Genomic DNA, 56,318 nt, shown 5'->3' on the forward strand with positions numbered 1-56,318 from the left:
GTAATGCGGATTTATGGGATTAAGCTCAAGACCCTGCGCGCAGTAAAAAAGAGCCTCATCAAATGATTCAGTGGAAACACAGAAGGATGCAAGACTTTCCAGAGTGTCCTCGTCATAGGGATTTATCCTGTAGGCATGCTCCATTGCTGATTTTGCAAGCGAAGCTTTTCCCGCATCATGGTAAGTGAGCGCAAGATTGAACCACAAAAGATAGTTCGAATTTTCCACTGTTATCGCACGCTTCAGGCAGGCTATGGCATCTTCGTATTCCCCTTTTGAGGCAAGCCGGACAGCCTGGTTGTTCAGTTTTTCGCTGTTTTCAAGCATTTCAAGCTCCCATAAAAATCAAGAAGATTGTCTTTACAATCGACTGGCTTTTTACTCTGTTCCGCAGTGAAATGAAACCGCAACGCAAGTTTCCAGCAGGAACAGCAATAGATTAGCAAGTTTGCAACGCAAACCCGGAGCAGATAATCCGCGCTATTTCAGCGGCATTTATCCTGCGCTCCTTGTTTCAGGTTTTCCGGAATCATGGACACAAAAAGCTCCTTTATAAGCTCCGCATCCTCGTTGCCCTTTCCAAAAAGATTTATAAACGACTCGCCGCCTGAATAAATCATTTCAACGCCTTTTTTTCCGGCTTTTTCAACCACAGAATCCTGCTCCAAAAGAGAAATCGCCTTTTCCACCGCGGGGCTTTCAATTCCTTCCTTTGCAGCCTGGACAAAGCACGAAGTAAGCCGGCTGATTTTTTCAGGATTATTTTTGTTGCTCTCAAAAAACTCAAGAACCGGAAGGGATTTTTTTCCCTCGACAATATCATCGCCGCGCTTTTTTCCGGGATTTCCGGTTGTAAGATTTATAACATCGTCAATAATCTGAAATCCCGCGCCTATGTCAGAAGCCGCTTCCCCTGCCTTTTTTATTGTGTCATCATCAGCCCCGGAAACAAGAGTTCCCATCCTGGCCGCCAAAGAAGCAAGTGTTCCAGTTTTGCCTTTGACCATCGCAAGATATTCCTGCACAGAAGGAACTTTTGTATTGTCGCGGTGCCATGCTATGTCCATCGCCTGTCCAAGATGAAGCCGCCTGAGCTCCATAAGATAATTGCTGTAAAGGCGGTTTTTTAGTTCCATGGAGCAGGCTGATTTTTCTATGCACAGCGGCGCCTCAAAAAAGAGCCATGAGCCGGCGTTTATCGCAGTGTCTGTTCCGTAGAGTATGTAGGCAGACGGCTTTCCGCGGCGAACAGGGGAATTGTCCTCAATGTCATCATGGATAAGGCTTGCGGTATGCACAAATTCCACAAGCGGCGCAAGATTGTATGCAGCCTCCTGGGCAGCTTCCTTGTCACGGGCGCAGGCTCGGGCGCAAAGAACCAAAAGAAGCGGACGCCACCTTTTTCCCCCTAGATCAACCAAAGACCTTGTTGTTTCTATAAGAGGAAAAATATGCCCTGAATCTATAGACTCAGAGCCAAAGGAATTTTTCTTCCACTCGGCATCCATTTCAAGCGGAAGAAAAGATTTTATAGAAGATTCGATTTTTTCCAAATGCGAAGAAAAGTGCTTGTTCATAATTATAGTATAATAACTGAGCTTGCCTCAAAAGTCCATCGCATTTAGGGAGATTTTCAAACTTACATCAAACCTTGAATTCATTTATTGCGCTCGCAAGCTCATTCACGGAAGATTTTGCAAGCTCCGCGACATTCAGAATTCTAGCAGAAGATTCCTTCAGGTCTTCCGCGGCTCTCTTGCAGGAATCAAGCCCAGTGTTTACCGCGCTGCTGGAATTTTTCAGGGCATTGCAGACATTGGCAGTGCTGTCAGTGGAAATAGAAATGCGGCTCATCTTTGCCTTGACTTTTTCCGTGCTGTCAAGAATCTCGCTGATTGATGAAAGAATTTCCTGCGCCTTGTCTCCCTGCTTCTGCGCTGTGTCTTCAAACGATTCAAAAACTTCAGCCATCTGCTTTATATGATCAATGGTTGTCTCAAAGCTCATGTTTATTTCCTGAGATGCCTGGGCAACCCTGTCGATTTTTTCCTGAATTGAGCTCAGATATTCATTTGAAGACTTTGCCTGCTCCGATGTCGTTTCCGCAAGCTTTCTGATTTCATCCGCAACAACAGAAAATCCCTTGCCCGCATCTCCTGCGTGGGCCGCTTCAATCGCAGCGTTCATAGACAGCAGATTGGTCTGCGATGCAACTGACGAAATCACCTCGTTCATTTCAAGAAGCGCCTGGGATTCATTGCGCACATTCACAATCTGATCTGCCGCCGCAGAAAGAGCATCCTTGTTGTCAGAAGAACATCTGACCAGCTCGGTGACACGCTCGGCAGCCTGGGAAATATTTTCCTTGAAGGTAACCACATTTTTCATTATCCACTGTATCGAAGACGCGGAATTTTCAATCGCCTCATTCTGGGTCTGGATTTCCGAAGAAAAGGAATCCAGCTCGCTTACAATGGAAGTAACCGTTTTGTCCACAGAATCCACGGAAACACTCTGGGAAGAAACGGCGCTGTCCATACTGCTGATTGTCTTTGAAGTTTCATCAAGGGCTGAATTCATGGAGCTGGCGGTTTCAGACAATGACTCGGACATATTTTCCACAGAACCGGCCGCGCTGCGTGTTTTTTCTATGATAACGCTGAGGCTCCTTGAAAAACTTTCAAATCCATAGGAAAGCTCGGAAACTTCCTTGATAAACGAATCTTCATATTCCGAAGAAAAATCCCCGGAAGCAAGAAGGCGGCAGTGTCCGGAAAGCTGCTTGAACACCATTCCGATATTCCTTGAAAGCATCAAAACCGCAACGGCGATAAAAACTGTAACAGAAACAATGACTAAAAGCAGCACCCTGATTGCCTTTTCAGAGCGGCGCGAAAAATCCGACACAGGCCCTTCAGAAACAACAAACCACGGAATCCCCTTGCACGGCACAACTGAAAAATATCTTCCTCCAGTGGAAACAAAGCACTTCGGAGTGCCGTCCAAATACGCATTTGCAGTATATCCGTACTTGGAAATTGTGCTTTCTGCAAAATAGTTTGCCACCATGATTTTAGAAGTGTCAGTATTGGTTATATAACGCCCGGAAGCATCAAGAAGATATACAGTGCTGTTTTCCGAAACTGAAAATTTATTGACGGTCTGTGTAAGCCTGTCAAGAATCAAATCCAGCCCGGCAACACCAAGCACCGTTCCTGAGCTGCTGCTCACCGATTTTGAAATTGTAACGCAGGTTTTCCCCGACATTGAATCTATGTACGGCTCTGAAAAACACAGCCTGCCCTTGTTCTTTTCAGCGGATTTAAACCAGTCACGCGACAGAGGATTCCAGTCAGCGGCCGGTTTCCAGCCTATGTTGTTGACAAAAAAACCTCCGCGGTCAGGATAATGGCGCGAAACTTTTGTGGCGTAATACAGCATTGAATCCGGCTTGAGCAGATTAGAAAGCGCCTCCACTGATTTTTCCACAAAATCCGCGGAATGGTTGGCGGCGGCAAATGCGGCAAGGCTGTCCACAACTCCACAGTCCGGCGCAAGCATGGCTTCAATTTCAGCGGAAAGTTTTTCTGTTCCAAAGCTGGCAATTTCATTCACATCCGATTTTGTATTCTTGTATAAAGTCCATATAAAACCGCTGCACAGAACAACACTCTGAACAAGCATTGCTCCAAGTCCCAGAAGCAAAAGAATCGTAACAAAAGGCAGGTGATACTTCTTTTCCTTTTTCATAAAAACTTCCTCAAAATAAAATGAAATCCATGCCTAGAAAAATGCTGCATACAGAATCAACAACCCCGGCACAGAATGTCAAGGAATTGATTCCTCCGCACGAACAAAGAAACTTCCTGCTCCTCTCTCCTCAAAATTGCCTGAAAAACCGTAAATTTCAGAACAGCCTAAGCACAGTGTATTATGTGAGCCTCTAAAAATTCATTTAAAACGAATTCTTAGAGGCTCTTTTATAATTATATATAAAAAATTCAATATTTCAATAAAAAAAAGCTGCCTGGAGCGAACCAGACAGCCTTGAAAACTGGAAATTTTCGAAGTTTTCTTATTTTATATTTGCGCCCGAACCTTTATCAAGCACAATTTTCCGTGCCACAGGCGTTTCGGATTTTGTATTGAACAAACTCACAATTACCCATGAATTTTTTCCCACATCATCAAGCGAAAAATTCATAGACGGCTCGGGCTTGTCCGAAGGCTTGCGGCCTTTTGGGCAGTCTAAAATTCTTGTAAAGGGCGACACAAAAATCTTCAAGTCCTTTCCGTCCATGTCAGTCAGAACAATAGACATTGACTTTGAATCCACAGATTTTACAGTGCCGATAAGAACTTCCTCGTCAGAATTTCTTATTTCCCTGCACTCCGGCCCGGAAAAAGGAACATCAGGCGGCGGACAGTCCGGTCTATGCCTGTTGTCCTTGCGGGCAAAAGCTGATGCGCTGCCCAAAATAAGCACCGCGCTCAGAAAGGTAGCGGCTTGTACTGTTTTTTTCATATTTTCTCCCGTAAAATAAATTTAAAACACAAACTGTTATAGAACCTGAAAATTCAATTTTTCAGGTTGCGCTTTTGAAATGCGGCCGACATTCAAAAATAAAAAAAAGGAGGAAATAAAAAGTTACATTGCGCAATCAGTGAAAAACTGAATTTATTATTTTTTCCGCATTTTCCTCTTTTGAAGCTCCGGCCATGTCAACAACAATGTCAGCCAGCTGCTCATAAAGAATTTCGCGCTCGGAAAAAAAAGCATGAAATATATTTTTTGCCTCAGTCAGGGAACATGGATTGTACTTGGCAATGAACGCAGGAACATTTAAAAGCGTGCCGTCCGGGGCAACTGAAATTTCGCGGAAAACCCGCGCGCCGGCAATTTCCTCAGGTGTCTTTAAAAAAACAAATTTTCCAATGTCCCTCAGGATGGAAATGGCGCCCCTGTTTGCGCAGATTCCGCCGCCTGTCGCAATAACAAAATCTCCCCCGGATGCAAGCGATTTTTCACGCAGAAAACAGCAGGCTTCCTCTTCCGCTTTCTGAAATCCAGAGGCTCCATGCTCCGTATAAATTTTCCTTGGAGTTTTTCCTGTCATCTCGCGGATTACATCGTCTGTGTCAAAAAAAGGAAGAGAGCGTTTTCTGCTTATAATCCGCCCCTGTGTTGATTTTCCGCAATGCTTAATGCCCATAAGAATGATGTTCATGCCTAGCTCCTGTTCAGCAGAAAAATAGCGGGAATTTTATTTATGGGAGGAAGCGGCTGCTTTTTCCATTCAGCAACAGAAAGTGTTCTTATGAATTCCTGGTCAGTTGTAATTCCTGCCGCTACACAAACCCTTGTTTCATTCCGGCATGAAGACAAGATTGATTCCAGCATTTTTACATTTCTATACGGCGCTTCTATAAAAAGCTGAGTCTGCCGCTCATTCCACGCTCTGTTTTCAAGCTGGCGAATTTTTGATGCTCGTTCCGCAGGCTTGGCCGGAAGATAGCCGTTGAATGCAAAACTCTGTCCGTTGAGTCCGCTTGCCATAACCGCCATAATCATGGAAGAAGGCCCTGCCAGAGGAACAACCCTAAGGTCTTTTTTTTGAGCCAGCTCCACAACAGCAGCTCCCGGATCAGCAACAGCAGGACAGCCGGCCTCAGAAAGCACAGCCATCGGAAGCCTGTTTTTCAAAAGCGGATTAATATACCCTGAAACAGATGAAGAATCCGAATGTTCATTCAGCTCATAAAATTCAAGGGAATCAATATCAATCGAAGAATCGGCAATCTTTAAAAAACGAATCGCAGAGCGGCGGTTTTCAACAATAAAATGCTTTATTCCGCGGATGATCTTACGATTGTGTTCAGGCAAAACTTTCTGGTATTCCGTTTCGCCAAGAAGAACCGGGACAAGATACAGCGCAGGCTCGATTTTTTCCATGGCAGGCTACCGCGAAAATATTGAAATAAAGCTTGCACCACCGATAAATGTTCCGATGCTGCTGCCGATTGAGGACAAAAAGAAAACAAGCAGGACACGCAGTATTCTGTTTTTGTAAAATCCCTTTATGCTTGACGAATCTGCCTGTAAATTTTCCATGTCGCCAACCGACGGTTTTTTTACAAGCGCCTGGACAATTCCGGAAACAAAGCCTATTCCAACAAAAGGACACAGGGACGTAAAGGGCGCGCCGACAGCCGCAGAAAGAACCGCAAGTATATGGCCGCCTCCCGCAGCAGCTCCGATAGCCGCCAGAACTCCATTCCATAAAGCCCAGCTTCCAATCAAGTCTGCGCCCTTTTCAATTCCGCCCACAACAAAGCCTGTCACAATAAGAGCTAAAATCAAAACAGGAATTATCCATGAAAAAATTTTTACCGCTGCTGATTTTTCAGGCACACGCTCAATTTCAGAAACATCCGGCGTTTCCTCGCCTGACGAAAGTTTTTCAAGATGCGCATAAACTCCGGGAAGATGCCCCGCCCCTAAAACTGCAAGAACTTTTTTCTGCGGACAAAGCCATATTTTTGAAGCAAGATAAAAATCGCGCTCGTCTATAAGAACTTCCTTTACCGCAGGAAGAAAAGACGAAAGCTCCTTCATCATTGTGTCCATTTCACTGGACTGCTTTAAATTTTCAATTTCAGTTTCCGAAACCTGCTCTTTGGAAAACGCCGTGGCAAACAACAGAGAAAGAAGCTTGCATTTTCCCATGAAAGAATTTTTTGCCCATGCGCGCCTCAAGGTCACAGTCACAGGCCTATCAACCATCACCTGGGGAATTCCAAGCTCACGGGCTTTTTTTATCGCCGCCGCCATTTCGTCCCCGGGCTTTACTCCAGCTTCTCCGCCCATGCGCTTCTGATAAGCCGAAAGCACAATGTTAGCAAGCAGAAGAAATCCCTGCTTTTTCCGGAGAATCGCAACTATGTCCATTTTAGTCCATGAATTTCTGTCCTCAATGTTTTTCAGGCGGTTCTCGTCAAGCTCTATTGCAACCGAATCAGGCTTATGTTCTCCGATAGCATTTTCAACTTCCTCAATGCTATACTTTGAAACATGGGCAGTGCCGATAAGAATAAATTTTCTTCCGGCAGCCTCAAGAATTTTTTGTGTTGACTTGTTCTCTTCCATAAAAATTATTTTAAAGGAACTTTTCCCTTTGTTCTCCATTCCGCCAGACGAAACTCAAAAAACATCGGGCTGTTCATGCTTACAACCTTTGCATAGTATTCGTTGGCAAATTCTGCTCCTCCAAACATATCATAAAAAAGCGCAAGATAATAGTACATTTTTCCCTGAAGATTTCTGTTCGTCATTGCGGAAATCCGCTGAGGAAGAGGCCGCTCGCCCGCCCTGTCATGGAACACACGGAGCATGGAATATTCGATGGAATTCCTGTCCATTTTGCGCAGAACCTGATTGCTGAAATTCTTGGCCTCGGTTCCGTTTCCTTCTTTATAATAACAATAGGTTATCATCAGCGGATAGGAAATATTATTCTTATTGCGCTCATAGCATTTCATAAAGGCTTCCCTGGCAGTTGTCCAGTTTTCCTCATGAAGCGCAAGCACACCGATGCTTTCGTAGGCATAATAATAATCCGGATTCAGCTCCACAACCTTCTTATAGTCAGCAATCGCCTTTTCAAAAATGTCCTGCTCATCATAAAGCCCCGCGCGATATGCATAGGCAAGAAAATAGTCCGGCTCAATCTCAATAGCTTTTGTCCAGGCTTTTTCCGCGGAATTATAATGGCCAAGATACCTTTCATACATTCCGTAATCCATGTTACATTCGTAGTTCTCAGGCTCATTGTCCAGGGCTTTTTTTGCATAATCCGAAGCGATTTTGTACTCATTGGCGGCATAGGCTATTTTTCCAAGATACAAAAAAGCCTGTGTGTTCTGAGGGTCAATCTCAAGAATTTTCTTGAAAGTCTTTTCCGCCTCTTCATCGTTTTCAAGATAGTAGTCGCACTGTCCGGCTCCGCGCAGAGCATCGATGTTTTCCGGCTCACGGACAAGCGCTCTCTTATAATAAATTTTTGCCTGCTTGTAGTTCTTTTTAAAGAACATATCTTCTCCAAGCTCTATATTCGCGGCGGAATTCATCTTGTCCTTTTCCAAAAGCAAATTAATCTGCTTTGTGCGCTCTGCCTTATCTCCGCGCATTTTTGCAATCGCAACCGCAAGGGAAGCAACATCTTCATTCTGTGGATCGCGGGCGGAAAGTTGTGTGCACAGAGCCTGCGCTTCGTCAAGATTTTTTGCGCTGACATTTATAGCCGCCTTTAAAAAAAGCAAGTCAAAATCATCGGCATACTTTGCAGGCAGCTTTGTTTCATAGAGAGCAAGAGCCGCCTCCGCTCCATCCTTGTTCAGGGCAGACTGAAGCTCTTCCATAAAATCGGTCTTGGAATATTCAGACTTTTTTTTAGTTTCTGTTTTTACAGTTTCAGTCTGAGCGCCGGAATCTGTTGTCGCGCAAGAAGAAAATCCCACTGTTAAAATAACAGCAACAGCCACAACAAGAACAACCGCAGCCAAAAGCTCCGCCAATGTAGTTTTTACTGAACTTTTCATAATTCCCCATGCTCCAGAATGTTATTGCCTTTTACACTTTTTAAAGATAAAATAAGCGGACTATGCGTAAACATCCTGTAAGAAAATTTTTTGGACTTACACTCCTTTATTCAGTTGTTATTATCGGCATTTTTATAATTCAATTTAAGTCCAACTCTGTATTTTCAAAATCTTTGGGAAGCCTGAGTTTTTCAATCGTAAAGCTCCAGTCTGAGAACAACAAGACAATCCTGAAAAATCAGATCAGAGTTTCATTTAACGGCATAATATTTTCAGCGGATGACAAGAATCCAGTAACCGCAAAGGACATCAAGGGAACAGTAATTCCTCTTGCGCTTGAATCCTACGAAGAAGCAAGCGATTCCGTGGAATTTTCTTTCACTTATGGAGCGCGCATAACATTCAGGCAGTCGTACGACAAGGACAATATGCCGCTGCTTTCCATTGCCGCCGTTCCTCCTGCAAACTGCAATGAAATTTTTCTTCCATATAAAATTTCCCAGAACTTCAGCACAGAATCCATTTCGCCGGCAAACATTCTTGTTACCGCAAAAGATGAAATGTTCAGCTTCACTTCCCATAGCTTTTCCGGGGGAAAAATTGCCTTTACAAAAAACGACTCTGTGGCGAAATATTCGCACTACAACCTTACAAGGAAATTCACATTTGAATCAGCCGCAGGCCTCAAGGGCACAACCGACGCGGAAATCAAGGAGCTTTGTACAAAGCTTCGGTACAGCCTTGTGGAAAAAGTCCAGTCTGCAATCTCCCAGGCAAAAATAGACTCGCTTTCCGAAACAGATGTCACAGCCTATGTCGCGGAGCTTGCCTCCCAGGGAAAATACAACCAGGCCATTGATTCTATTCCGGATTCATTCAAAAAAGGAAACAAGCGCACATACATTTCTTCGCCGTTCTTTGACAATCTGGTAGCCATGAGCAGAAGCCTTTCCATTCAGACTGAAAAATACGCTTCACTTGTGCAGTCAAATTCCGCAGAAGTTTTCACAGTTGAAGGAATTTCTGACTATATCCTGCGCGAAAAAAAATCTTCCGCTGTCAGGAAGCTTATACAGAGCGTTTCGGGCCTGCAAAAATTCTCCGCGTTCCAGGCGGCCGGCATTATCAGCGTATATGCGGACTTGAAAGAAAAAGATTCCCAGCTTGTCTTACCGCTCGAGGCAGTGCTTGAAAACTGCACAAATTCCATTCAGGAAAGCTGCAAGCTTGAAAACGAAGCCATAAAAGTCCAAAAGGACGAGGAAAATTTCACGGATGTCTACGAAACTGTCTTTATAGGAAACGCGCTCCAGAAGCTCGGAAAGCTCCAGAAAAACATTTCAATGACCCAGGCTGGAAACCTTATAGTTTATTCAAGCCTTTCTGAAACCGATGCAAGCATAAGGACAATCGCAAACATTTATCCTCTTATAGTAAAGGACAACTTTTTCTATCCTCACACTGAAATCTTAGGCTGGTACGGAAACACCTGTGTATGGGCATGGACGTGCGCAAAATCCATTTCGTACATCCACAATCCTTCAACCACATCAAATATTATCATAGACTTCCCGCTGGGGCTCACGCATTACGTTATCTTCAACGGAATTCCGAATTTCCATGGAAAAATTGAAATCCAGAGCCAGATGTTCAGGACAGATCCGCGCTTTGAAACTTATAATTCATCAGGCTATGTCTATCAGGCTCCTTCACGGCTGCTGTTTATAAAATCGCGCCACAAATCAAAAATAGAGCTTATAAGGCTTTTCCTTGATTCTCCGCTGATTTTTGAAAGCACCGCTGACCCTTCTGTGATGAGTGTTATTCCGCCAGCTCCAAGCGCTCCAGAGCCAAAGCCGGAGGAACCTTCGCCGGAAAAAACAGAGGCAGCTCCAGAAACACAGCCCGAAGTTGAAATTCAGCCTTGAATTCCGTCGGTATCACGGAAAGCGGACAAAAAAAATAAAAAAAATTTATTATATTTTTTTCATTTTACCAAAATATGTGTTATAATTATCTGAACTGTCATAGTACCGCTTTGTGAAAAAGCAGCAGGAGCAATTGTGAACAAACGAGATTTTCCTAAAATCCATTTTTATGATCAGGATTTTGTAGATATTTACGATAAAACATGGAACTGGCTTTCTGAATATTGGATAAATCCAGAAAACAGGGAGCAGGACGTTGAAGGTCTTTTTGTTTATCCGGTAAATGAAAAATATATTCTTGATCAGCTTGAAACAATTTTCTCTTCGTTTTTCCTTGTCTACTCAAACAGAAATTATCCGGCAAGCAAGAATATAGACTATTTCTATGCCCGGCAGGAAGAAAACGGCGCAATCAGATGGAAATATGACACCGTCACAAACATGCCTCTTGTTGACAAGAAAAATCCTGAAGGAATAGGACTTCCGCTCTTTGCATGGGCAGAATTCAACCTGTACCACAAAAGCGCAAACAAGCGCCGCATAAAGGAAATCATGCCCATACTGCAAAAATACATGGACTGGATAGACAGGACATTCAAGCAGCAGAACGGGCTTTACTCCGTGCCATACGAAGCTTCCACAATGTTCAATTCCCCCAGAAAAGGAGCAGTCTACCCTGTTGATTTCAACAGCTGTATGGCAATAAACATGGCGCACATGTCCGCTTTGGGCGACATTCTCAATGACAAGGATTTAAGCTTTCAATACAAAAAAATGTATTTCAGCCTGAAAACCAGAATAAACAGCCTGATGTGGGATGTGGAAACCGGTTTTTACTATGACTTGAATAAAAATGAACAGCGCCTTTCGCAAAAAACAATAGCGGGATTCTGGCCTCTGCTTGCGGAACTGCCTAATGCGGACAGAGCGGACACTCTCATTGCGCATCTGAGCAATCCAAAGACTTTCGGCACAGACCATCCGTTCCCTACTTTAAGCGCGGACAGCCCAGACTTTAAGGAAAACGGAGACGGATTCAAGGGCTCTGTTCTTGCGCCGTTCAATTTTATGGTTATAAAGGGACTCGAAAAATACCAGCGGTATGCTTTTGCGCGCGAATGTTCAATCCGTCATCTGTATTACATACTTGAGGCTTTAAGCCCCGCAGACTCCAAGCGAAAAGGCGACCTTTACGAAGCCTATCTTCCATGCCAGGAAGGTCCGGCCACTTGCCGCAGCGAAAAGGATTTCCCAAGAAAGCGATTCCTGCACTTTACAGGACTTTCAACGGTTGCGCTTATGATTGAAAATGTAATCGGATTGAATATAAGCCTTCCAAGAAAAACTGTAGACTGGATTATTCCAAACCTTGAGATAATGGGCATTGAAAAGCTTTCCCTTAAAAGAAACCTTATCACAATTCTCAGCAACAAGAGCAAGCGCGGATGGGAAATTCAGATGGAAAGCGAAAAACTGTATTATTTTACAATCAATATTCTGGATCAAAAGAAAAAAACGCTTCCGATTCCGAGCGGAAAATGCTCAATGCTTATCGACAAGCTGTAACGTTCTTTGCACTGAATGTTTTTACTGTTGATAACGGGAACCTCCAAAAAAGACTGAAATTTTCGGGTGTTCCCAATAAAATACAGATATTTATAAAAGCTATAATACCTGGAAATTCAACAGAATTTAAAAGCTGACGGAGTAAGATTTTTTCAGATGAACACGCCTCAAGCTGTAATTGAGATTGGCTCAACCGGAATACGCCTTCTTGTCGCAGAACCGGTTGAAGTTCAGTCGCAGAAAAAATTCAATATCCTCGACCGCAGTGACCAGCCTGTAAACCTGGGACGGGATGTTTTTACCACACATTCCATAAGCCGGGAAACTCTTTTAGTCTGCCTGCATATTCTTGAGCGATACGCGGAGCAGCTGGCAGCCTGGGGAATCACAAGGGAAGAAACAGTAGTAATTGCCACCAGCGCAGTCCGTGAAGCGGAAAACCGTGATCCCTTTGTTGACCGCATAAAGGTAAAGACCGGCTTCACAGTCCATGTAATCGACGGAATTGAAGAAAACCGCCTGATGTATCTTGCCGTCAGCAAATGCATAAAGGAAGCCAGCCTTGCAACCCGCCAGAATGACTCTATTTTTCTGGATATATCGGGCGGCGCAACAGAAATGATGCTTCTTGAAAAAGGCAGAATCATCGGCGCGCACAGCATGAGGCTTGGCACTGTAATCATTGAGCAGATGATCCATTCCATGATGGGAAGCCTCGACGATGCCAGAAGATTTATCTCTGAATTCATACGGAATACAAAAAATGCCCTGAACGCAGAAATAAAACTGGACAAAATCCAGCAATTCATTGTCCTGGGAAACGACATGAAAATCGTTTCGCTTTTTGTAGGGCATCCTATTTCTCCGTTCTTATGGGAAGTTGAGCGCGGCGCATTTGAGAATTTTGTTGATGAGGTTCAGCATTACACACCCGAAGAATGTATAGCAAAATTCAAAATGAGCTACAACGAGGCGCAGACATTCCAGATATCGCTTGTCGCGTATAAGCTTTTTATCCAGCTCACAAATGTAACGAAATTCATTGTACCTGACACATCAATCAGGGAAGGAATTCTTCTGAGCCGGAACCAGCTTTCAAACCCGGAAATTCAGGATGATTTCACCCAGCAGATTCTGGCAGGCGCCCGTGCCCTTCTGAAAAAATACCAGGGGGATGAAAATCACGCTGAATACGTGCATAAAACCAGCCTTGAAATTTATGATGCGCTTCAAAAAGAGCTTGACTTTGATCCGCATGTGCGAGTTCTTCTGGAAATAAGCGCAATTCTCCATGATGTCGGAATGTTTATTCGCGCGGAAGACCACAACATCCATGGAAAATATATTGTAAACAACAGTGAAATTTTCGGGCTGAACCGCGACGACAAATCCATAGTCGCCCAGATAATCAGCTTTCACCGGGGAAGCAAAATGCCACAGCAGGACGAAGAATTCAGGCTTCTTCCCCGCAGCAGAAGAATGATTGTCCTCAAGCTCAGTGCGATTCTGCGCGTTGCCGATGCGCTGGACAGAACCCACAAGCAGCATTTGTATAATTTCAATATTTCCCTTGCCAACGACAGCATAACAATCCGGACAAAAGGGCATAACAACCTTTCGCTGGAAAAGCTCGCCGTTTCGGAAAAGGGCGATTTGTTTGAAAATATATTCGGTTACAAAATAGTATTGGTATAGTTTATGGCAAAGACAAAATTTTTTAACAGGGAATTAAGCTGGATAGAATTCAATGCCCGCGTTCTAAGCGAATCAACCAGAAAGGAGCTTCCGCTGCTGGAAAGGCTGAGATTTCTTGCGATAACAGAAAGCAATTTTGACGAATTCTTCCAGGTCAGGGTTGCAAGCATAAAGCGGCGGCTTCACGATTCCATGGGAAAGCCACTGCATGCGGATTCAAGCGGACTCACTGATTTAAATGTCCTGAAAAAAATTTCAGAGAAAACACGCGCGCTCGTAAAGCTCCAGTATGCGACTCTTATGAATGATGTCCTGCCTTCGCTTGCAAAAGAGGGCTTTGTATATACCTCGCCGAAAAACTACACGCAGGCTCAGGAGGCCTTTGCAGAAAATCTGTTCATGCATGAAATTTTTCCCCTTCTTACACCGCTGAGAACCGACACAGATGTTTTTCCGCATGTGGGAGCGCTTTGCCTTACAGCCGCATTTCTTCTTGAGCCGATGGCAGGCGTAAAAAAAATGAAGACAGCGCTTTCAACTTCCCAGGAAAAGGACATTGTTGCGCTTGTCCAGATTCCCTCGGGCATAAACAGAATTATCTGGCTTCCATCATCAGGAAAAACAAAACAGTTCGCCCTGATTGATGACATAATCCGGCTTTACGGAACAAAGCTTTTTCCGGGATACAAGGTGCAGGAAACCATGCTGTTCAAGATAGCAAGGGATGCCGATTTTGCTGTAAACGAAGATTCCGGCGAGCATTTTATAAAGGCCATGGAGGAAGTCCTGGAAAAACGACAGTCATCATTTGCAGTAAGAATGACATACGATTTTCCGAGTGAAAAGCTGCTGAATTTTCTGAAGCGCAAGCTGAAACTGTCAGACGATGATATATATGAAGCCGGCGCAATTTTAGACCCTTCGTCAATGGAAGAGCTTTTCAGCATTGAGGGCGCGGAAAAATATGTGTACCCTGACTGGGAGCATTTCTTTCCCGGAACACTCCCGGACGAGGGAACATACTGGAATGTTTTCAGACAGCAGGACATTCTTCTGAATGTTCCCTACGAAAGCTACGAGCCGGTTGTAAACTTTATACGGCAGGCAGCCCAGGACTCACAGGTTCTTGCAATAAAAATGACACTGTACAGAACCGGAAGCAACAGCCCGATTGTCCAGGCTCTTAAGGAAGCAGCGCAGAACGGAAAGCAGGTCACAGTTTTTGTTGAGCTGAAAGCGCGATTCGACGAAAAGCGAAACATCTCCTGGGCGGAAGAGCTTGAAAAAGCCGGCGCGATTGTTGTCTATGGAATTGTAAACCTGAAAGTCCATGCAAAAATATGTCTTATTGTAAGGCGCGAAAGCGATGGAATCCGCCGCTATGCCCACATAGGCACCGGAAACTACAACCCCAAAACCGCAAAGCTTTATCAGGACTTGTCAATTTTCACAACAAACCACGAGCTTGTAAATGACGCGACATTGTTTTTCAATGTTATCTCAGGCTACAGCGCGCTGCAAACAATGCATCACCTGTACATGGCTCCGGTAACCTTAAAAAGCCGCCTGCTTGAACTTATTGAAAGGGAAATCCAGCAGAGCACAAGGGAAACTCCCGGCCACATTGTCGCCAAGATGAACAGCCTCTGCCACCCGCAGATAATCGAAGCCCTCTACAAGGCAAGCTGCGCAGGTGTAAAAATAGAGCTGAATATCCGCGGAATCTGCACGCTTATTCCAGGTGTCAAGGGAATGAGCGAAAATATAAAAGTTGTGAGTATTGTTGACAGATACCTTGAACATTCAAGAATTTTTTATTTTCAGAACGGAGGCTCCGAAGAAATTTATCTAAGCAGCGCAGACTGGATGGAAAGAAATCTTGACAAGCGCATTGAGCTGATGTTCCCGGTTTCAGACAAAAAAGTGTTCAAATCCGTCAAGGAAATTCTCTTCCTGTATTTTCAGGATAACACGCACAGCCATGTCCTTCAGAAAAACGGAAGCTGGAAAGCGCTTGCCCCGGAAAAAAATGAGCAGGAAGTCCGTGTTCAGGAAATTCTCTATAAGAAATACAAGAAAAAAGCTGATATAAAGAAGAATATGCCGCGGGCAGAATTCACGGTACGGCGGAAATAAAAGGCTATGTCCGTAAAACAAAAAAAGGCTCATGAATTATCAGAGCTTTTTGGTTTGGAAAAGTTATAATTCTATAACCAGCCAGCCGTCGTCATCAAACTTTTCTAGCAATATGATTCTTGTCTAACTCACAGTGTTTTATGTTTCCGAAAACGTTTGCAATCATTGAAGCGTGTTCTTTTGCATCAACGTGTCTATAAAGAAGATTACCAACTAATAAATGATAAAATTGTTCTGTTGAAAACTCAAATCATACATAGTTAGCTAATATTTAAACTGAGCTATGTATGATAAGCAACACTTTTTACGGACATAGCCAAATAAAAAAAGCTGCCATTCAAGGCAGCCATGTATTTCAAAGAATTTATCTCTCGCGGAAAATAATGCGGCCGCGGTTCAAGTCATAAGGAGAAAGCTCCACTTTTACACTGTCACCGGGAACAATGCGAATATAATGCTTTCTCATTTTGCCGCTCAAATGCCCCAGAATAATATGTCCGTTTTTCAATTCAACACGGAACATTGTATTAGGCAATGCTTCCTTTACAATTCCCTCAACTTCTATAGCCTCGTCTTTACTAGCCACAATTCCTCCAAAAAAATGTTTGCCTTTTTGACAAAATATTCGTATACTATTATGAATAAAACATTTAAGCCTGTCAACATCAAATCCCAAAAACAGGCGCTTTTGCAGGAGCAGAAAATAATGAAAAAAGAGTTTTTAGATAAGCAGAAAAAAAAGTTGATTACAGAGCGAAATGAAATTCTTGATTCGCTGGCAGGCCGCAACGAACAGTTTTCAAAGCTCATTGATACATTGGAATCAGGCGATGATGTGGATATTGCATCGGATACAATAGACAGAACCCTGCTGAATTCACTTGGAGAAGCAGACCAGCGCAGGCTTACAATGATTGACAAGGCACTGGACAGAATCCGCCAGGAAACATACGGTCAATGCCTTTCATGCGGAAAACAGATTCCCGAAGCCCGTCTTGAAGCGCTTCCCTATGCCGGCCTGTGTGTGGAATGTCAGACCAAGGAAGAGCGCAAAAACCATTGAAACACTGCAAAACAGCATAATACAGTCCGGCTTTTTTCTAAATGTGCTGGCTTTTCAATAATCCGTCTTCATAGTACGAAAGTTCTGTGTAGCCGGATTTTTTTATGTACTCAACAGCTTCTTCAAACCACCAGTCAATTCCTTCCGCTGAGTGGGCATCAGAATTTATCGTAACAGGAACATCAAGCTCCCTGAGCAGCGACAAAAAATACGGAGAAGGATAGGGAGCCTTCATTCCGCTTCTGAGAATTCCGCCGGTGTTCACTTCAACACAAACTCCAGCCCTGGCAGCGGCGCGCGCAGTTTCCTTAAGCTCCTTTTTATACCAGGATGCATTTTCATCAAAGAGAGGAGCGCCTTTTAAATTCTGAAGCCTTATCAAATCTGCGTGTCCTAAAAAAGTGAAGTAGCATTTTGCAAGCATCTCGCGCTCCAGAAAAAAATACTCCTGAACAGCCTTTTTTACATTTCCACCAAAAAAGCAATCTATTGCCCTGCGCACATCCTGAGGATTTCCATCTGCCTCAAAAAAACCTTCCCTGCACGGAACAAAATGCACAGACCCGATTAAAAAATCAGGGTCAAATTCCCTGTAGCTTTCAAAGTCCGGCGCACAAATTCCTGGAATATAATCGGCTTCAAAACCGGTGTAAATTTTTATTTTTCCTGAATATTTCTTTTTTAGCCGCTGAATTTCATCCGCATAATCCCTGTGCGAATTCGAAGGAATATGCCAGCCGCTCGAAAACGGATACATTGAATGACTTGAAAAACCGAGTATGTCCAGATTTCTTTCCAGGGCAGCCGCAACTATTTCTTCCGGAGTATTTTTTCCATCGCAAAAAGTTGAATGTGTATGAAAATTCGATTTCACCATAAAAGGCTCCGAAGCTGTGGTTTCAGAAAGAAGAATGTAGAATTTCTAGAACCTTGCCTAAAATCACAGAAGGCTTCTGCGGCTTTACAAGATAGCTTCTGGTTCCCAATGCAAGCGCCTGCATCACAACATCCTTTGCCGCCGCCCTTGAATAGACAATCACCGGCATCTGAAGCCCTTTGCGCTGGAAATTTTTCAGAACACTGATTCCGTCCATATCAGGCAGGAACAAATCCATAATGACAATATCATAATCTTTGCCGCTGGAAAGGGAATTGAAAAACGCACCGGCGGTTTCAAAAAGGTCAGTTTCGCCGCTTACGGATGAAAAAGTATTCTGGAGCAGTTTTCGCACAACAACGTCATCGTCAATAACCGCGACACGCATCATGTTTCCAAAATTTCCCTCGAGATTGCTTCTTGAATCAATAAAGCCGATAACCGTCTCACTGGCCGGCCTGTCAGAAGTCAGAACTTTCTCCAGCAGAAAATTCCTTATGTTGGATACTGAATCCTGGTCGCTGATAAGCTCCACAATGAATTCAATGTCATCAGAAACTTGAATTCCGGAATACTCAGGATGCCCTTTTACAAGCTCTCTTGTAAAGGAGTCAGAAGTCAGAATCTTTATATGTTTATTCGGGATTTTTCCCTGTGAAGAAATATTGTCAATCAGAAATTCAAGGTTCATGCCGTCAATAAAACTCAGCTGCATATTTGTAAGCATAAGCATGACTTTTGGCACATTTATTCTGTATTTTTCAACAAGCTCTGCAATCCTGTATTTCAGAAGCATAAGCTTTTCGCGGTTCAGGCCAAGCGCAACTTCAATAAAAATCAGGTTCCCATTCAAGTGGATATCAAGAATACATGGAGTTGTGTCCATAGAGAATTCAATTTTAAGAATTTTACCGATAGAATCAAAAAAGACATCAAACTTTACAGGCTTCGAAAAATACTTGACGACATTGAATTCAACAAGATTTGCAATTTTTGAACGGTCAATTACAGGCCCGGTGATTATTATAGGTATTCTTCTTGCATTCGGGTCAATGCTCTTTTTTTCCAGAAAATGCATTATATCTTCTGAGATACCGTTTTCCACTTCAATAATAATCAGGTCAGGCAGAAGAGTAACCATTTTTGTGTAGGCTTCTCTATTAGAAACAGAGTCAAGCGCAATCTGCTCCATTGAAAATTTGTCATGCAGAAAACCACTGAAGAGGGGAGAACAGTCAATAAGAAGTACCGATTTCATAATGTACATAATACTTTATAAATTGTATAATTTCAATTAAAAACATGGCAACAACCTTAATGCCAAAAGTCTTTTCCGGAGGAAAAATGAAAAAAACACTGCTTTTGCTGGCAAATGGATTTGAGGAAATTGAAGCGCTTTCCCCTGCGGACTATCTCAGAAGGGCAGGCGCGGAAGTCACAATCGCTGCCACAGGAACATCATCCAGAAATGTAGAGGGCGCGCACAAAATTCTTGTGACCGCAGATATAACGCTGGATGCATACTGCTCATCAGCCGAAACACTCCCGGATGCTATTATTATTCCGGGCGGAAATCCAGGTGCAAAGAATATAAGCGAATGTGCAAAGGCAATGGAATTTATAAACCTGATGCACAGGGAAAACAAACTGATAGCTGCAATCTGCGCGGCGCCGGCGCTTGTCCTTTCAAAAACTCCTGTCCTTGAAGGGAAAAACTGGACATGCTACCCTGAAATGGAAAAAGATCTTTCCGCGGAGCTTCAGAAAAACCACAAAAAATTTCCTGTTGTTTCAGATGGAAATCTTATCACGGCAAGAGGACCGGGAGCAGCAGAGCAGTTTTCCATGGAGATTGTAAGATTTCTGCTGGGAGAAGAAGCCCGCAGGAAAACAATGGAAGCTTCGGTTCAGCGGGAATGTTGACCTTCAAATTTTGCAGGCCTAGTATTCAGCAGAATTCAGCTTGAATGAGAACCCGTTATATATTGTAAGAAATTCGGTTTTTGTTCTGACGTCCAGCATCTTGTAAAGCTCAATCATTCTTGCCTTTACAGTGCTTTCGGAAACATCATGCAGAAGCGCAATCTTGCTGTATTTTTTTCCGTCCAGAACAGAAGACAGGAATTCAATATCGCGCTGGGAACACTCGCTGCTGTCAAGAATTTTCACGTGCCTCACTGATTCAGCCTTTTTCAGAATCGGATAAAGCACAGCAAAAGCAATAACGCCCATGTAAATCGTTCCAAGAATGTGGGCAACTGAAATCAAAAACACAAGCGAGCCGGAGCGGAAAAACTGCGTTGTAAGCGAAAATACCGGAAGAAGCATAAAAAGGCAGATCTTTATGCTTCTGTACATTTTGAAAAAATTTGAAAAGCTCAAAAACAGATACGAAAGCCCAAGGCAGATTATTCCAAGGATATTTCCGTCGTCAAAGAAATTTCCTACGCCATAGCAAAAGAAAAGAAAGGCATAGCAATAAAAATCCATAGGAATAAAGCAGAGCCGGAGAAAAAGCAAAAAGGCAATCATGTTTATTGTAATTCTCACAAGCTTTCTTATTCCGTCTATGCCCGGAGAATTATCAGTAAAAAACTGGAACACACTCACAATCATGCAAAACGCAGAAATTGCCGTTCCTACCCATGCTAAAATTTCCCACAGTTTCTTTTCATTGAAATCCATGGCATTCCACCTCGGTTATTTTTTATCCCGTGTTTCATACAGGACTTTTGTTATTTCCCCTATATACATTGTATGAAAATCATTCTTTCTGTAATTCTGATTGCACAGCTTATCTTCCATGAAGCAAAACGGATCTATTTCCTGCGCATAGAGCTTCTGGCAAAACAGAACAAGCCTCGCCTGCTTAATCCACGGAGTTCCATTCATATACTCAACATCAAGCTTTGTCGCACGGAATTTATCCTCGTCGCGTCCCGAATGGCAGCCGCAATAATCAAGCGCAGTCTTATATTTTTCAGGAAGTACACTCAAAGAAAAAGTGTCTGTGGAATCAATAATTTCCTTTGTATATCTTGTTGGACGTATGTAGACAGTGGCTACATTTTTATTCCAGAGAACCCCCAGGCCTCCCCAGCTGGCAGTCATTGTATTAGGTCTTCCAGTGCTGATGCTTCCATCATCTGAAATTTTTTTTGTGCATGCGGTAATAAGCATCCAGTCTTTTCCAATCATCTTAAATGTATTATCAGGAATTGACTCTGGTTTTAAAGATTTCAACATATATATCTCCTTTTTTTGTGCACACCGAAGACAAAGCCCGGCGCGCTTATAATTTTCGCTAAAAATCACAAAGGCAGCCTCAGAAATCTGAAATTCCCCCTGAAGCTCCTATAAACAAAAAAAGCCGATTTGAAACTTATCAAACCGACTTCCACTCAAAATGGAGATGACCGGACTTGAACCGGTTACCTCTTGCATGCCATGCAAGCGCTCTAGCCAGGTGAGCTACACCCCCAAATATTCTGCTAGTATACAAAAACTTAGGAATAACGTCAAGGGAACTTCTGGAAAATCAAAATGAACTCTTGGAAGTTCCCTCAATTCAGGGAGAACATGAGATTTCCTGAAAAACAACATGCCTCCGCAGCACGAATCAAACTGAGCGTATATCCTTTATTTCAGCGCAATTCGCCTCAAGCAAAGACTGCAATTCATCCTTGGAAATTCCAGAGACTTTCAAAGTAACTGTTCTATGCTTTGAATCACAGGCATCCGATGTCACAAGCGAAACGATGTTGGCATTTTTTTCCGCAATCGCGGCGGCAATCTTGGCAAGCTCGCCGGGAATCTCATTGACAACAGCCACTGCCCGCACACCCGAAGCCCTAGTATTAAACATATCGATAAAGGTTGAAAACAAGTCAGACTCAGTGACAATGCCTATCAAAAGATTTTCCTTTACAACAGGAAGCGCGCTGATTCCATAGTCGTTCATGAGCCGGGCAGCTTCTTCCACTGTCTGATCCGCAGTTGTTGTCTTTACGGACTTCACCATTGTCTTTTCAACAGAAAGCTTGCTCAGCAAATATCCAAGCTCAAACATATCCAGGCTTGTAGCCGCGCTCGGAGAAGCCTTCGCCAAATCATTATTTGTGATAATGCCAACAAGCGCGCCGCTCCTGTCAACAACAGGAAGCTTGTTTATTTTATTTCTAGTCATTGTTTCCCGCGCTTCAAGCACAGAGGCATCCGGTCCTATAGTCACAGGGTTCACAGTCATAACATCCTTTACAAGCATCATCAGCCTCCTAAATATGCAGATTTTACTGCGCTGTCATTTATCAAATCGCAGGCATTTCCTGTTTTTGAAATCACACCTGTTTCAAGTATATATGCACGGTTTGCGATTGACAACGCCTTATACGCATTCTGCTCAACAAGAAGAATCGTAGTTCCCTCGGAGCTTATCCGTTCAACTATGTTGAAAATCTCATCAACCAGAATAGGAGCAAGCCCCATGCTCGGCTCGTCAAGCAAAAGCAGCGAAGGCTTTGACATCAGGGCGCGCGCCATTGCAAGCATCTGCTGCTCTCCTCCGGAAAGAGTTCCCGAAAGCTGCGAAATTCTTTCCTTCAGCCGCGGAAAAAGCTCAAAGCACTTTTCCATATCAGACTTGATTCCATTCTTGTCCCGGCGCACATAGGCTCCCATCTCAAGATTTTCACGCACAGTCATATTTGCAAAAACCCGGCGTCCTTCAGGAACCTGGATAAGCCCCAGCTGCACAATCTTGTCCGCGCTTAAATTCGTTATATCCCGGCCTTCAAATTTTATTGTTCCGCCTGACTTCTTTATAAGATTGCTGACAGAATGAAGCGTCGTTGTTTTTCCAGCGCCATTCGAACCGACAAGCGTGATTATTTCGCCCTTTTTCACCGTGAATGAAATTCCTTTCAGAGCCTTGATTGCCCCATAGGAAACAGTCAGATTGTCAACTTCAAGCATGCTCATTTTTTTCCTCCAACAGCCTCATAGCCAGAGCCAAGGTAGGCCTTGATAACTTCCTCGTTTGACTGAATCTCGGAAGGCAGTCCGGATGCAATAACGCGTCCATAATTCAAGACCATGAGCCGCTCGCATATTCCCATCACAAGCTTCATGTCATGTTCAATCAAAAGAACCGTAAGATTGAATTTTTCCCGGATAAACGAAATAAGCTCCATAAGCTCCTGGGTTTCCTGGCCATTCATTCCGGCAGCAGGCTCGTCAAGCAAAAGCAGCTTGGGGCTTGAAGCAAGCGCGCGGCAAATTTCAAGTTTCCGCTGATCTCCATAAGCAAGATTGCAGGCAAGCTCATTCACCTTGGATTCAAGATGAAAAATTGAAAGCAGCAGCTCTGTTTTCTCCTGCATTATTTTTTCATCGGCGCGGAATTTTCCAGTGCGGAAAAGCACATCAACCGGCGAAACCTGCCTTGAATGATGAAGCGCAATTTTTATATTCTCCGCGGCAGTCAGCTTTCCAAAAAGCCTGATATTCTGAAACGTCCTGGCAATTCCGATTTTATTAAGCTGGGCAGGAGATTTTCCGTTTACAGCCTGAATATTTCCATCCCGTCCCACAAATGTGATCGAGCCTGATGTCGGACGGTAAATTCCGGAAAGCATATTGAAAACCGTTGTTTTTCCAGCTCCATTAGGACCTATAAGTCCAACCAGTTCGCCCTGATAAAGCTCAAGACTGAAATCACTTACAGCCCTCAGGCCGCCAAAGATAATGGAAATGTCCTTCGCACGGAGAAGAAGCTCCCTGCCACTGTCTGCAGAAGTTCCTGTCATTTTTCTCCTCCTTGCTTTTTTCTGAATATACAGGCAAAAACCGATGGTATTTTATCGTAGAATTTTATAAAGCTAAATTCCTTTGTACCTAAAAGTCCCTGCGGCCGGAAGAGCATCACAAAAATGAGAATAACCGGATAAATCAGAAGACGATAATCGCGGAGGAAGCGCAGAGCCTCCTGAAGAATCGTAAGCACAAAAGCCGCAAGAATTCCGCCTGTAATGCTGCCCATTCCGCCCAGGACAACAAAAATCAAGTCATTGATTGAATTGTTAAACGAAGCCAGATCAGGTTTTATGAATCCAATAAACGGAGCATAGAGAGCGCCGCCAATTCCTGCAATAAAAGAAGCTATTACAAAGCCCGTCATCTTATAGCGGAAAACCCCGATTCCATTGCTGTTTGCCGCAACTTCATCTTCACGCACTGCAAGAATCGCCCTGCCGTATGTAGAGCGCAAAAAATTCTGCAAAAGAACAACAATCACAACAAGGGAACCTATCACCGCAAAATACGAAATCGCCGCGCTGTGATCAAGCGATGTTGTGAATATCGTGCTGAACTGCTTTCCATTCGGGCCGCCGGTTATCTGCTTTAAATTTATAAGGCAGACTCTGATAATTTCGCCAAATGCCAGTGTTACAATAGCAAGATAGTCGCCTTCCAGCTTGAGAGTTGGAAAGCCAATCAAAAAACCGAAAAAAGCCGCTATTATTCCGCCGAGCAGAATGCTCACAGGAAGAGGAATGCCTGCTTCAGTAAGGATTATCACAGAATATGCTCCAAGCGCCTGAAATCCGGCCTGCCCCAGGGAAAGCTGCCCTGTGATTCCGCATATAACATTAACGCTGACTGCCATGATAGCGTTTACACCGGCAAGCGTTATTATCTGGGCCGTATAGGCATCTATAACAGGCATTCCCAGCGGCAAATCCATAAGAAGCGTTGGAACTGCAATACAGGCAAACGCAATCACAAATAAAATCACAGTATTTCTGGTAAATTTATCTTTCATTCCATGCCTCTATACTTTTACAACAGTCTTCTTGCCAAGCAAACCGGAAGGCTGCACAAGAAGGATAACAATCAAAATGCAGTAGGAAATAGCATCGGCATACTGAGAAGAAAGATATGCCTTTGTCATTGTTTCGGCGATTCCAAGAATAATGCCGCCAACCATCGCACCGGGAACCGATCCGATTCCGCCAAGAACAGCCGCAACAAATGCCTTTAGTCCCGGAATATATCCCATGAACGGATCAACCTGGGGATACGCAGTGGCATAGAGAACTCCGCCCGCACCTGCAAGAACAGAACCGATAACAAAAGTTATCGCTATTGTCCTGTTCACATTTACACCCATAAGGCTCGCCGCGCCAAGGTCATAGCTTACAGCACGCATGGCCCGGCCAGTTCGTGTATAGTTTATTATATAATTTAAAACGACCATAAGAATCGCCGAAGAAATAATCACAACAAGCTGAATATTGCTTATCTGAATAGAAGCAAAGGAAAAAAATTTTGTTTCCATTGTCGGAAACTGGCGTGGATTCGGTCCCACAAAAGGCAGCACACGCATGGCATTCTGAAGAATAAGCTCAACTGCGATTGCCGTAATAAGCGAGTTGAGGCGAGGCGCATTTCTAAGCGGCCTGTAAGCGCAGCGTTCTATCGCAAGGCTCAAAAGCGCGCAAACCACCATTGAGCCAAAAAAAGCGAAGGCAAGCCCCAAAGGAGTCGGACCAGTTGCAGACAGGATAAAATATCCGGTATAAGCGCCGATCATCATAACATCGCCATGGGCAAAATTTATAAGCTTTACAATTCCATATACCATTGTATACCCAAGAGCTATCAATGCATATATACTGCCCAATGAAAGCCCGTTGACAAGCTGCTTAAAAAAAGTATCCAACGTATCCTCCAAAAACATTTGGATTTTACTATAAATTTCCAAAAATAAAAAGGGGAGCTCTCCGTTAAGAAGAACACCCCTTTGTATTTCTATGAAAATATTTTAAATAAACCCCGGAAAACTTAAATGCCCCGGGACTCATATAAAAAATTCAGTCTACTTGCTTATATCAACAGTGGCTGCATAGGCAGTGGAAAGCTTGCCGTTTTCCTTAACAAGCTTGATCATTACTGCTGACTTCACAGGATTGCGCTTTTCATCAAAGACAATATGACCTGTCACATAATCGCTGTCAGTTTTCTCAAACGCATCGCGGATTTTTGCAACATCATCATTTGTTCCGGCGTTTTTCATTGCATCCTTGAGCATATAAACGCTGTCATATCCAAGCGCAGCAAAAGAATTAGGAGACTTTCCATACTTTGCCTTGAATGAATTTACAAATTTCTGAACAGCGGGACTGTCAGAATCCTCGGCATAGTGATTGGAATAGTATCCATTCAAAACTTCATCGCCCGCATTTTCTGTAAGTCCATCCCAGCCGTCTGCGCCTACAATCGGAGTTGTTATTCCCTGAGCGCGGAGCTGCTTTGCAATGAGAGCAACTGTTCCATAGTAATCAGGAAGATATACAACATCCGGATTTGCCGCCTTTATTTTTGTAAGCTGGGCATTAAAATCTTTATCGCCGCTATTATAAGATTCCTTTGCGACAATTTTTCCACCCAAGGAAGTATACTCGGCAACAAAATTTTCCATAAGGCCTACAGAATAGTCATTTCCGATATCATAAAGGACAGCGGCATTCTTTGTATCAAGATTTGAAAAAGCAAATTTTCCGCCGACTTTTCCCTGGAAAGGATCAATGAAGCATGTGCGGAAGATATAGTTTCCGGCATCAGTGATTGCACTTGCAGTTGCGGCAGGAGCAATCTGAAGAACCTTCTGTGCCTGTGCCTGCTTGGTGATTGCAATTGTGCATCCTGAAGTCAAGGAACCGATAATAATGCGAACACGGTCTCTTGTAACCAGCTTTTTATATGCATTCACTGATTTTGCAGCATCGCCCTCGTCATCCTCGCAGATAAATTCAATCTGCTGTCCGTTAATTCCTCCGGCGGCATTAATTTCCGCAACAGCAAGGTCAATGCCGTTTTTACATTCAATGCCATAAACTGCTACCGGGCCGGAAAGAGGAGCAACACCGCCAATCTTGACAGTCTTGCCTTTTGGAGCCGCAAAAGCAGATGCAGACAAAACAAATGCTCCAAGAACAATTGCATTTAAAAATTTCCTCATAAGTCCTCCTGTGGATTCCTGCAAAAACACAGACATCCATATATTTTGCGCTAATCTTATACAATTACTAAAATTTAGTAAAGTGAAGCGGAATCAAGGAAAAATTCAAACGGTGCCAGCCGGAATTTTTCCGGACACATTCACTTTAAAATAATACAGCCGCCCTTAAAAAAGGACGGCTTTTAATTGAAAAAGAAAAATTATGCTTCAGCAGAAGCTTCTGCTTCGGCAGCAGGCGCAGCTTCAACAGCAGCTTTTTTTGCAAGTTTCGCTTCTTTCTGCGCTTTATTCTTAAGAGCAGCCTTACAGAACTTGCAGATCTTAACTTTTTTTCCGTCTATTTCCTGATCATACAAAGTCTTTATCTGCTGCTTTCCGCAAACAGGACAAACACCACGTCCATGATTAGGATCTTTACGGATTCCAGTTCCACGATGTGCTTTAGACATTGCTTACTCCTTATGCTTCAGCTTTCTTAGCTTTTTTTGCAGACTTTTTAGCAGCCTTTTCATCTTCTGCAGAAGAATCTGGCAGCTTATAGTCAACCAACTCAAAAATTACAGTTTCAGCCGCATCTCCCTGGCGGAATCCAAGCTTAATAATACGTGTATAGCCGCCGTTGCGTTCCTTCATGCGTGAGCCGATTTCTGTAAACAGCTTGTTAAGTATTTTCTCATCGGCAATAAATTTAGCGGCAGTTCTTCTGTTATGAACAGAATCAACTTTTGCACGTGTAATCAATTTTTCTGCAGCTTTGCGTACTTCCTTAGCCTTTGCTTCCGTTGTAATAATGCGCTCATATCTGAAAAGAGAAGTTACCATATTACGAGTCATTGCACGGCGATGGGCTGTTGTACGTGAAAGCGGATTAAATCCATTTCTGTGGTTCATTCGTTTTCGTCCTTATGTTTACCTAAGTCAACATCTTTTAGATGGCTATAATCAGTCATACCAAGTGTCAAGCCATGTTCCTCAAGCTTCGCTTTGATTTCCTCAAGGCTCTTTTTGCCAAAGTTACGAGTCTTTGTAATATCGTCTTCGGTCTTCTTGGTCAACTCACCAATTGTTTTAATGTTTGCATTCTTAAGGCAGTTTGAACTGCGAACAGAAAGCTCTAGCTCCTCTACAGAAGTATTCAGAAGCTTACGAATTTTCTCGTCCTCTTCATCATTCTCATCACTGCTGGAATATTCGCTCTCATTGAAATTAACAAAAATAGCAAAATAATCCTTTGCGATTTTTGCAGCTTCAGCGAGCGCATCTTCAGGAGTAATTGAACCGTCAGTCCAAATCTCAAGAATCAGTTTATCATAATCGTTTCGCTGTCCTACACGCCAAGGCTCAATAGAATATTTCACCTTTGGTACAGGTGTAAAGATACAGTCCATTGCAATTGTTCCAACAATCTCAATGTAATGCTCATTTACTTCAGCAGGGACATAACCTCTTCCACAATCCACCTGGAACTCGATTTCAAGATGGGCGCCTTCCATCATGGTAAAGATTTCAACATCCTTGGACATGATTTCAAGCTGACCTTCCTTGGCCAAGTCATCACTTTTTACAGTGCCAGGTCCCTTAAACTCATAGAAAAAGGTTTCCTGCTCAACATCCCGCGGCAGGCGCAAACGAATCTGTTTCAAGCTGTTCAAAACTTCCAAAGTATCTTCTGAAATATTTGGAATTGTCTCGAACTCGCTAGAAATTACATGAGGAACACCATCCGCATCATAAGAAGTAATACGCACAGAAGAAATTGCATAACCTGGAATCGAAGAAAGAAGCACACGGCGAAGTGTGTTTCCTACTGTTGTACCAAAACCCGGCTCAAATGGATATGCAGTAAATTTTCCATAATTCGGACTATTCTCTAGATGTTCAAATATAATTCCTTTTGGTTTTTTAAAACCCTTAAGCAGATTTTTGCGAGCCAATCTGAACTCCTTATTTTTCCTGGAAAACTGAAAAAGCAGAATTCCAGGCTTGCATTATCATCAACCGGCACACAAAGAACCGGTTATCTTCATTACATGCGGCGTGTCTTGCGTGGACGGCAACCATTATGAGGAATCGGAGTAATATCAGAGATTGATTTTACTTTAAGTCCCAATGTGCCAAGTACACGTATTGCATTTTCACGGCCCATGCCAGGACCCTTTACAAAAACATGCACTTCACGCAAACCATAGCTTGCTGCACGCTGAACAGCTGTTTCTGCAACAGACTGCGCTGCAAATGGAGTAGATTTTTTTGCTCCCCTAAATCCTAAACCACCGGAAGAAGCCCAAGCAATCGCATTTCCCCTTAAATCGGTGATTGTAACAATAGTATTATTGAAAGTAGCCTGAATATAGATATTACCCTCAAAAACACTCTTTTTTTCTTTTCTCTTTTTTACAGTTGCTGCCATCTGTTACCTCGCTTAAGCCTTCTTCTTGTTAGCAACGGTCTTCTTCTTACCCTTGCGTGTACGAGAATTGGTGCGTGTGCGCTGTCCGCGACAAGGAAGACCTTTGCGGTGGCGAAGTCCACGATAGCTTCCAATATCCATCAGACGCTTAATGTTAAGACCGATTTCAGAACGCAAGCGTCCTTCTGTCTTAAAATTATCATCGATATATTTGCGCAGCTTTGCAAGATCATCTTCAGAAAGATCATTCAAGTGAACATGTGGATCTACATTTGTTGCTTCGCAAATCTTATTAGCTGATGAACGGCCAATACCATATACATATGTCAATGCAATATTGACATGCTTGTTTGGGAGATCAACACCCGCAATACGTGCCATCAGTTACTCCTCAGCCCTGTCTCTGCTTGTGCTTTGGGTTCTCGCAGATAATACGGATTATTCCGTTTCTCTTGATTACCTTGCATTTGTCGCAGATGGGCTTTACGCTGGTTCGTACTTTCATAAAAGTCCCCTTGGAAAACATGTATAAATCGAATCATGGCAATCCGAAGTGAAATTCCTCACCATGGATTACAATCCGATATGCACTGTCATAAAAAAATAACAGTGCACTAATATACCATGATTTTCCTTACTTAATCTAGTCCTAATCACAAATTTTTACAAATTACGTGATTTCAACCCCTTCTTTGTAAACCTGTCATAATAAGGTGTTTTCAGAAGAGCACCAACCTGAGACATCGTATCAATGTCAACACCGACCAAAATCAACAGCGAAGTACCACCCATCAACATGGAAATTGATGCGGGAAAATGAAACAGTATTTGAATCAATGTCGGAAGCAAGGCTATTGCAGCAAGATACAATGAACCAGGCAGAATCAGACGATTTAAAATCTTCTGAAGATATTTCTCGGTTTTGTCAGTTCTGATTCCTGGAATGGAACCGCCGTTCTCGCGGATATTTTTTGCAACTTCAGTAGGATTCAAAGTTACCTGAGTATAAAAATATGCAAAAAATACAATCAACAAAACTTCAATGAAATTATACCAAAAACCAAGTGGATTCAAAACCACCGCAACCTTCATAAGCCAAGTAGCCTTTGTTGAAAGGCTATTTGCAAGCTGAAGAGGGAAAGTCAAGAACGCTGTAGCAAAAATAATCGGAATAACTCCTGACGGATTGATTTTGAAAGGTATATAAGAGCTCGGCACTTCGTATGTTCTCCGGCCAACTACACGCTTGGCATAGTTAACCCAAATCCTTCGCTCACCGGACTGCTCAAAAACAACAAGCCCGATAATAACAAGGAACAAGAACACTGCGACCACAACAAAGACCACATTTATATCTTCGCTGTGAACCCCTGAAATCAACTCGTAAACAGCACTTGGAAGACGTGCAACAATACCAGCATATATAATCATAGAGACACCATTGCCGATACCGTGCGCAGTAATTTGGTTGCCCAACCAGACTGTAATCATGGAACCCGTGGTTACAGTAAGTATGGCAAGAAAATTAAAATAGACCCTGTTATCAAAAATTATCGCTCCAGGAATCTGCTGGTTGATTGAGTCCGCATAAACAGTGATAGCCATAGACTGGATCAAACAAACTACGATTGTTCCAAGACGAGTCCATCCCTGTACTTTCTGCTGACCACCCTCTTCCTGAGCAATTTTCTTGAGCGATGGGAAAATAACAAGAGCGAGCTGCATTATAATCTGAGTAGAAATGTAAGGCATAACACCAAGCATAAAAACAGAGAATCTTTCAAATGCACCGCCCGCAAAAAAGTCCATGTAACTGGCAAACGCACTTTCTGCGCCACTGGCGAGGTTGTCAAAATACTGCAAAAGCAATGTGGCATTAATGCCTGGTATAGTAAGAACACTTCCCAAGCGGAAGACAGCAAGAATGAGCAATGTAAAGAGAAGCTTTGAACGAAGAACCTTTACTTTGAACATATTCACAACAGGATTGTTTGCCATTTAGTCACTCCACGTTTACTTTGCTTTAGCAGACTTTTCAGCAATCACCTTTACTGAGCCGCCGGCCTTTTCAATCTTTTCTTTGGCGCCCGCGGAAACTTTTTCAGCTTCCACTGTAAGCTTTTTTGAAACATCGCCATTTCCCAGAATTTTAATTCCGTCAATAACTTTTCCAATCAAGCCTTTTGCCTTCAAAGATTCGCGGTTTACAGTTTCACCGTCAGCAAATTTTGCCTCGAGATCAACCAGATTGACAATTGCAAATTCCTTTTTGAAAGGTGAATTTGAAAATCCCCGCTGAGCGATACGACGATACAAAGGCATCTGACCGCCTTCAAATCCAACATAAGGAGTTCCCTTTCCTGAGCGTGACTGCTGACCCTTGTTTCCTTTTCCGGCTGTTGTTCCAAGACCAGAAGAAGATCCACGACCTACACGCTTGGGTTTCTTATTTGCACCCTCTGGTGCTCTTAAAGTAAAGTCAGTCATTAGTTAATTTCCTCTACTTTTACCAAATGAGAAACAGCTGCGGCCATGCCTCTTATAGAAGCATTGTCTTCATGTTCCACACTGGAGTTAATCTTTTTCAGACCAAGGCTACGAACAGTTGCCCTTTTTGCAGGCTTCTGTCCAATAACACTTCTAACAAGTGTAATACGTATCTTTGCCATAATCAGCCCCACATTTCCTTGAGAGTCTTGCCGCGGCTCTGAGCAACAGCACGTGCATCCATAAGATTTTCAACTGCATCAAATGTAGCACGGACAACATTCACAGATGTGCGTGACCCCTGGGATTTTGAAATAACGTCAGTTACTCCTGCTGCATCCAAAACCGCACGAACAGGACCGCCGGCAATAATACCGGTACCAGGACAAGCAGGCTTGAGCAGAACAGCAGAGCTCTTGTACTTTCCAATCATCTCATGCGGAATTGTTCCATTCTTGAGAGGAAGGGTAACAAGATTGGCTCTTGCCTTGTCAAGGCTTTTTCTGATGGCTTCTGTAACATCATTTGCCTTTCCAAATCCAAAGCCAATGCGGCCCTTTCTGTCGCCAACCACAGTCAGCGCAGAGAAAGACATTCTGCGTCCGCCTTTTACCGTTTTCGCAGTACGGTTAAGCTTTACAAGCTTTTCAACGAATTCATCAGCAGGCTTCTTTTCATAGTTTTTCTGGTGTTCCATAGCCTCTCCTAGAATACAATCCCGGCAGAGCGGGTAGCGTCAGCAAGGGCTTTTACAACACCATGGTAAAGATAACCATTACGATCGAATACTACTTTTGTAATATTCTTCTCTTTGAGGCGTAAACCCAAAGCTTCTCCAAGTTTTGTTGCACTTTCAACATTAGCTCTGAGTGCAATAAAATCCTTTTCAAGTGTTGAGATGGCGGCAAGAGTTCTGCCCTCATCATCATTAATTACCTGAGCATAAAGATTACGACCGCTCTTGTACACTGTCAGGCGCGGACGTTCTGCAGTGCCATAAACAGACTTGCGAATATGAATCTTTCTATGCAGGCGCTTTCTGTTTTTATCACTAAGTTTCTTGAACATATCAATTCACCTTATTTTACACCGGTTTTACCGACTTTGCGTCTGATAACTTCGTTGTCATAGCGTATACCCTTTCCTTTGTAAGGCTCAGGTTTACGCAGCTTGCGAATCTGTGCGCTGAATTCACCGACCTGCTGCTTGTTAATTCCGGAAACTGTGATTTTTCCATCCTTATCAGCAGTTACAGTCAAGCCTTCAGGAATAACAACAACAAATTCAGAAGAATATCCGAGGTTCATTATAATTGTTTTTCCCTGAACTTCAGCACGGTATCCAACACCAGTGATTATCAATGTCTTTGAAAATCCTTGTGTTACACCAACAACCATATTATAAATGAGATTGCGGTACAATCCATGGCATGCGCTTGCGGCCTTTGTTTCATTCGCTGGAGTAATAATAACTTCAGAGCCTTTCACTTCAACATTTACAAGACCGTTAATGTCCTGCTTGAGCTCGCCCTTTGGACCTTTTACAGTAACCAGGCTCGGAGCAACAGTAACAGTAACGCCTGCTGGAATAGCTACAGGAAGTTTTCCAATCTTAGATGCCATATCTTCCTCCTATTACCATACATTGCAGATCAACTCGCCGCCGACCATCTTTTCAGAAGCCTTCTTGCCAGTTGTAACACCGCTTGATGTTGAAACGATCAAAGTGCCGTATCCATTATAGACACTCGGCAAATCTCTATAGCCAGAATATACACGGCGGCCTGGTGTAGAAATTTTCTTCATGCCGTGAATAACTGACTTGTTGGAATCATCATACTTCAAGAAAATGCGGATATTGCTATGTCCGTTATCATCCTGCACCTTCTTGAAATTTTTAATATATCCTTCGATTTTAAGGATTTTTACAATTTCCAGTTTCATCTTAGAAGTAGGAACATCTACTTTTTCATGACCGGCTCTTGCCGCGTTCTGGACTTTTGCAAGCATATCTGCTATTGGGTCTGAAGCTGCCATTTTCTATAATCTCCTGTCACTACCAAGATGATTTTGTGACGCCTGGTAAAAGGCCTTCACTTGCTAATTTGCGGAAGCAGATACGACAAATCTTAAACTTACGCAAATATCCATGGGGACGACCGCAAATCTGGCACCTGTTATACTTACGGGTAGCATATTTCGGTGTGCGGGTTGCCTTGATAATCATTGATTTCTTAGCCATGAACTTCTTCCTTATTTCCTAAACGGCATTCCAAACTTGGTCAACAGGGCGCGAGCCTCATTGTCTGTGCGTGCGCTTGTAACAATGCTGATGTTCATACCGGCAATCTTAACGATCTTATCGAAATCAATTTCCGGGAAGATAATCTGTTCTGTAACACCAAGAGAAAAATTTCCATGTCCGTCAAAACCAGTTGCCTTGATTCCACGGAAATCCTTTACACGAGGAAGTGCAACATTGATAAGTCTGTCGAGAAATTCATACATGATATTTCCACGAAGAGTTACCATTGCACCTACTTCATTGCCTTCACGAAGTTTGAAGTTTGCAATACTTTTCTTAGCTCTTGTTTTAACAGCTTTCTGGCCGGTAATTTGAGTGAGATCTGTAACTGCAGCATCAAGAAGTTTCTTATTCGTGAGAGCTTCGCCAACACCCATGCTTACGACAACTTTTTTTACTGCCGGAATCTGCATTTTGGATGTATATCCAAGCTCCTTGAAGAGCTCATCAGCGATTTTTTCCTTATAGACTTTCTTAAGCCGTGGTACGTAATTTTCCATTACAGTGCTTCTCCACACTTGCGGCAAACACGAATTTTCTTGTCGCCGTCAAGTTTATATCCTGCTCTGACAGGGCGTCCGCATTTTTTACATACGAGCGCTACATTTGATATATCCAGAGGTGCTTCGATTTCTGCGATTCCGCCTGCATCCTGCTGGGACTTCCTCTTTATTGCCTTCTTGACAATATTGCAACCGCTTACAATAACGCGTCCCTTGTTGTTTTTCTCAAACACACGGAGTATTGTTCCGCGCTTGCCCTTGTCTTTTCCAGCAATGATTTCAACATTATCATCTTTATGGATCTTGTATTTATGCTGCATACCGTCCAAGCTCCTTAGAGAACTTCCGGAGCCAAAGATACGATCTTCATAAAGTCCATATCACGAAGCTCACGGGCTACAGGTCCAAAAATACGTTTTCCCTTTGGATTCTTGTCAGCATCAATAAGAACGCATGCGTTGTCATCAAAGCGGATATATGTTCCATCAGGACGGCGGTATTCTTTTGCCACACGGACAATTACAGCCTTTTGTACTGAACCTTCTTTTATTGTAGATGTAGGAATCGCTTCCTTTACAGCTACCACAACAATGTCACCAATACCTGCATAACGGCGGTGCGAGCCACCTAAAACCTTAATGCACTGAACCAGCTTAGCTCCGGAGTTATCGGCGACAACCATTTTTGATTGCATCTGAAGCATATTCTTACTCCTGCCTTATTTGGCTCTCTCAATTATTGCATCGAGACGCCAACATTTCTCTTTGCTGATTGGACTGCATTCAACGATACGAACGGTGTCACCAATATGTGCCTCGTTCTTTTCATCATGGGCCTTGCATTTCTTGGTCCGTGTAACATATTTTTTGTAAAGGCGGTCCATTTTTTTCTTATCAATAGAAACAACGATAGTCTTGTCCATCTTGTCGCTAGTGACGATACCTACGAATGAACGTTTTGCACCTTTTTTCTGCACATTCTGTTCTTCCACGGGTCAGCTCCTAGTTTTTTGCAGCAATAGCTTCAGCAGCAGCCGCTCTGAATTTTGCCAGATCCTGCTGATGAATAAGAGTATTAAGACGTGCAATTTCACGACGCATAATACGCTTCTGCATTGGATTATCTACATGGCCAAGTACGCTCTGAAAACGTAAATCCATGTACTGTTTTTTAAGTTCATTGCGCTTTGCAACGAGTTCATCATAAGAAAGATCTTTATCATTCTTTTTCTTTGAATTAGCCATTTCTTACTCCTTACTCGACTGTTGGGCGGAATGCCACTTTTGTTTTAATTGGAAGTTTGCTGGCTGCAAGATGCATTGCTTTTTCTGCAAGCTTCTTATCAACGCCGCCGACTTCAAATAAAATCATACCTGGTTTGATAACTGCAGCCCAGAATTCTGGTGCTCCCTTACCTTTTCCCATGCGGGTATCTGCGGGCTTCTTTGAAACAGGTTTATCAGGAAAAACACGTGTCCAAAGATTGCCCTGGCGGTTAATGCAGCGGTTGATAGCAACACGGGCTGCCTCAATATGCTTTGCATTCAGCCATACCGGCTCCATGGCAACAAGCGCTATATCACCAAAATCAACATGATTGGTACGTGTTGCATTGCCAGTCGGACGACCACGCTGTACTTTGCGGTGCGCAACTCTTTTAGGACTAAGCATTTTCTACTTTTCCTCCCTCTGATTTTGGGGAACGGGCAGATTTACGGTCACCATTAGAACGGTCGCGGCGCGGCTTTCTAACGATATCACCGGCATCCTCATTCTGCTCATGTCCGTAGTTCATTCCATTGTAAACCCATACTTTGATGCCAATCTTGCCGTAAGTGGTAAGAGCCTCATAAGTACCATAATCGATATCAGCGCGAAGTGTATGAAGAGGAACACGTCCTTCCTTCAGCTCTTCTGAGCGAGTCATATCTGCTCCGCCCAAGCGTCCAGAAATACGAATCTTTATACCCTGAGCGCCGCCTTTCATAGCATTCGAAGCTGACTGCTTAAGAGCCTTGCGGAAAGAACCGCGGCCTGCAAGCTGGCGTCCTACGTTCTGTGCGATAAGAGAAGCATTGATTTCAGGACGTTTGATTTCCTTGATCTTAATCTGAACTTTCTTTGTCAGCTGCTTCTGAATATCCGCACTGATCTTTTCGATAGTAGCGCCTTTCACACCAATAATAACACCCGGGCGTGCAGTATGAATTACAATAGTAACACGCTGCGGATGACGGACAATTTCAATTTCAGCAATATCTGCGTTCTTGCATTCTGGAAGAGTTCCGACAAGCTTGCGGATTTTCATATCTTCCAAAAACAAGTCTGCATATTCACGAGAATCTGCATACCAACGAGACTGCCATGTTTTGTTTACACCAAGGCGTAAACCGATAGGATTAACTTTCTGACCCACTTTATTTTCCCGCCTTTTCGTCAACTACAACAGTGATATGACACATCCGCTTCAAGAGCTGATCAGCACGTCCGCGTCCACGGAACCATACTCTTTTTAGTCTTGGACCTTCGTCAATGCGAATTTCCTTAATGTAGAGCATATCTTCATCAAGTTGCTTATTCTTATTAAGCGCATTTGCCACAGCAGACTTTAAAGTGCCGCTGATAAGGCGAGCGCCCTTCTGAGGCATTACATCAAGAATTGCCATAGCCTCAGAACAAGACTTTGTCTTAACAACGTTAGCTACAGGACGAACCTTTGTAGGAGATGCAATGAGAAATTTAGTTGTGGCTACATAACCTTTCTTTTCAGCCATAATATCCACTCCTATTATTTACCAGCTGATTTGTCTGAACCGCCATGTCCCTTGAATGTACGTGTTGCAGCAAACTCGCCAAGCTTGTGGCCTACCAAGTTCTCTGTAATATACACAGGAATCCATGACTTACCGTTGTACACTGAAATAGTATTTCCAACCATTTCAGGGATGATTGTTGAGCAGCGGGAATAAGTTTTAATCATTTTCTTATCAGCTGCTGATGCTTTGTTCATTTCCAAAACCTTTTTATAAAGAGATTTCTCTATAAAAGGTCCTTTCTTAACTGATCTTGACACGATTAACTCCTACCCTACTTCTTGCGGCGACTAATAATGAAACGACTGGAAGTCTTTCTCTTATTGCGTGTTTTATAACCACGGCAAGGCTGTCCCCAAGGAGTAACAGGCTGATGTCCTTTTCCAGCACCTTCACCACCACCAAGCGGATGATCAACAGGGTTCATTGCCATACCACGTACAGTCGGGCGGATACCGCGCCATCTGTTACGTCCAGCTTTACCAAGCTTAGTATTCATGCGGTCTTCATTTCCAACAATACCGATTGTTGCGTAGCACTTCTTGTGAACACGGCGAAGCTCTCCAGAAGGAAGCTTTATTGTTACATATTCACCTTCTTTTGCAGCAACAAGAGCACCGGCACCGGCAGAACGAACAAGCTGTCCGCCGCGGCCAAGTGTAAGCTCAATATTGTGTACTGTAAATCCGATTGGAATCACATCAAGCGGAAGCGCATTTGCCACTGTAGGCGCAGCGTTTTCACCAGACATAATTTTCTGTCCAACTGTAAGACCTTTAGGAGCAATAATATAGCGCTTCTCACCATCAGCATAGGCAATCAAAGCAATATTTGCACTGCGGAACGGATCATATTCAATAGTCTTCACAGTTCCAGGAATACCATGCTTATCACGTCTGAAATCGATTTCACGGTATTTTCTCTTATGACCACCGCCCTGATGACGTACAGAAATACGTCCGCCTGCGCCACGGCCAGCCTTAGACTTGCGACCATGAGTCAAGCTTTTTTCGGGTTTATCGGCTGTCAATTCTTCGCGGAGGAGATCAACACGTCCGCGTGTGCCTTTTGAATAAGGCTTATATATCTTAAGAGCCATATGGTTCCCCTTACATGCAATCTGAAGGATTAAACACCTTCAAATGCCTTGATTGTTTCACCGGCTGCAAGCTTTACGATTGCTTTTCTGTAGCCAGCAGTTCTTCCAGGTCTTCCCCGAAGACGCTTGATTTTTCCTTTTACATTGACTGTTGTGCAATCTTCAACCTTCACATTAAAAAGCTTACGAACAGCTTCTTTTATCTGAATTTTTGAAGCAGCAGGATCAACAATAAAAGTATATTTGTTCTGCTCACGGAGAGCAGTAGCTTTTTCAGAAAGAACAGGTTTAATAAGAACATCATTGAATGTCATTATTTTGCCTCCTTATCTTCAGCATAAAAATCAGAAAGATTCTTTGCGGCGCCTTCAAGCATAATGATTTTTCTTCCATAGAAGAGATCATGTGCGCGGAGACGGTTATAAGAAAGGAAATATACATTAGGAAGATTTCTTCCGGCCTGCTTGATTTTTGCATCGTCATCCTTAAGAAGAATAACAGTGCGCTCATCCTTTATGAAATTCTTAAGAATTTTCACCAAGTCCTTTGTCTTTCCGCTTTCAATAGTGAAATCCTCTACAACAGTAAGCCTGTCTGCCTGAGCCTGAAGACTCAGAATAGATTTCATTGCAAGACGCTTTTCTTTCTTTGGAATCGCATAACTATAATCACGCGGCTTAGGTCCAAAAATTGTACCGCCTCCGACTGTGATTGGAGATTTTTTATCTCCGCGGCGTGCATTACCAGTTCCCTTCTGCTTGTACGGCTTGGCGTTGCTGCCATGGACTTCCGCACGGGTCTTTGTACATGCTGTTCCAACACGTTTATTTGCTAATTCGTTAGTGATGGCATAGTAAATAACATCTTCGTTGACTGGGAGTCCGAAAATCTTATCATCAAGATTAATTGTCCTGAGTTCTTTACCATCGATTGAATAGACCTTCTTTTCCATACTATTCCTCGACCTTATTTCTTAACCGCAGCCTTAACGATAAGCGTGCAGTTTCTTACTCCAGGAACCGCGCCACGAACCATCAAAACCTTGAGCTCAGGGTCAACTTTTACAACCTTGAGATTCTGCACTGTAACGCGGTCAAATCCCATGCGGCCAGGCATCTTGATATTCTTCAAGCAATGTCCTGGAGTTGTACAACATCCAGTGCCACCCGCTTCACGATGGAATTTTGAACCATGCGTAGCACGTCCACCATGGAATCCCCATCTCTTCATTACACCCTGAAAACCCTTACCTTTTGAGGTAGCAGTTACATCGATGAAACGAACCTTTTCAAACAATTCTACACCAATCTGGTCGCCGATTTTAACTTCACCTTCGAAGTTCCTGAACTCCTTAAGATGACGTTTTGGTGTAATGTTTTCCGGGAATTGCTTAGCATACGGCTTTGTAACCTTGTGAGGCTTCAAATCCTCAAGACCAAGGACAACAGCTTCGTAGCCGCATTTCTCCTGAGTTTTTGTAGCAACAACTGTGTTTGGCTCAACGCGGATCACGGTTACTGGTGTCAGATTGCCGTTTTCGTCGAAAACCTGTGTCATTCCTACTTTTTTTGCTATCAGACCTTTCATCTGAATCTCCTAAACTTGGCCGCCATCCCCGATCCAGGGGACCGTTACCTTTATTTTACAGAAAACGGTTTTTAACCGAATTACTGCTTAATCTCTACATCAACACCTGCAGGAAGTTCCAGCTTCATCAATGAATCCATAACTTCTGAGCTTGGTTCAAAAATATCAATAAGTCGCTTGTGTGTTCTCATCTCAAACTGTTCACGTGACTTCTTGTTTACGAAAGGTGAACGAAGAACTGTTACCTTATTGATTCTTGTTGGAAGCGGGATTGGTCCTGAAACCTTTGCGCCTGCTTTCTGAACCTGCTGCACAATGTCTCTTGCGCTCTGATCGATAAGTGCAACGTCAAAAGCACGAAGCCTTACACGAATCTTGCCATTTGCCATGATATTCTCCAAATAGGGCAGAAAGAAAACTTTCTGCCCTTCAAAAACTATTCAATAATCTTTGTTACCTGTCCAGAAGCGATTGTACGTCCGCCTTCACGAATAGCAAGTTTAAGACCTTCGTCCATAGCGATCGGGTGAATAAGCTCGCCGATAATCTTAACGTTGTCGCCTGGTTTTACCATGTCTGTTCCGGCTTCAAGCTCAACTGTACCAGTAATGTCTGTTGTTCTGAAGTAGAACTGTGGGCGATATCCAGTAAAGAATGGGCTGTGGCGTCCACCTTCTTCCTTTGAAAGAACGTAAATCTGAGCCTCGAACTTTGTGTGAGGGTGGATGCTTCCAGGAGCAGCAAGAACCTGTCCGCGGATAACATCTTTCTTTTCAACACCACGAAGAAGAATACCAGCGTTGTCACCAGCCATACCTTCGTTAAGAGTCTTGTTGAACATTTCGATTCCAGTTACAGTAGAAGACTGTGTCGGGCGGATACCAACGATTTCAACAGCGTCACCCATGTGAACAACACCGCGCTCGATACGTCCAGTAACAACAGTACCGCGTCCAGTGATAGTAAAGATGTCCTCGATAGGCATAAGGAATGCTTTGTCCGCATCACGAACAGGATCATCAAACCATGTATCCATTGCAGAAAGAAGCTCTTCAATAGCCTTTGTATTGTCTGGATTGTCAGACTCGTTCAATGCCTTGAATGCAGAACCCTGGATGATAGGTGTATCCTCAGAGAAGCCATAGCCCTTGAGAGTTTCCTTTACTTCATCAACAACGAGTTCAAGAATATCCGGATCGTCAACAAGGTCTACCTTGTTAAGGAATACGATAATCTTTGGAACACCAACCTGGCGAGCAAGAAGAAGATGCTCTTTTGTCTGTGGCATAACTGAATCAGGAGCAGAAACAACAAGGATAGCTCCATCCATCTGTGCGGCACCAGTAATCATGTTCTTGATGTAGTCAGCATGTCCCGGGCAGTCAATATGAGCATAATGACGCTTGTCAGACTGATACTCAAGGTGGCGGCTGTTGATAGTAATACCACGAGCCTTCTCCTCTGGCGCATTGTCGATTTCATCATACTTCAGAAGCTTATCACCGTACTTTTTTGCACAATAAGCAGTGATAGCAGCAGAAAGTGTAGTCTTACCATGGTCAACGTGACCGATAGTACCAACGTTCATGTGAGGTTTAGTTCTGTTGAACTCTTCCTTTGCCATGATTTTCTCCTTGCCTTGCAGATTTTACTGCGGCATTATGTTGTATTTTATGTGTTGCACTTTAAGCCAGAAAACACCGCCGCTTAAAAAGCAGCATGCATTTTCGCATACACACTTGACCAATTTTATTAGGATGATTCTATTCGTGAATGGACAACATCAAAAAAATCTGTTTCATCTATTCGAAGCAGCTGGCCTTTTCCACCTAGCATCATCCGGGCTGACGATTGGTTTGGAATTCAGTACCTTTTCAGCTGCCAAAAGCGCGGGAGCAACTCAGGCAGCCTGTCAGAAAAACCTGAACACACAAACATTCTGAAAGCATCAACGAAGCTTTCTGCACATTCAGGGTGTGAAACTCTACAAACGCAACCGCGGATGTTTTACGACTTTCACCAGACAGCAAAAACTGTCCGTCTGACTTATCAAACACTCTGTCTGCAAAAAGCAGAATACACTTCTTACCAGAAGCATAAATGTGACCTATTTATATACTTTTTCAAAAAAAAAATCAAGGCAAAAACAGAAAAAATTTAAATCATTTGAGTGTTTTTAGACTATAAAAAAAAGACCGCCTTTTCCAAGACGGCCTTTTTCAAAGCTACCAGCGATAATGAGCAAAAGCCTTGTTTGCTTCTGCCATCTTATGGGTATCTTCCTTCTTTTTATATGCGGATCCTGTATTATTGAAAGCATCAAAAATTTCCGCAGCAAGAGTTTCTGCCATTCCATGGCCATTGCGGGCACGGGCGGCATTAATCATCCAGCGCATTCCAAGAGCCTCGCGGCGGGTATCGCGGATTTCAATAGGAACCTGGTAAGTCGCACCACCAACACGGCGGCTCTTTACTTCCACCATCGGCTTAACATTTTCCAAAGCTTTGAGGAACACTTCAAGAGGATCCTTGTCAGTCTTTGTCTTCAGGTTGTCCAAAGCGTCATAAACAATCTTCTGGCAAACCTGCTTTTTTCCATCAAGCATCATGCGTGTTACAAATTTTGAAATAACTACGCTGTTATATCTTTCATCTGGCATAACCGGGCGGTTAACTGATTTCTTATGTCTTCCCATAGCATCAACCTCCTATTATGCCTTTGGCTTCTTAGCACCGTATTTTGAACGTGCTCTTTTGCGGCCATCAACGCCGAGAGTATCTTTTGTACCGCGGATAATATGATAGCGTACACCAGGAAGATCCTTTACACGGCCACCACGGACAAGCACAACTGAGTGTTCCTGCAGATTATGTCCAATACCAGGAATATATGCAGTAACTTCTATTCCATTGCTCAAGCGAACACGAGCAATCTTACGAAGAGCCGAATTCGGCTTTTTTGGAGTCATAGTCATAACACGGGTGCAAACACCACGTTTCTGCGGGCAAGACTGAAGTGCGGGGGCCTTAGTTCTTTTTGCAGAAGACTGACGTCCTTTACGAATTAATTGGTTTATTGTAGGCATCGCCTATTCTCCTATATTTTTGCCGAGCAGCACCTCGGACAGAATAACAAAAATAGTAACTAATTTTACAGAATTCAAACAGATTTCGTCAAGGGAATTTCAGCAGAGCCGCTGAAAAAACTATTTTTTCAGCGGCATACATCATTTAATCCTCGTCGCCCATGGAATCCATTACAGGAATTGCATTGGCTTCCTCAGCTTCCTTCATTTCAAGCATACGCTGCTCCAAAATTTCCTTCATTCTGGCATCCAGGTCAGCGCTGGAATCATCGGAAAGCTTTACATTATTATACTGGCGGATTCCTGTTCCTGCTGGAATTCTATGTCCGATAATAATGTTTTCCTTTAGACCGCGCAGATTATCAACAGAACCTGCGATTGCGGCATTGGTCAGAACCTTTGTGGTCTCCTGGAACGAACAGGCTGAAATAAACGAGTCAGCTGCAAGAGCGGCCTTTGTTATACCCTGGAACATCGGGCATGCAACCGCCGGCTGTCCGCCTTCAGCAACAACTCTGTCATTTTCCTCGCGGAAAGTATACTTGTCAACCTGCTGGCCGTATATGAACCGTGTATCGCCGACTTTTACAATTTCAACTTTCTTGAGCATCTGGCGGATAATAATTCCGATATGCTTGTCGTTGATATCAACACCCTGCGCACGGTAAACAGACTGAATTTCGTCCATAAGGAAGTTCTGAAGGCGATCTTCGCCGAGCACAGAAAGAACATCATGGGCATCCACTGCGCCGTCACAAAGCTTTTCTCCTGCCTTGACCATATCACCGTCACGCACAAGAAGACGCTTGATCATAGGAACAAGATGGCTGTGCTCTTTTCCGTATTCGTCAACAACAATAACAGTTCTCTTGCCCTTCACGATTTTGTCGAATTTCACAGTGCCATCAATCTTTGCAATCACAGCAGGATTCTTTGGTCTGCGGGCTTCAAAAAGCTCAGAAACACGCGGAAGACCAAGCGTAATATCGTTAGCCTTTGCGGCATCCTTCGCCATCTTTGCAAGAGTCATTCCTGCTTCAACCTTGCCCTTGTCCTTTATGTCATTGCTCAGAATAGCACCCACCGGCATGTGGTAGCTTCCCAGCTCGTTTCCGGCTTCATCAGTTATAAGAATACGCGGCTGCTTTACATCAAGATGAAGGTCGGAAATGCGGCGCTCAACAGAGCCTGTCTGAATATCAGTCTTTGTTTCAAGCGTGATGCCATCGATGATATCCTCGTAATGGATATATCCTGAAACTTCTGCGATAATAGGCTCGCTGTACGGATCGAATTCGCCTACAGGAACACCGGCCTTTGCAACACATGCAGCGCCTGTATAATCCGCATACACCGTTGAACCGTTGGCTATTTCCACAATCTGATCATTGCTTGTAAGATAAATCACATTATCTTTCAGAATAATGCGGCCTGACTCAGAAGCGAAAACTTCCTGTCCGTTATGCTTCAGAATCAGATTTCCCTTGCGGACACGGGATTCATCCGAAACAAAAAGCTCATCAGAAGAATCAAAGTTATAAGTATTGAAGAGCTTTGTAACTTCCATAGAACCGCGGCGTGTAAAAAGCCAGTCGCCGTTCTTGGCAACAACGTGAGTTCCCGACAGTGTCTTTATGTAGACATCATAGTTCATAACGATATGATTGTCTTTCTGACCGCCTTCAGCAGCACCACCAGTATGGAAGGTACGCAATGTAAGCTGGGTTCCCGGCTGACCGATTGACTGGGCTGCAATAGTTCCAACTGCCTCTCCAATCTCAACAATCTTATTGCGCGCCAAATCCTTTCCGTAGCACTTCACGCAAATTCCGTGCTTGCTTTCGCAGGTGAGAACTGTGCGGAGCTTGACTTTTTCAACTCCTGCCTTGTCTATTTTTTCCGCAAGGCTTTCATCGATGTACTGGTTCACATCACAGAGAAGCTCGCCGGAAACAGGGTCAAGAACACGCTCGATTGTATAATGTCCCGCAATGCGTTTTGCAAGCGGAACTGTGATTGTGTCCTTGTCCTTTATAGCAGTGTAGTCAATTCCATTTATAGTTCCGCAGTCTTCCTCATTTACAACAACATCCTGCGCAACATCTACAAGGCGTCTTGTCATATATCCGGCATCAGCAGTCTTCAAGGCTGTATCAGACAAACCTTTGCGGGCACCGTTTGTTGAAATAAAGAATTCAATAACGGAAAGACCTTCCTTGAAGTTTGCCCTGATCGGAAGCTCAATGATATCTCCGTTCGGCTTCTGCATAAGTCCGCGCATTGCCGCAAGCTGTGAAATCTGCTTTTTGGAACCGCGGGCGCCGGAAGTAGCCATCATATAGATAGTGTTGAAACCATCCTTGTGCTTGGCCAGATTGTCCATCATGAGGTTCGTTATCTTGTCATTCGTCTTTTCCCAGACTGTAATAGACTTGTTATAGCGCTCATCAGCTGTGATTGCACCGCTGTTCCACTGCTTTACAATCTTCTCAACTTCCTTGTTGGCTTCCTCTACCATCTCTTCCTTTTCCGCAGGAACAAGAATATCATCCATTGAAAGAGTTGCGCCGTAGAAAGTAGCGTTTTTATATCCGCAGGCCTTTATTGAATCAAGCATTTGAATTGTAAGCCAGCCGCGGTCAACAGCATATAAGCCCGGAAGAATTTTTCTGAGCTTGTGGTCTTCAAGCGGAATTTCCCTGTTGTAAATCTTGTCAATCTGCTTTTTCAGGGAAGCGTCTTCCATAACCTTTTCAAGTGTATCTGCATCAAAAGAAGTGAACTGATACTTTTCCTCGATAAGAGCCTTTATGCGCCTGTCGCTTGTCTGATCGTTGTGATAAACGCTTTCAATCATCTTTTTAAGCTTCTTGTCGCCAAGCTGCTCGTTGTAGAAGTCCACTTCATCAGGCATAGATTCATTGAATGCCATTCGGCCGGCGGAAGTGAGAATATACTTGCTGTCAGGCTCGCTGTCTTCATTCACGCACTTATTGAGAATGTTCTTGTGAATTTTAATCTCTGCCTGCCAGTCAATCGCACCGCTTGATGCAGCAAGTCTAACTTCGTCTGCGCTGGAGAAAAATTTTCCAGTGCCCTTTGCGTTAGGCTTGATAGAAGTCATATAGTAGATTCCCAAAACCATATCTTGGGACGGAGCAACGATTGTATTTCCGTTCGCAGGGTCGAGGAGGTTGCGGGCAGAAAGCATAAGTGTCCAACATTCCATCTGCGCAGCCTGGGTAAGAGGCACGTGAATTGCCATCTGGTCTCCATCAAAGTCGGCATTGAAAGCCTTACATGCCAGCGGATGAAGCTTCAGGGCTTTTCCAGGAACAAGGACAGGCTCGAATGCCTGAATTCCAAGGCGGTGAAGGGTAGGGGCGCGATTGAGCATTACAGGATGCTCGCGCACAACCTCGTCAAGAATTTCAAAAACCTCTGTAGACTCATTTTCCACAAGAGAGCGGGCGCGCTTTATATTCTGAACAACACCCTTGTCTACGAGTTTCTTCATTATAAACGGCTTGAATAGCTCAAGAGCCATTTTTTCAGGAAGACCGCACTGCCACAGCTTAAGCTCAGGGCCTACAACAATTACAGAGCGTCCTGAATAGTCCACGCGCTTTCCAAGCAAATTCTGGCGGAAACGTCCCTGCTTGCCCTTCAGCATATCGCTGATTGACTTCAAAGGACGGTTTGCGGCTCCCTTTAGAACACGCTGCTTTCTCTTTGAATTATCAAACAATGAATCCACAGCTTCCTGAAGCATGCGCTTTTCATTGCGGATGATAATGTCCGGAGCTGACAGCGACTGAAGCTTTTTCAGGCGGTTGTTGCGGTTGATAACACGGCGGTACAGATCATTGAGATCAGATGTTGCAAAGCGTCCTCCGTCAAGCTGAACCATCGGGCGCAAATCCGGCGGAATAACAGGAATAACATCCAGAATCATCCATGAGGCCTTGTTTTCCGAAGTGCGGAAATTCTCAACAATCTCGATCCTCTTTAAAAGACGGCTGTCGCTCTTCGGCCCCTTTTCAATCATCTTAGCGCGAAGCTCAGCGGCAAGGGCATCCAGGTCAAGATTTTCGAGCAAAGTTTTTATCGCTTCTGCTCCCATTCCGGCTGTAAAAGCTCCGCCGTAACGCTCCTGTGCTTCAAGATATTCGTCTTCTGTCAAAAGCTGGTTTTTCTTCAAATCTGTATCGCCAGGCTCAATGACAATATACTTCTCATAATAAAGAATCGAACGGAGCGATGCCACCTGCAAGTCAAGCAAAAGTCCCATGCGGCTCGGCACAGAATGATAATACCAAATATGGCTGACAGGAGCCGCAAGATCAATGTGTCCGGTGCGCTCACGGCGAACCTTGAAGTGTGTAACTTCAACACCGCAGCGATCGCAGACAACACCCTTGTAGCGTATCGACTTAAATTTTCCGCAGTAACATTCCCATTCCTTTGTGGTTCCAAAAATGCGCTCGCAGAAAAGACCGTCCCTCTCCGGGCGGAGTGTGCGGTAATTTATAGTTTCCGGCTTTTTTACTTCTCCGTAAGACCATGAACGGATATTTTCCGGGGAAGCAAGTTTAATTTTTAGGCTTGTAAAATCCTGAATATCACGCATTTTCGTTCTCCTTGTCAAAACCAGCGCCCACCTTGTCTATAAGCTCCTGGTCACGCTCTGTAAGGGCAATCTGCTTGCCTTTATCATCATAAATTGTAAAGTCCAATGCAAGCCCGCGCAGTTCCTGAACCAAAACGTTGAATGACTCCGGCACTCCGATTGGAGCAGTCGGCTCGCCCTTTACGATTGATTCATACACTTTTGTACGGCCGTTCATGTCATCAGACTTGATGGTCATCATTTCCTGAAGCGTGTTCGCCGCGCCATAAGCCTCAAGCGCCCAAACTTCCATTTCACCAAGACGCTGTCCACCAAACTGGGCCTTTCCTCCCAAAGGCTGCTGAGTAACAAGAGAATACGGACCTGTTGAGCGGGCATGCATCTTATCATCAACAAGGTGATGAAGCTTCATAAAGTAAATGACACCGACAAAAACCGGATTAAGGAACGGCTCGCCAGTCAATCCATCATGCACAATCTGCTTGCAGTCCGGTGAAAGACCAGCCTGAACAAGCTTTTCCGCAATCTGCTCCTGGCTTGGCGTCTGGAATGCAGGGGAACTGTACCATTCATTCAAAACAAGACCGGCTCGTCCCAGCTCTGACTCCATAATCTGTCCGATATTCATTCGCGAAGGAACACCAAGCGGATTCAGGCAGACATCAAGCGGAGTTCCGTCCTCGAGATAAGGCATATCCTCAACAGGAAGAATACGGGCAACAACACCCTTGTTTCCGTGGCGGCCTGCCATCTTATCTCCGACAACAAGCTTGCGCTTATCTGCGATGATAACCTTTACCTGCTCATCAACGCCCGGCTGAAGCTCATCGCCTTCGCTTCTTTTAAGACGCTGAATATCAATAACAACACCCTGCACTCCATGCGGAAGCTTTAGGGATGAATCGCGGACTTCCTTGGCCTTCTCACCGAAAATCGAGTTCAAAAGCTTGAATTCAGGAGTAGTCTCGGTTTCGTTCTTTGGAGTAACCTTTCCAACCAGAATATCTCCGGAGCGGACTTTTGCACCGATGCGCACAATTCCCTCAGAGTCAAGATTGTCAAGAATCTTTTCTGAAATGTTCGGAATATCGCGGGTAATGCGCTCAGGGCCGAGCTTTGTCTCGCGGATTTCAGTCTGGAACTCATGGATGTGGACAGAAGTATACATATCTTCTTTTACAACACGCTGGCTGATAAGAACAGCATCCTCGTAGTTGTATCCATTCCACGGAACAAAGCCAACAAGAATATTGCGGCCCAGAGCAAGCTCTCCGTTGAATGTAGCAGGTCCGTCGGCAATAACGCTTCCTGCCTCAACATGCTCTCCAACCTGAACAGTCGGACGCTGGTGATTAACTGTATCGCTGTTTGTCTTCTGGTATTTCAGGAGCGGATATTCATCAAGCACATCGCCCTTGACTCCATCCGGCTTAACCTTGATGAGGTCGCTTTCAACCCACTTAACAATTCCTGCGCGGCGGGCTTTTGTGAGAACTCCTGAATCATAGGCGGTCTTCTGCTCCATACCTGTTCCAACATGAGGCGGCTCAGGGAACAAAAGAGGAACAGCCTGGCGCTGCATGTTACAGCCCATCAATGCGCGGTTAGCATCATCATGCTCAAGGAACGGAACAAGGGATGCGGAAACTGAAATAACCTGGCGCGGAGAAACATCCATGTACTGGATATCCTTGACATTGCGGGTTGAATAATCGCCGCGGTGACGGCATGAAACCATTTCCGTAGGGAATTCTCCGTCTGCCTTCATTCCTTCAGTAACCTGACCGACGTAGTATTTATCCTCGTCCATAGGATCAAGGTAATCAACTTCATTTGTAGCCCTTCCGTCCACAACCTTGCGGTAAGGCTCCTCAAGGAATCCGTATTCATTTACACGGGTAAAAATGGCAAGGGAAACAATAAGTCCGATATTCGGGCCTTCAGGTGTTTCAATAGGACACATGCGGCCGTAGTGCGTATAATGAACATCACGGACTTCAAAGCCGGCTCTGTCGCGGGAAAGTCCGCCCGGTCCCAGAGCGTTAAGACGTCTTTTGTGCGTAAGCTCTGCAAGCGGATTACACTGATCCATGAACTGTGAAAGCTGGCTTGATCCGAAGAATTCACGTACTGAAGAAATTATAGGCTTTATGGAAATCAAATCCTGCGGCTTCAGTGTTTCTGTTTCCTTCAGGTTCATGCGGTCTTTTGCGATTCTTTCCATGCGCGAAAAGGCTGTTTTAAACTGGTTCGTCAGAAGCTCGCCCACAGAGCGGACACGGCGGCGGCCCAAATGGTCAATGTCATCAAGCGGCTCATCGCCTATATAAACTTCTATAAGATGCTTCATCGTGTTGATGATATCATCCTTTGTAAGAGTCACATCTTCAACCGGCTCTTTATAGTCGAATTTCTTGTTAAGCTTGTAGCGTCCCACACGGCCAAGATCATAGCGGCGCACATTGAAGAACATTGTTGTAAGATCACGCTCGGCTGCCTCAACCGTAATAGGCTCTCCCGGCATCAGGACAGCATACACCTTTGAAAGGCACTCTTCTCTTGTAGGCTCATCCGCAGAAGAAGATCCCTCCTTTGAGAAAATGATTTCCTCGCGCTCAAAGCAGTTAACAATCATTTCGCTGTCCAAAGACGGGTTTTTCTCGTCCTTGTTGTCAGGATTCTTTTTCATGTTGAATTTTATAACATTGATTTCCTCGACTCCGTTTGAAACAAGGTCGTCAATATCATGCGGATGAAGCTTGTCGCCTGCGCGGAAAAGACGCTTTTCTTCTCCTGATTCCCCGTCGCGGATAACAACAGGCTTTCCGAGCACCTTTCCTGAAAGCTCATCGCGCTTTTCAGAATCAGCGGAAATTTTCACGTTTTCTGTGACATAGAAGCAGTTGATAATCTCTTCGCGTGTTGAATATCCCAATGCGCGCAGGAAAATTGTTCCGAGAATTTTTTTCTTGCGGTCAATCTTGGCATAGATAAGCTCTTTCTTCTGGTCAATCTCAAATTCAAGCCATGAGCCGCGGTATGGAATTATACGGCTTGAAAGAACACCCTTGTCGCGCTGGAAAATAACTCCCGGTGAACGGTGAATCTGGCTTACAACAACGCGCTCTGCACCGTTGATAATAAAAGTTCCCCTGTCTGTCATAAGAGGAATATCGCCCATGTATATATCCTTCTGCAGGATTGCACCGGTATTTTTAAAATTCAAATTTATGCGAGCCTTCAAGGGAACTGCATAGGACACGCCCTTTTTCTTACATTCCTGCTCGCTGAATTTTATGCTGTCATAGTCAAGCTCATAAAATTCATATTCAAGAGACATATCTCCCACAGGGCTTATAATTGGAAATGTGGAAGTGAAAACCTCCTGAAGTCCCTGGTTCAAAAGAGGCTCTCCTCTTTTTATTCTATCTTTCTGGATAAATTCTTCGTAGGAAGAAAGCTGAATGTCGATAAGATTAGGAAGCTCCATGAAATCCTGGATGTCTTTTCCTATGTACTGGCGAACAATTTTCTTGCTCTTTGCGAACATCAAATACCTCTTTTAAGGTTAGAAACCGGTACGCTAAGACCGCTACAAGCAAAGACTTTGCTCAGCACGAGAAAAAGCGCCCTCTCGGAAATTCCTGTTCCGGCAGGTTTATTTTAAGCCAACATGCAGGCTCTTTTGACAACAAAAGCCTCAGGGAAAAAATTCCCTGAAGCTAGAGCTCAAGTGTTATAAATATCTTGAAGAAAAACAATCAAGCATCGGCCGGATTATTTCTTGCTGACTTTTCCACCAGCAGCTGTAATGTCGGCAATAAGCTTGTCAGCATCAGCCTTAGATACACCCTCTTTGATAACCTGAGGAGCACCAGTAACAATCGCCATTGCCTCTTTAAGACCAAGGCCTGTTGCAGCCTTAACAGCCTTAATAACATCCATTTTCTTTGCTGGATCGATAGATTCAAGTGTAACTGTGAATTCTGTCTGCTCTTCTTCAGCTGCTGCTGGGCCTGCTGCAACTGCTACAGGAGCTGCTGCGGAAACACCAAATTTTTCTTCCATTGCCTTTACAAGGTCAGCTGCCTGCTGAACTGTCATGTTTGCAATCGCTTCAAGAATTTCATCATTTGTAAGAGCTGCCATATTGTCTTCTCCATAATCAAATATGATTAGTAAAATTCTGTGCAGATAAAAACAAACTGTTTTTAATACCCTGCATCAGTTTTTCTGCGGACAGTCGACAGCTATGAAGCCTGACCGCAGGGAAAAAATCCGCCCTGGGAAATGGCAGATGCCATATACCCAACTGAATTATTACTCAGCTGCTGGGGCAGGGGCTGCTTCTTCCGCCTTTGGAGCTTCGGTAGCAGGACCTTCTTTTTCCAGTTTTTCAACATATGCTTGCAATGTTCCGGCAAGTTTTCTTGCAGGTCCATTGATTGCAGACATAAGCATTGCGATGAGCTGCTTTTTTCCAGGAAGCTTTGCAAACGCTTCGATTTTAGCAGCATCATAAAGCTCGTCTTCCACCCATGCGCCTTTTACAACAAGAGCAGGGGCTTCTTTTGCAAAGTCAAAGAGCACTTTAGCAGACTCATTGGCCTCGTCCTTTATCATGGCGATGGCTGTAGGTCCGGAAAGATACTGGGCAACCGCATCATTCTTCATCTCGTCAAAAGCAACACGGGCAAAGTTGTTCTTAATAACCTTGAACTGTGAATTCTTTTCGCGAAGAGAATGGCGGAGCTTTGTAATCTGCTCAACTGTCAGTCCTCTGTACTCAACAAAAATAAAATCCTTGTATTCACTGAGAACTTTCTTTGCTTCTTCAATAGCCTGTGTTTTGCTAGGCTGAATTTTTTTCGCCAAAATAGCCATTATTCTGCCTCCTTGAAATCAACCCAAACGCCAGGTCCCATTGAAGAACTGATTGAAACAGAGCGCACAAATCCAACCTTTGCATCGCTCGGCTTTTTGCGTTCAAGCTCTGTAAGAAAAGCCTTTACGTTTTCAACAGTATCTTTTACATCCATTGAAACTTTTCCAACAGGAATATGAACAACACCTGTCTTGTCCGCACGGAATTCAGTGCGTCCCTTTTTCAACTCAGCAACTGCCTGTGCGATATTAGGAGTAACAGTTCCAGTCTTAGGGTTAGGCATAAGGCCCTTGCGTCCCAAAACCATACCAAGACGGCCGACATCCTTCATCATGTCAGGTGTAGCAACTGCAACATCAAAGTCAAGCCAGCCGCCCTTTACCTTTTCAATATACTCAGTACCTGCATAGGTTGCGCCGGCATCAAGAGCTTCCTTTACACGATCATCTTTGCAGAACACAAGAACACGCTTTTCTGCTGTAAACTGATGAGGGAAAACAAGTGTATCGCGCACTGTCTGGTTCTTTTCCAGCTTCAAAGAAACTGAAAGCTCAACAGTCTCATCAAATTTTACATAGTGAAGATCTTTTACAAGCTGGCAAGCTTCTGAAATTCCATAGGCTTTTGCCGGATCATATTTCTTCAATGATTCGCGGTATTTTTTTCCGTGCTTCATTATTCAGCCTCCACTTCTACGCCCATACTGCGTGCAGTACCAGCAATAATTTTCTTAGCTGCCTCAAGATCGTTTGCATTCAGATCAGGAAGCTTCTGCTTTGCTATCTCTTCAAGAGAAGCCTTTGAAAGTTTTCCAACCTTGCTGCGAAGAGGATTTCCCGAGCCTTTCTGAATTCCAACAGCTTTTTTAATAAGAACAGCTGCAGGAGGAGTCTTGAGAATAAATGTGTAGGATTTGTCCTGATAGACAGTGATAACTACAGGGATTACAAGTCCCTTTTCCATGCTCTTTGTGCGGTCATTGAATTCCTGAACAAATTTTGGTGCAGAAACTCCGTGAGGTCCAAGAGCCGGTCCAATAGGTGGAGCTGGTGTAGCAGCGCCGGCAGGGCACTGAAGTTTAATAACAGCTGTAACCTTTTTTGTGGCCATAATATATCTCCTTATATTGGTGGCGGGTATTAGATTTTCTAACCCCTAGCGAAATGCCTATGTCCAACGGACCTGCATTTCTCCCAAACTAAGAAAAAAGCATTTATAAAATGCAAAATTCTATCAAACATCATGCGCTGTTTTCAACATACAAAACAGCCTATAAAAAAAACCGAAGCCTTTAGTACAAAACTTCTATATTTTTTCTACCTGAAGGACATCAACTTCAACAGGCGTTGCCCTTCCGAAAATCTGAACATTAACACGAAGCTTGTTCTTTTCTGTATTTATAGCTTCGATTGCGCCGCTGAAAGTAGCAAAAGGACCTTCTGTGATTTTTACAGTCTCGCCAACTTCAAAATTCTGCTTGATGCGAACCTGCTTTTCACCTTTCAGCTCGCCAGCCATCTGAAGAATATTCTTCGCTTCATCAACGGAAATAGGACGGGGACGTTCCACAGGCTTTACACCAACAAAACCAGTCACACCCTGAACACGGCGAATAGTGGAGCAAGTGGCATTCCATCCAATCTGCGGAAGATCCATCTCAACCATGATATATCCAGGAAGAAGCAGATTGTTGCGGACATGCTTTTTTCCATTTGAAATCTCAACGACTTCTTCCATAGGAACTTTAATCTGAAACACAATATTCGGATCAAGCTTCTGCTCGCCGAGCATTGAATTCAGCGTTCTTTGAACCTTCTGCTCATATCCCGCATACGTCTGAAGAATATACCAGTTTCTTGCCATCAGACTCCCCTAAAAAACAAGGCGGAGGCCTTCTGTGAACAACCAGTCAAGAAGCCCCAGAATCAATGCAACAACAATCGTAGAGATGAAAACAACCTTTGTAGAAGAAAGAACCTGGGCACGTGATGGCCACGTTACTTTTCTAAGCTCTCCGGCACATTCTTTAAAAAACTGGAAAATTTTCTTCATTTTCATCCTCATATTTTGTAAATTAACAGGCCAGGCAGGACTCGAACCCGCGACAACCGGTTTTGGAGACCGGGACTCTACCAACTGAGCTACTGACCTAAATATACAATGCCCTCCTGCTATGCAAAGAAGGCGTTTTGTTTATTTTGCTTTTGTTTCTTTATGAAGAATTTCCTTGCGGCAGAAAGGACAGTATTTGTTCTTTTCAAGCTTGCCTGTGATATTCTTGCGGTTTTTGTATGTTGTGTAATTCTTGCGCTTACATTCTGTGCACTGCAACGCAATGATTTCTACGGCTGTTTTCTTCTTGCTTGCCATGATTTTGCTCCTCTTTTACTAATCTCATAGCTCCCGAGCGGAATCGGACCGCTGACCTCATCGTTACCAACGATGTGCTCTACCGACTGAGCTACAAGAGCATAGGAATACTATTCCCCAAAAATGGTATGTTTTGGAAATATATCTTAATAGAAAAAATATGTCAATAACAGTGTTTCAAATTTACAGAAATTCAAATTATATTTTTTTTTACGAACGGGATTCCTGTGTAAATGTTGTATGTGGCGGAACAGATTTTGTAATCCACGTGTTTCCTCCGATAACACAGCCTTCCCCGATCACTGTGTTTCCGCCCAGAATAGTGGCGTTGGCATAAATCGTAACATTGTTTTCTATTGTAGGATGCCGCTTTTTGTTCATAAGCTCTTTCTTGACACTCAGCGCGCCCAGAGTGACACCCTGGTAGATTTTCACATTATTGCCAATGACACAGCTTTCGCCGATTACAACACCGGTTCCATGGTCAATAAAAAAACTTTCACCGATTTTAGCGCCCGGATTTATATCAATCCCCGTATGACTGTGCGCATATTCACTCATTATCCGCGGAATAACAGGAACTCCATTCTCTGAAAGAAAATGCGCAATCCGATAAACGGAAATCGCCTCAAGGCACGGATAGGAAACTATGACTTCCTCGCTGGAGCGTGCGGCCGGATCTCCTGCATTGGCAGCCTGCACATCAAGCCCGATTTTTCTGCGGATTTCAGGAATTTCCTCAATCAGGGCAAGGGACGCTTTTTCCGCCAGATTAAAGCAATGTGAAAGCTCAACCTTATCATTCTGCACAACAAACGAAAGAGCCTTCTTGATTTCCCTGGTGAGCATGGAAACTATGCGGTTCACGCGTTCCCCGGTAACAAAGCGGAGCGTAATGCTGTCGATTTCTTCCGCCACACGGTAGCCTGGAAAAATCAGGCATTGTATATCCTTCAGCACAGTAATCACGTTTTCCCTGTTTGGAAATTTCATTGCCTCGTCAAGGTTTATTCCGCCATATTTCTGGTACGACTCAAGAATTTTGTCCACAGCAGTGTCTATTGTCATGCTCATAAGCTCCCGTTGTATGCTAAAAATGATGCGGCGGCACAAAAAGCCGGGCTTCGTTACAATTTGGAAAAAAGGCTATGCAGTGTTTCTTGGGATTTTCAAGAATTTCCTTTAAAATATAAATTTAAAGCGCAACTGTCAACATCAGACCGGGCCGCTATTTTTCTTCGCCGGAAAGACAGCGGTTCACC

67 protein-coding genes and 3 tRNA genes (2 of these 70 cut by a window edge) are annotated in these 56,318 nt (G+C 43.8%); 6 read left to right on the forward strand and 64 right to left on the reverse strand.

The genetic code is table 11. From position 1 onward, the window contains the following. From ACI4L0_RS06935 to ACI4L0_RS06970, 8 genes are all read right to left on the reverse strand, one after another. A protein-coding gene (locus ACI4L0_RS06935; protein ID WP_439799441.1) for a tetratricopeptide repeat protein crosses the window boundary here: on the reverse strand, positions 1–327 show its 5' portion. Its footprint begins 210 nt before the window's first position; only the first 327 of its 537 coding nucleotides appear in the window; its start codon is at positions 325–327; its stop codon lies beyond the left edge, outside the window. A gap of 158 nt (positions 328–485) precedes the next feature. Then, complete coding sequence (locus tag ACI4L0_RS06940) at positions 486–1,577, reverse strand: polyprenyl synthetase family protein (RefSeq protein ID WP_439799442.1); 1,092 nt, start codon at positions 1,575–1,577, stop codon at positions 486–488. Between the two features lie 67 nt (positions 1,578–1,644). Then, the gene (locus tag ACI4L0_RS06945; RefSeq protein ID WP_439799443.1) at positions 1,645–3,750 is read right to left on the reverse strand and encodes a methyl-accepting chemotaxis protein; all 2,106 of its coding nucleotides are present in this window, start codon (positions 3,748–3,750) and stop codon (positions 1,645–1,647) included. A 325-nt stretch (positions 3,751–4,075) separates the two neighbouring features. Next, a complete protein-coding gene (locus ACI4L0_RS06950) occupies positions 4,076–4,525 on the reverse strand; it encodes a hypothetical protein (protein ID WP_439799444.1) in 450 nt (149 codons plus the stop codon). 136 nt (positions 4,526–4,661) lie between these two features. After that, positions 4,662–5,228 (reverse strand): shikimate kinase, encoded by a 567-nt coding sequence (locus ACI4L0_RS06955; protein ID WP_439799445.1) that lies wholly within the window; start codon positions 5,226–5,228, stop codon positions 4,662–4,664. A 2-nt stretch (positions 5,229–5,230) separates the two neighbouring features. Then, positions 5,231–5,953 carry an SAM-dependent methyltransferase gene (locus tag ACI4L0_RS06960; RefSeq protein WP_439799446.1) on the reverse strand — a complete coding sequence of 241 codons (723 nt, stop codon included), beginning with the start codon at positions 5,951–5,953 and terminating at the stop codon, positions 5,231–5,233. Between the two features lie 6 nt (positions 5,954–5,959). Next, positions 5,960–7,147, reverse strand: coding sequence for a TraB/GumN family protein (locus tag ACI4L0_RS06965; RefSeq protein WP_439799447.1), 1,188 nt, complete (start codon positions 7,145–7,147; stop codon positions 5,960–5,962). A gap of 5 nt (positions 7,148–7,152) precedes the next feature. After that, entirely contained in the window at positions 7,153–8,598 is a 1,446-nt protein-coding gene (locus ACI4L0_RS06970) for a tetratricopeptide repeat protein (RefSeq protein WP_439799448.1), read from the reverse strand. 62 nt (positions 8,599–8,660) lie between these two features. On the opposite strand from ACI4L0_RS06970, the gene ACI4L0_RS06975 reads away from it, so the two are divergent. The 4 genes from ACI4L0_RS06975 to ppk1 all read left to right on the forward strand — a co-directional run bounded on the left by ACI4L0_RS06975 (position 8,661) and on the right by ppk1 (position 15,923). Continuing rightward, complete coding sequence (locus ACI4L0_RS06975; protein ID WP_439799449.1) at positions 8,661–10,526, forward strand: hypothetical protein; 1,866 nt, start codon at positions 8,661–8,663, stop codon at positions 10,524–10,526. Positions 10,527–10,661: 135 nt separating this feature from the next. Next, positions 10,662–12,092, forward strand: a complete 1,431-nt coding sequence (locus ACI4L0_RS06980) for an MGH1-like glycoside hydrolase domain-containing protein (protein WP_439799450.1) — start codon at positions 10,662–10,664, stop codon at positions 12,090–12,092. A 156-nt stretch (positions 12,093–12,248) separates the two neighbouring features. After that, complete coding sequence (locus ACI4L0_RS06985; RefSeq protein WP_439799451.1) at positions 12,249–13,787, forward strand: Ppx/GppA phosphatase family protein; 1,539 nt, start codon at positions 12,249–12,251, stop codon at positions 13,785–13,787. A gap of 3 nt (positions 13,788–13,790) precedes the next feature. Beyond that, positions 13,791–15,923 (forward strand): polyphosphate kinase 1, encoded by a 2,133-nt coding sequence (ppk1, locus tag ACI4L0_RS06990; RefSeq protein WP_439799452.1) that lies wholly within the window; start codon positions 13,791–13,793, stop codon positions 15,921–15,923. A gap of 364 nt (positions 15,924–16,287) precedes the next feature. Here the strand turns inward: ppk1 and infA are convergent, their stop codons facing one another. Continuing rightward, a complete protein-coding gene (infA, locus tag ACI4L0_RS06995) occupies positions 16,288–16,509 on the reverse strand; it encodes a translation initiation factor IF-1 (protein WP_013702528.1) in 222 nt (73 codons plus the stop codon). 51 nt (positions 16,510–16,560) lie between these two features. Here infA and ACI4L0_RS07000 point away from each other — a divergent pair, with 51 nt between their 5' ends. After that, positions 16,561–16,986, forward strand: a complete 426-nt coding sequence (locus ACI4L0_RS07000) for a TraR/DksA family transcriptional regulator (RefSeq protein ID WP_439799453.1) — start codon at positions 16,561–16,563, stop codon at positions 16,984–16,986. A gap of 37 nt (positions 16,987–17,023) precedes the next feature. Here the strand turns inward: ACI4L0_RS07000 and ACI4L0_RS07005 are convergent, their stop codons facing one another. Both ACI4L0_RS07005 and ACI4L0_RS07010 read right to left on the reverse strand, forming a co-directional pair. Continuing rightward, positions 17,024–17,863, reverse strand: a complete 840-nt coding sequence (locus ACI4L0_RS07005) for a histidinol-phosphatase (protein ID WP_439799454.1) — start codon at positions 17,861–17,863, stop codon at positions 17,024–17,026. Positions 17,864–17,885: 22 nt separating this feature from the next. Continuing rightward, positions 17,886–19,121, reverse strand: a complete 1,236-nt coding sequence (locus tag ACI4L0_RS07010) for a response regulator (protein ID WP_439799455.1) — start codon at positions 19,119–19,121, stop codon at positions 17,886–17,888. Between the two features lie 86 nt (positions 19,122–19,207). On the opposite strand from ACI4L0_RS07010, the gene ACI4L0_RS07015 reads away from it, so the two are divergent. Next, on the forward strand, positions 19,208–19,786 hold the full coding sequence (locus tag ACI4L0_RS07015) for a DJ-1 family glyoxalase III (protein ID WP_439799456.1): 579 nt from the start codon (positions 19,208–19,210) through the stop codon (positions 19,784–19,786). A gap of 18 nt (positions 19,787–19,804) precedes the next feature. On the opposite strand, the gene ACI4L0_RS07020 is transcribed toward ACI4L0_RS07015, so the two are convergent. The 53 genes from ACI4L0_RS07020 to ACI4L0_RS07280 form a co-directional block, all read right to left on the reverse strand. Further along, positions 19,805–20,548: a hypothetical protein gene (locus ACI4L0_RS07020; RefSeq protein ID WP_439799457.1), complete on the reverse strand. Its 744-nt coding sequence runs from the start codon at positions 20,546–20,548 to the stop codon at positions 19,805–19,807. A gap of 15 nt (positions 20,549–20,563) precedes the next feature. Then, on the reverse strand, positions 20,564–21,109 hold the full coding sequence (locus tag ACI4L0_RS07025) for a flavin reductase family protein (protein WP_439799458.1): 546 nt from the start codon (positions 21,107–21,109) through the stop codon (positions 20,564–20,566). A 161-nt stretch (positions 21,110–21,270) separates the two neighbouring features. Next, positions 21,271–21,344: transfer RNA gene (locus ACI4L0_RS07030), tRNA-Ala, on the reverse strand. A 138-nt stretch (positions 21,345–21,482) separates the two neighbouring features. After that, entirely contained in the window at positions 21,483–22,127 is a 645-nt protein-coding gene (locus ACI4L0_RS07035) for a CBS domain-containing protein (protein WP_439799459.1), read from the reverse strand. A 2-nt stretch (positions 22,128–22,129) separates the two neighbouring features. Then, positions 22,130–22,834, reverse strand: a complete 705-nt coding sequence (locus ACI4L0_RS07040; protein WP_439799674.1) for an ABC transporter ATP-binding protein — start codon at positions 22,832–22,834, stop codon at positions 22,130–22,132. Between the two features lie 2 nt (positions 22,835–22,836). Beyond that, complete coding sequence (locus ACI4L0_RS07045; RefSeq protein WP_439799460.1) at positions 22,837–23,667, reverse strand: ABC transporter ATP-binding protein; 831 nt, start codon at positions 23,665–23,667, stop codon at positions 22,837–22,839. Continuing rightward, entirely contained in the window at positions 23,664–24,683 is a 1,020-nt protein-coding gene (locus ACI4L0_RS07050; protein ID WP_439799461.1) for a branched-chain amino acid ABC transporter permease, read from the reverse strand. Before ACI4L0_RS07050 ends, ACI4L0_RS07045 begins: the two co-directional genes overlap by 4 nt. A gap of 9 nt (positions 24,684–24,692) precedes the next feature. Beyond that, on the reverse strand, positions 24,693–25,601 hold the full coding sequence (locus tag ACI4L0_RS07055; protein WP_439799462.1) for a branched-chain amino acid ABC transporter permease: 909 nt from the start codon (positions 25,599–25,601) through the stop codon (positions 24,693–24,695). A 138-nt stretch (positions 25,602–25,739) separates the two neighbouring features. Continuing rightward, positions 25,740–26,882, reverse strand: coding sequence for an ABC transporter substrate-binding protein (locus ACI4L0_RS07060; RefSeq protein WP_439799463.1), 1,143 nt, complete (start codon positions 26,880–26,882; stop codon positions 25,740–25,742). Between the two features lie 200 nt (positions 26,883–27,082). Further along, positions 27,083–27,331, reverse strand: coding sequence for a hypothetical protein (locus ACI4L0_RS07065; protein ID WP_439799464.1), 249 nt, complete (start codon positions 27,329–27,331; stop codon positions 27,083–27,085). 10 nt (positions 27,332–27,341) lie between these two features. Beyond that, complete coding sequence (gene rplQ / locus ACI4L0_RS07070; RefSeq protein WP_439799465.1) at positions 27,342–27,773, reverse strand: 50S ribosomal protein L17; 432 nt, start codon at positions 27,771–27,773, stop codon at positions 27,342–27,344. Continuing rightward, on the reverse strand, positions 27,770–28,816 hold the full coding sequence (locus ACI4L0_RS07075) for a DNA-directed RNA polymerase subunit alpha (RefSeq protein WP_439799466.1): 1,047 nt from the start codon (positions 28,814–28,816) through the stop codon (positions 27,770–27,772). The genes rplQ and ACI4L0_RS07075 overlap by 4 nt, the downstream gene beginning before the upstream one ends. A gap of 92 nt (positions 28,817–28,908) precedes the next feature. Next, positions 28,909–29,292 (reverse strand): 30S ribosomal protein S11, encoded by a 384-nt coding sequence (gene rpsK / locus ACI4L0_RS07080; protein ID WP_439799467.1) that lies wholly within the window; start codon positions 29,290–29,292, stop codon positions 28,909–28,911. Between the two features lie 12 nt (positions 29,293–29,304). Continuing rightward, a complete protein-coding gene (rpsM, locus tag ACI4L0_RS07085) occupies positions 29,305–29,673 on the reverse strand; it encodes a 30S ribosomal protein S13 (protein ID WP_439799468.1) in 369 nt (122 codons plus the stop codon). Between the two features lie 10 nt (positions 29,674–29,683). Beyond that, complete coding sequence (gene rpmJ, locus ACI4L0_RS07090; RefSeq protein ID WP_013702547.1) at positions 29,684–29,797, reverse strand: 50S ribosomal protein L36; 114 nt, start codon at positions 29,795–29,797, stop codon at positions 29,684–29,686. Positions 29,798–29,955: 158 nt separating this feature from the next. Beyond that, positions 29,956–31,290, reverse strand: coding sequence for a preprotein translocase subunit SecY (gene secY / locus ACI4L0_RS07095; protein WP_439799469.1), 1,335 nt, complete (start codon positions 31,288–31,290; stop codon positions 29,956–29,958). A gap of 15 nt (positions 31,291–31,305) precedes the next feature. Next, the gene (gene rplO, locus ACI4L0_RS07100; RefSeq protein WP_439799470.1) at positions 31,306–31,779 is read right to left on the reverse strand and encodes a 50S ribosomal protein L15; all 474 of its coding nucleotides are present in this window, start codon (positions 31,777–31,779) and stop codon (positions 31,306–31,308) included. Then, the gene (rpmD, locus tag ACI4L0_RS07105; RefSeq protein ID WP_439799471.1) at positions 31,779–31,961 is read right to left on the reverse strand and encodes a 50S ribosomal protein L30; all 183 of its coding nucleotides are present in this window, start codon (positions 31,959–31,961) and stop codon (positions 31,779–31,781) included. Before rpmD ends, rplO begins: the two co-directional genes overlap by 1 nt. A gap of 2 nt (positions 31,962–31,963) precedes the next feature. Further along, complete coding sequence (gene rpsE, locus ACI4L0_RS07110; RefSeq protein ID WP_439799472.1) at positions 31,964–32,476, reverse strand: 30S ribosomal protein S5; 513 nt, start codon at positions 32,474–32,476, stop codon at positions 31,964–31,966. 8 nt (positions 32,477–32,484) lie between these two features. Then, on the reverse strand, positions 32,485–32,847 hold the full coding sequence (gene rplR / locus ACI4L0_RS07115; protein ID WP_439799473.1) for a 50S ribosomal protein L18: 363 nt from the start codon (positions 32,845–32,847) through the stop codon (positions 32,485–32,487). 11 nt (positions 32,848–32,858) lie between these two features. Further along, entirely contained in the window at positions 32,859–33,401 is a 543-nt protein-coding gene (gene rplF / locus ACI4L0_RS07120) for a 50S ribosomal protein L6 (RefSeq protein WP_439799474.1), read from the reverse strand. A gap of 12 nt (positions 33,402–33,413) precedes the next feature. Next, positions 33,414–33,815: a 30S ribosomal protein S8 gene (rpsH, locus tag ACI4L0_RS07125; protein ID WP_439799475.1), complete on the reverse strand. Its 402-nt coding sequence runs from the start codon at positions 33,813–33,815 to the stop codon at positions 33,414–33,416. A gap of 19 nt (positions 33,816–33,834) precedes the next feature. After that, a complete protein-coding gene (locus tag ACI4L0_RS07130; protein WP_439799476.1) occupies positions 33,835–34,020 on the reverse strand; it encodes a type Z 30S ribosomal protein S14 in 186 nt (61 codons plus the stop codon). Between the two features lie 11 nt (positions 34,021–34,031). Then, entirely contained in the window at positions 34,032–34,583 is a 552-nt protein-coding gene (rplE, locus tag ACI4L0_RS07135) for a 50S ribosomal protein L5 (RefSeq protein ID WP_439799477.1), read from the reverse strand. Further along, entirely contained in the window at positions 34,583–34,906 is a 324-nt protein-coding gene (rplX, locus tag ACI4L0_RS07140; RefSeq protein ID WP_439799478.1) for a 50S ribosomal protein L24, read from the reverse strand. The genes rplE and rplX overlap by 1 nt, the downstream gene beginning before the upstream one ends. A gap of 14 nt (positions 34,907–34,920) precedes the next feature. Beyond that, a complete protein-coding gene (gene rplN / locus ACI4L0_RS07145; protein WP_439799479.1) occupies positions 34,921–35,289 on the reverse strand; it encodes a 50S ribosomal protein L14 in 369 nt (122 codons plus the stop codon). A gap of 15 nt (positions 35,290–35,304) precedes the next feature. Beyond that, entirely contained in the window at positions 35,305–35,577 is a 273-nt protein-coding gene (gene rpsQ, locus ACI4L0_RS07150; RefSeq protein WP_439799480.1) for a 30S ribosomal protein S17, read from the reverse strand. Between the two features lie 10 nt (positions 35,578–35,587). Next, a complete protein-coding gene (gene rpmC, locus ACI4L0_RS07155) occupies positions 35,588–35,830 on the reverse strand; it encodes a 50S ribosomal protein L29 (RefSeq protein ID WP_439799481.1) in 243 nt (80 codons plus the stop codon). A 10-nt stretch (positions 35,831–35,840) separates the two neighbouring features. Continuing rightward, the gene (gene rplP / locus ACI4L0_RS07160) at positions 35,841–36,257 is read right to left on the reverse strand and encodes a 50S ribosomal protein L16 (RefSeq protein WP_439799482.1); all 417 of its coding nucleotides are present in this window, start codon (positions 36,255–36,257) and stop codon (positions 35,841–35,843) included. Beyond that, positions 36,250–37,002, reverse strand: coding sequence for a 30S ribosomal protein S3 (gene rpsC / locus ACI4L0_RS07165; RefSeq protein WP_439799483.1), 753 nt, complete (start codon positions 37,000–37,002; stop codon positions 36,250–36,252). The genes rplP and rpsC overlap by 8 nt, the downstream gene beginning before the upstream one ends. 1 nt (position 37,003) lies before the next feature. Beyond that, positions 37,004–37,360: a 50S ribosomal protein L22 gene (rplV, locus tag ACI4L0_RS07170; RefSeq protein ID WP_013702563.1), complete on the reverse strand. Its 357-nt coding sequence runs from the start codon at positions 37,358–37,360 to the stop codon at positions 37,004–37,006. A gap of 14 nt (positions 37,361–37,374) precedes the next feature. Continuing rightward, positions 37,375–37,659 carry a 30S ribosomal protein S19 gene (rpsS, locus tag ACI4L0_RS07175; protein ID WP_439799484.1) on the reverse strand — a complete coding sequence of 95 codons (285 nt, stop codon included), beginning with the start codon at positions 37,657–37,659 and terminating at the stop codon, positions 37,375–37,377. A gap of 14 nt (positions 37,660–37,673) precedes the next feature. Then, the gene (gene rplB, locus ACI4L0_RS07180) at positions 37,674–38,498 is read right to left on the reverse strand and encodes a 50S ribosomal protein L2 (RefSeq protein ID WP_439799485.1); all 825 of its coding nucleotides are present in this window, start codon (positions 38,496–38,498) and stop codon (positions 37,674–37,676) included. A 29-nt stretch (positions 38,499–38,527) separates the two neighbouring features. Next, positions 38,528–38,812 carry a 50S ribosomal protein L23 gene (locus ACI4L0_RS07185; protein WP_439799486.1) on the reverse strand — a complete coding sequence of 95 codons (285 nt, stop codon included), beginning with the start codon at positions 38,810–38,812 and terminating at the stop codon, positions 38,528–38,530. Then, positions 38,812–39,450 (reverse strand): 50S ribosomal protein L4, encoded by a 639-nt coding sequence (gene rplD, locus ACI4L0_RS07190; protein ID WP_439799487.1) that lies wholly within the window; start codon positions 39,448–39,450, stop codon positions 38,812–38,814. The genes ACI4L0_RS07185 and rplD overlap by 1 nt, the downstream gene beginning before the upstream one ends. 14 nt (positions 39,451–39,464) lie before the next feature. Next, entirely contained in the window at positions 39,465–40,085 is a 621-nt protein-coding gene (gene rplC, locus ACI4L0_RS07195) for a 50S ribosomal protein L3 (RefSeq protein ID WP_439799488.1), read from the reverse strand. Positions 40,086–40,165: 80 nt separating this feature from the next. Then, positions 40,166–40,474, reverse strand: coding sequence for a 30S ribosomal protein S10 (rpsJ, locus tag ACI4L0_RS07200; RefSeq protein ID WP_439799489.1), 309 nt, complete (start codon positions 40,472–40,474; stop codon positions 40,166–40,168). A 47-nt stretch (positions 40,475–40,521) separates the two neighbouring features. Next, entirely contained in the window at positions 40,522–41,709 is a 1,188-nt protein-coding gene (gene tuf, locus ACI4L0_RS07205; protein WP_439799490.1) for an elongation factor Tu, read from the reverse strand. Positions 41,710–42,310: 601 nt separating this feature from the next. Next, positions 42,311–42,781, reverse strand: a complete 471-nt coding sequence (gene rpsG / locus ACI4L0_RS07210; RefSeq protein ID WP_439799491.1) for a 30S ribosomal protein S7 — start codon at positions 42,779–42,781, stop codon at positions 42,311–42,313. 15 nt (positions 42,782–42,796) lie between these two features. Continuing rightward, positions 42,797–43,171 carry a 30S ribosomal protein S12 gene (gene rpsL, locus ACI4L0_RS07215; RefSeq protein ID WP_013702572.1) on the reverse strand — a complete coding sequence of 125 codons (375 nt, stop codon included), beginning with the start codon at positions 43,169–43,171 and terminating at the stop codon, positions 42,797–42,799. A 145-nt stretch (positions 43,172–43,316) separates the two neighbouring features. After that, positions 43,317–47,801, reverse strand: coding sequence for a DNA-directed RNA polymerase subunit beta' (rpoC, locus tag ACI4L0_RS07220; RefSeq protein ID WP_439799492.1), 4,485 nt, complete (start codon positions 47,799–47,801; stop codon positions 43,317–43,319). Next, positions 47,794–51,351, reverse strand: a complete 3,558-nt coding sequence (gene rpoB / locus ACI4L0_RS07225) for a DNA-directed RNA polymerase subunit beta (protein ID WP_439799493.1) — start codon at positions 51,349–51,351, stop codon at positions 47,794–47,796. Before rpoB ends, rpoC begins: the two co-directional genes overlap by 8 nt. A gap of 227 nt (positions 51,352–51,578) precedes the next feature. Continuing rightward, on the reverse strand, positions 51,579–51,950 hold the full coding sequence (rplL, locus tag ACI4L0_RS07230) for a 50S ribosomal protein L7/L12 (RefSeq protein ID WP_439799494.1): 372 nt from the start codon (positions 51,948–51,950) through the stop codon (positions 51,579–51,581). 171 nt (positions 51,951–52,121) lie between these two features. Then, positions 52,122–52,685 (reverse strand): 50S ribosomal protein L10, encoded by a 564-nt coding sequence (rplJ, locus tag ACI4L0_RS07235; protein WP_439799495.1) that lies wholly within the window; start codon positions 52,683–52,685, stop codon positions 52,122–52,124. Further along, on the reverse strand, positions 52,685–53,362 hold the full coding sequence (rplA, locus tag ACI4L0_RS07240; protein ID WP_439799496.1) for a 50S ribosomal protein L1: 678 nt from the start codon (positions 53,360–53,362) through the stop codon (positions 52,685–52,687). The genes rplJ and rplA overlap by 1 nt, the downstream gene beginning before the upstream one ends. Then, positions 53,362–53,796 carry a 50S ribosomal protein L11 gene (rplK, locus tag ACI4L0_RS07245; protein ID WP_439799497.1) on the reverse strand — a complete coding sequence of 145 codons (435 nt, stop codon included), beginning with the start codon at positions 53,794–53,796 and terminating at the stop codon, positions 53,362–53,364. Before rplK ends, rplA begins: the two co-directional genes overlap by 1 nt. 195 nt (positions 53,797–53,991) lie before the next feature. Further along, positions 53,992–54,549 (reverse strand): transcription termination/antitermination protein NusG, encoded by a 558-nt coding sequence (gene nusG, locus ACI4L0_RS07250; protein ID WP_439799498.1) that lies wholly within the window; start codon positions 54,547–54,549, stop codon positions 53,992–53,994. Positions 54,550–54,558: 9 nt separating this feature from the next. After that, positions 54,559–54,738: a preprotein translocase subunit SecE gene (gene secE / locus ACI4L0_RS07255; RefSeq protein ID WP_439799499.1), complete on the reverse strand. Its 180-nt coding sequence runs from the start codon at positions 54,736–54,738 to the stop codon at positions 54,559–54,561. 26 nt (positions 54,739–54,764) lie between these two features. Next, positions 54,765–54,837, reverse strand: a tRNA-Trp gene (locus ACI4L0_RS07260). Between the two features lie 42 nt (positions 54,838–54,879). Continuing rightward, on the reverse strand, positions 54,880–55,056 hold the full coding sequence (rpmG, locus tag ACI4L0_RS07265) for a 50S ribosomal protein L33 (protein WP_439799500.1): 177 nt from the start codon (positions 55,054–55,056) through the stop codon (positions 54,880–54,882). A 28-nt stretch (positions 55,057–55,084) separates the two neighbouring features. Then, positions 55,085–55,157, reverse strand: a tRNA-Thr gene (locus tag ACI4L0_RS07270). 109 nt (positions 55,158–55,266) lie between these two features. Next, entirely contained in the window at positions 55,267–56,130 is an 864-nt protein-coding gene (gene epsC / locus ACI4L0_RS07275; RefSeq protein ID WP_439799501.1) for a serine O-acetyltransferase EpsC, read from the reverse strand. A gap of 154 nt (positions 56,131–56,284) precedes the next feature. Continuing rightward, on the reverse strand, positions 56,285–56,318 hold the end of the coding sequence (locus ACI4L0_RS07280; RefSeq protein ID WP_439799502.1) for a hypothetical protein. 500 nt of this gene lie beyond the right edge of the window; the window shows 34 of its 534 coding nt (coding positions 501–534); its start codon lies off the right edge, out of view; its stop codon occupies positions 56,285–56,287.

It is taken from the genome of Treponema sp. (assembly GCF_051883275.1).
Lineage (GTDB): Bacteria > Spirochaetota > Spirochaetia > Treponematales > Treponemataceae > Treponema_D.

Coding starts and splice junctions, on each gene's coding strand:
- ACI4L0_RS06940 (WP_439799442.1), bottom strand. CDS start 1,577: ATGAACAAGCACTTTTCTTCGCATTTGGAAAAAATCGAATCTTCTATA.
- ACI4L0_RS06945 (WP_439799443.1), bottom strand. CDS start 3,750: ATGAAAAAGGAAAAGAAGTATCACCTGCCTTTTGTTACGATTCTTTTG.
- ACI4L0_RS06950 (WP_439799444.1), bottom strand. CDS start 4,525: ATGAAAAAAACAGTACAAGCCGCTACCTTTCTGAGCGCGGTGCTTATT.
- ACI4L0_RS06955 (WP_439799445.1), bottom strand. CDS start 5,228: ATGAACATCATTCTTATGGGCATTAAGCATTGCGGAAAATCAACACAG.
- ACI4L0_RS06960 (WP_439799446.1), bottom strand. CDS start 5,953: ATGGAAAAAATCGAGCCTGCGCTGTATCTTGTCCCGGTTCTTCTTGGC.
- ACI4L0_RS06965 (WP_439799447.1), bottom strand. CDS start 7,147: ATGGAAGAGAACAAGTCAACACAAAAAATTCTTGAGGCTGCCGGAAGA.
- ACI4L0_RS06970 (WP_439799448.1), bottom strand. CDS start 8,598: ATGAAAAGTTCAGTAAAAACTACATTGGCGGAGCTTTTGGCTGCGGTT.
- ACI4L0_RS06975 (WP_439799449.1), top strand. CDS start 8,661: ATGCGTAAACATCCTGTAAGAAAATTTTTTGGACTTACACTCCTTTAT.
- ACI4L0_RS06985 (WP_439799451.1), top strand. CDS start 12,249: ATGAACACGCCTCAAGCTGTAATTGAGATTGGCTCAACCGGAATACGC.
- ppk1 (WP_439799452.1), top strand. CDS start 13,791: ATGGCAAAGACAAAATTTTTTAACAGGGAATTAAGCTGGATAGAATTC.
- ACI4L0_RS07000 (WP_439799453.1), top strand. CDS start 16,561: ATGAATAAAACATTTAAGCCTGTCAACATCAAATCCCAAAAACAGGCG.
- ACI4L0_RS07005 (WP_439799454.1), bottom strand. CDS start 17,863: ATGGTGAAATCGAATTTTCATACACATTCAACTTTTTGCGATGGAAAA.
- ACI4L0_RS07010 (WP_439799455.1), bottom strand. CDS start 19,121: ATGAAATCGGTACTTCTTATTGACTGTTCTCCCCTCTTCAGTGGTTTT.
- ACI4L0_RS07015 (WP_439799456.1), top strand. CDS start 19,208: ATGAAAAAAACACTGCTTTTGCTGGCAAATGGATTTGAGGAAATTGAA.
- ACI4L0_RS07020 (WP_439799457.1), bottom strand. CDS start 20,548: ATGGATTTCAATGAAAAGAAACTGTGGGAAATTTTAGCATGGGTAGGA.
- ACI4L0_RS07025 (WP_439799458.1), bottom strand. CDS start 21,109: ATGTTGAAATCTTTAAAACCAGAGTCAATTCCTGATAATACATTTAAG.
- ACI4L0_RS07035 (WP_439799459.1), bottom strand. CDS start 22,127: ATGCTTGTAAAGGATGTTATGACTGTGAACCCTGTGACTATAGGACCG.
- ACI4L0_RS07040 (WP_439799674.1), bottom strand. CDS start 22,834: ATGCTTGAAGTTGACAATCTGACTGTTTCCTATGGGGCAATCAAGGCT.
- ACI4L0_RS07045 (WP_439799460.1), bottom strand. CDS start 23,667: ATGACAGGAACTTCTGCAGACAGTGGCAGGGAGCTTCTTCTCCGTGCG.
- ACI4L0_RS07050 (WP_439799461.1), bottom strand. CDS start 24,683: ATGAAAGATAAATTTACCAGAAATACTGTGATTTTATTTGTGATTGCG.
- ACI4L0_RS07055 (WP_439799462.1), bottom strand. CDS start 25,601: ATGTTTTTGGAGGATACGTTGGATACTTTTTTTAAGCAGCTTGTCAAC.
- ACI4L0_RS07060 (WP_439799463.1), bottom strand. CDS start 26,882: ATGAGGAAATTTTTAAATGCAATTGTTCTTGGAGCATTTGTTTTGTCT.
- ACI4L0_RS07065 (WP_439799464.1), bottom strand. CDS start 27,331: ATGTCTAAAGCACATCGTGGAACTGGAATCCGTAAAGATCCTAATCAT.
- rplQ (WP_439799465.1), bottom strand. CDS start 27,773: ATGAACCACAGAAATGGATTTAATCCGCTTTCACGTACAACAGCCCAT.
- rpsK (WP_439799467.1), bottom strand. CDS start 29,292: ATGGCAGCAACTGTAAAAAAGAGAAAAGAAAAAAAGAGTGTTTTTGAG.
- rpsM (WP_439799468.1), bottom strand. CDS start 29,673: ATGGCACGTATTGCGGGTGTTGATCTCCCAAACAAGCATGTCAATATT.
- rpmJ (WP_013702547.1), bottom strand. CDS start 29,797: ATGAAAGTACGAACCAGCGTAAAGCCCATCTGCGACAAATGCAAGGTA.
- secY (WP_439799469.1), bottom strand. CDS start 31,290: ATGGCAAACAATCCTGTTGTGAATATGTTCAAAGTAAAGGTTCTTCGT.
- rplO (WP_439799470.1), bottom strand. CDS start 31,779: ATGACTGACTTTACTTTAAGAGCACCAGAGGGTGCAAATAAGAAACCC.
- rpmD (WP_439799471.1), bottom strand. CDS start 31,961: ATGGCAAAGATACGTATTACACTTGTTAGAAGTGTTATTGGACAGAAG.
- rpsE (WP_439799472.1), bottom strand. CDS start 32,476: ATGGAACACCAGAAAAACTATGAAAAGAAGCCTGCTGATGAATTCGTT.
- rplR (WP_439799473.1), bottom strand. CDS start 32,847: ATGTTCAAGAAACTTAGTGATAAAAACAGAAAGCGCCTGCATAGAAAG.
- rplF (WP_439799474.1), bottom strand. CDS start 33,401: ATGGCATCTAAGATTGGAAAACTTCCTGTAGCTATTCCAGCAGGCGTT.
- rpsH (WP_439799475.1), bottom strand. CDS start 33,815: ATGGCAGCTTCAGACCCAATAGCAGATATGCTTGCAAAAGTCCAGAAC.
- ACI4L0_RS07130 (WP_439799476.1), bottom strand. CDS start 34,020: ATGGCTAAGAAATCAATGATTATCAAGGCAACCCGCACACCGAAATAT.
- rplE (WP_439799477.1), bottom strand. CDS start 34,583: ATGGAAAATTACGTACCACGGCTTAAGAAAGTCTATAAGGAAAAAATC.
- rplX (WP_439799478.1), bottom strand. CDS start 34,906: ATGCAGCATAAATACAAGATCCATAAAGATGATAATGTTGAAATCATT.
- rplN (WP_439799479.1), bottom strand. CDS start 35,289: ATGCTTCAGATGCAATCAAAAATGGTTGTCGCCGATAACTCCGGAGCT.
- rpmC (WP_439799481.1), bottom strand. CDS start 35,830: ATGGCTAATTCAAAGAAAAAGAATGATAAAGATCTTTCTTATGATGAA.
- rplP (WP_439799482.1), bottom strand. CDS start 36,257: ATGCTTAGTCCTAAAAGAGTTGCGCACCGCAAAGTACAGCGTGGTCGT.
- rplV (WP_013702563.1), bottom strand. CDS start 37,360: ATGGCTGAAAAGAAAGGTTATGTAGCCACAACTAAATTTCTCATTGCA.
- rplB (WP_439799485.1), bottom strand. CDS start 38,498: ATGGCTCTTAAGATATATAAGCCTTATTCAAAAGGCACACGCGGACGT.
- ACI4L0_RS07185 (WP_439799486.1), bottom strand. CDS start 38,812: ATGACATTCAATGATGTTCTTATTAAACCTGTTCTTTCTGAAAAAGCT.
- rplD (WP_439799487.1), bottom strand. CDS start 39,450: ATGGAAAAGAAGGTCTATTCAATCGATGGTAAAGAACTCAGGACAATT.
- rplC (WP_439799488.1), bottom strand. CDS start 40,085: ATGAAAGGTCTGATAGCAAAAAAAGTAGGAATGACACAGGTTTTCGAC.
- rpsJ (WP_439799489.1), bottom strand. CDS start 40,474: ATGGCAAATGGCAAGATTCGTGTAAGGCTTCGTGCTTTTGACGTTGCA.
- tuf (WP_439799490.1), bottom strand. CDS start 41,709: ATGGCAAAGGAAGAGTTCAACAGAACTAAACCTCACATGAACGTTGGT.
- rpsG (WP_439799491.1), bottom strand. CDS start 42,781: ATGGGAAGACATAAGAAATCAGTTAACCGCCCGGTTATGCCAGATGAA.
- rpsL (WP_013702572.1), bottom strand. CDS start 43,171: ATGCCTACAATAAACCAATTAATTCGTAAAGGACGTCAGTCTTCTGCA.
- rpoC (WP_439799492.1), bottom strand. CDS start 47,801: ATGCGTGATATTCAGGATTTTACAAGCCTAAAAATTAAACTTGCTTCC.
- rpoB (WP_439799493.1), bottom strand. CDS start 51,351: ATGTTCGCAAAGAGCAAGAAAATTGTTCGCCAGTACATAGGAAAAGAC.
- rplL (WP_439799494.1), bottom strand. CDS start 51,950: ATGGCAGCTCTTACAAATGATGAAATTCTTGAAGCGATTGCAAACATG.
- rplJ (WP_439799495.1), bottom strand. CDS start 52,685: ATGGCTATTTTGGCGAAAAAAATTCAGCCTAGCAAAACACAGGCTATT.
- rplA (WP_439799496.1), bottom strand. CDS start 53,362: ATGAAGCACGGAAAAAAATACCGCGAATCATTGAAGAAATATGATCCG.
- rplK (WP_439799497.1), bottom strand. CDS start 53,796: ATGGCCACAAAAAAGGTTACAGCTGTTATTAAACTTCAGTGCCCTGCC.
- nusG (WP_439799498.1), bottom strand. CDS start 54,549: ATGGCAAGAAACTGGTATATTCTTCAGACGTATGCGGGATATGAGCAG.
- secE (WP_439799499.1), bottom strand. CDS start 54,738: ATGAAGAAAATTTTCCAGTTTTTTAAAGAATGTGCCGGAGAGCTTAGA.
- rpmG (WP_439799500.1), bottom strand. CDS start 55,056: ATGGCAAGCAAGAAGAAAACAGCCGTAGAAATCATTGCGTTGCAGTGC.
- epsC (WP_439799501.1), bottom strand. CDS start 56,130: ATGAGCATGACAATAGACACTGCTGTGGACAAAATTCTTGAGTCGTAC.